46 protein-coding genes and 1 riboswitch (2 of these 47 running past the window's edge) are annotated in these 57,377 nt (G+C 67.1%); of the genes, 16 read left to right on the top strand and 30 right to left on the bottom strand.

From position 1 onward, the window contains the following. Together FHS47_RS15425 and FHS47_RS15420 are read left to right on the top strand one after the other, a co-directional pair. Positions 1-900, top strand: partial view of a sugar MFS transporter gene (locus FHS47_RS15425; RefSeq protein ID WP_167029816.1) — the 3' portion only. 390 nt of this gene lie to the left of the window's left edge; 900 of the gene's 1,290 nt are visible here — the last part of the coding sequence; its start codon lies off the left edge, out of view; it ends in the stop codon at positions 898-900. 101 nt (positions 901-1,001) lie between these two features. Continuing rightward, positions 1,002-2,030: a LacI family DNA-binding transcriptional regulator gene (locus FHS47_RS15420; RefSeq protein WP_167029812.1), complete on the top strand. Its 1,029-nt coding sequence runs from the start codon at positions 1,002-1,004 to the stop codon at positions 2,028-2,030. A gap of 92 nt (positions 2,031-2,122) precedes the next feature. Here FHS47_RS15420 and FHS47_RS15415 read toward each other — a convergent pair whose 3' ends face one another. The 5 genes from FHS47_RS15415 to zwf form a co-directional block, all read right to left on the bottom strand. Then, positions 2,123-2,974: an EamA family transporter gene (locus FHS47_RS15415; protein WP_167029809.1), complete on the bottom strand. Its 852-nt coding sequence runs from the start codon at positions 2,972-2,974 to the stop codon at positions 2,123-2,125. A 173-nt stretch (positions 2,975-3,147) separates the two neighbouring features. Beyond that, on the bottom strand, positions 3,148-3,792 hold the full coding sequence (eda, locus tag FHS47_RS15410; RefSeq protein ID WP_167029806.1) for a bifunctional 4-hydroxy-2-oxoglutarate aldolase/2-dehydro-3-deoxy-phosphogluconate aldolase: 645 nt from the start codon (positions 3,790-3,792) through the stop codon (positions 3,148-3,150). A gap of 15 nt (positions 3,793-3,807) precedes the next feature. Continuing rightward, the gene (edd, locus tag FHS47_RS15405; RefSeq protein ID WP_167029803.1) at positions 3,808-5,619 is read right to left on the bottom strand and encodes a phosphogluconate dehydratase; all 1,812 of its coding nucleotides are present in this window, start codon (positions 5,617-5,619) and stop codon (positions 3,808-3,810) included. 2 nt (positions 5,620-5,621) lie between these two features. Further along, the gene (pgl, locus tag FHS47_RS15400; RefSeq protein ID WP_167029800.1) at positions 5,622-6,323 is read right to left on the bottom strand and encodes a 6-phosphogluconolactonase; all 702 of its coding nucleotides are present in this window, start codon (positions 6,321-6,323) and stop codon (positions 5,622-5,624) included. Then, positions 6,320-7,792, bottom strand: coding sequence for a glucose-6-phosphate dehydrogenase (gene zwf / locus FHS47_RS15395; RefSeq protein ID WP_343203529.1), 1,473 nt, complete (start codon positions 7,790-7,792; stop codon positions 6,320-6,322). The genes pgl and zwf overlap by 4 nt, the downstream gene beginning before the upstream one ends. 238 nt (positions 7,793-8,030) lie before the next feature. On the opposite strand from zwf, the gene FHS47_RS15390 reads away from it, so the two are divergent. The 3 genes from FHS47_RS15390 to nagA all read left to right on the top strand — a co-directional run bounded on the left by FHS47_RS15390 (position 8,031) and on the right by nagA (position 11,114). Continuing rightward, positions 8,031-8,783, top strand: coding sequence for a GntR family transcriptional regulator (locus FHS47_RS15390; protein WP_167029794.1), 753 nt, complete (start codon positions 8,031-8,033; stop codon positions 8,781-8,783). A 17-nt stretch (positions 8,784-8,800) separates the two neighbouring features. Continuing rightward, positions 8,801-9,835 carry an SIS domain-containing protein gene (locus tag FHS47_RS15385; RefSeq protein ID WP_208382051.1) on the top strand — a complete coding sequence of 345 codons (1,035 nt, stop codon included), beginning with the start codon at positions 8,801-8,803 and terminating at the stop codon, positions 9,833-9,835. A 133-nt stretch (positions 9,836-9,968) separates the two neighbouring features. After that, the gene (gene nagA / locus FHS47_RS15380; RefSeq protein ID WP_167029791.1) at positions 9,969-11,114 is read left to right on the top strand and encodes an N-acetylglucosamine-6-phosphate deacetylase; all 1,146 of its coding nucleotides are present in this window, start codon (positions 9,969-9,971) and stop codon (positions 11,112-11,114) included. Between the two features lie 100 nt (positions 11,115-11,214). Here the strand turns inward: nagA and FHS47_RS15375 are convergent, their stop codons facing one another. Then, positions 11,215-14,238: a TonB-dependent receptor gene (locus FHS47_RS15375; RefSeq protein WP_167029788.1), complete on the bottom strand. Its 3,024-nt coding sequence runs from the start codon at positions 14,236-14,238 to the stop codon at positions 11,215-11,217. Between the two features lie 253 nt (positions 14,239-14,491). Beyond that, positions 14,492-14,734, top strand: a riboswitch (cobalamin riboswitch). Between the two features lie 137 nt (positions 14,735-14,871). Here FHS47_RS15375 and FHS47_RS15370 point away from each other — a divergent pair. Beyond that, the gene (locus FHS47_RS15370) at positions 14,872-16,761 is read left to right on the top strand and encodes a TonB-dependent receptor (protein WP_208382050.1); all 1,890 of its coding nucleotides are present in this window, start codon (positions 14,872-14,874) and stop codon (positions 16,759-16,761) included. Positions 16,762-16,875: 114 nt separating this feature from the next. After that, positions 16,876-20,064: an efflux RND transporter permease subunit gene (locus FHS47_RS15365; RefSeq protein WP_167029784.1), complete on the top strand. Its 3,189-nt coding sequence runs from the start codon at positions 16,876-16,878 to the stop codon at positions 20,062-20,064. A gap of 223 nt (positions 20,065-20,287) precedes the next feature. Here FHS47_RS15365 and FHS47_RS15360 read toward each other — a convergent pair whose 3' ends face one another. The 3 genes from FHS47_RS15360 to FHS47_RS15350 all read right to left on the bottom strand — a co-directional run bounded on the left by FHS47_RS15360 (position 20,288) and on the right by FHS47_RS15350 (position 24,739). Further along, entirely contained in the window at positions 20,288-20,863 is a 576-nt protein-coding gene (locus FHS47_RS15360) for a DUF2239 family protein (protein WP_167029781.1), read from the bottom strand. Between the two features lie 95 nt (positions 20,864-20,958). Beyond that, the gene (locus FHS47_RS15355) at positions 20,959-21,735 is read right to left on the bottom strand and encodes a class III extradiol ring-cleavage dioxygenase (protein WP_167029779.1); all 777 of its coding nucleotides are present in this window, start codon (positions 21,733-21,735) and stop codon (positions 20,959-20,961) included. A gap of 37 nt (positions 21,736-21,772) precedes the next feature. Then, a complete protein-coding gene (locus FHS47_RS15350; RefSeq protein ID WP_167029776.1) occupies positions 21,773-24,739 on the bottom strand; it encodes a GGDEF and EAL domain-containing protein in 2,967 nt (988 codons plus the stop codon). Positions 24,740-25,001: 262 nt separating this feature from the next. Between FHS47_RS15350 and FHS47_RS15345 the strand changes: the two genes are divergently transcribed. Further along, positions 25,002-25,532 carry an acyloxyacyl hydrolase gene (locus FHS47_RS15345; RefSeq protein ID WP_167029773.1) on the top strand — a complete coding sequence of 177 codons (531 nt, stop codon included), beginning with the start codon at positions 25,002-25,004 and terminating at the stop codon, positions 25,530-25,532. A gap of 794 nt (positions 25,533-26,326) precedes the next feature. On the opposite strand, the gene FHS47_RS15340 is transcribed toward FHS47_RS15345, so the two are convergent. From FHS47_RS15340 to FHS47_RS15320, 5 genes are all read right to left on the bottom strand, one after another. Next, positions 26,327-27,853, bottom strand: a complete 1,527-nt coding sequence (locus FHS47_RS15340; protein ID WP_167029770.1) for a DHA2 family efflux MFS transporter permease subunit — start codon at positions 27,851-27,853, stop codon at positions 26,327-26,329. Between the two features lie 75 nt (positions 27,854-27,928). Further along, entirely contained in the window at positions 27,929-29,140 is a 1,212-nt protein-coding gene (locus FHS47_RS15335) for an HlyD family efflux transporter periplasmic adaptor subunit (protein ID WP_167029767.1), read from the bottom strand. Positions 29,141-29,163: 23 nt separating this feature from the next. Further along, the gene (locus FHS47_RS15330; RefSeq protein ID WP_167029764.1) at positions 29,164-30,621 is read right to left on the bottom strand and encodes an efflux transporter outer membrane subunit; all 1,458 of its coding nucleotides are present in this window, start codon (positions 30,619-30,621) and stop codon (positions 29,164-29,166) included. A 23-nt stretch (positions 30,622-30,644) separates the two neighbouring features. Then, the gene (locus FHS47_RS15325) at positions 30,645-31,100 is read right to left on the bottom strand and encodes a MarR family transcriptional regulator (protein ID WP_167029761.1); all 456 of its coding nucleotides are present in this window, start codon (positions 31,098-31,100) and stop codon (positions 30,645-30,647) included. 66 nt (positions 31,101-31,166) lie between these two features. Further along, a complete protein-coding gene (locus FHS47_RS15320; protein WP_167029758.1) occupies positions 31,167-31,418 on the bottom strand; it encodes a hypothetical protein in 252 nt (83 codons plus the stop codon). 139 nt (positions 31,419-31,557) lie between these two features. On the opposite strand from FHS47_RS15320, the gene FHS47_RS15315 reads away from it, so the two are divergent. Beyond that, positions 31,558-32,349, top strand: coding sequence for a helix-turn-helix transcriptional regulator (locus FHS47_RS15315; RefSeq protein WP_208382049.1), 792 nt, complete (start codon positions 31,558-31,560; stop codon positions 32,347-32,349). A gap of 1 nt (position 32,350) precedes the next feature. Here FHS47_RS15315 and FHS47_RS15310 read toward each other — a convergent pair whose 3' ends face one another. The 10 genes from FHS47_RS15310 to FHS47_RS15265 all read right to left on the bottom strand — a co-directional run bounded on the left by FHS47_RS15310 (position 32,351) and on the right by FHS47_RS15265 (position 44,577). Continuing rightward, positions 32,351-32,683 (bottom strand): hypothetical protein, encoded by a 333-nt coding sequence (locus FHS47_RS15310; RefSeq protein ID WP_167029752.1) that lies wholly within the window; start codon positions 32,681-32,683, stop codon positions 32,351-32,353. Between the two features lie 164 nt (positions 32,684-32,847). Then, positions 32,848-33,546: a response regulator transcription factor gene (locus tag FHS47_RS15305; protein ID WP_167029749.1), complete on the bottom strand. Its 699-nt coding sequence runs from the start codon at positions 33,544-33,546 to the stop codon at positions 32,848-32,850. Continuing rightward, a complete protein-coding gene (locus FHS47_RS15300) occupies positions 33,543-36,203 on the bottom strand; it encodes a sensor histidine kinase KdpD (RefSeq protein WP_167029746.1) in 2,661 nt (886 codons plus the stop codon). Before FHS47_RS15300 ends, FHS47_RS15305 begins: the two co-directional genes overlap by 4 nt. Before the next feature lie 174 nt (positions 36,204-36,377). Next, a complete protein-coding gene (gene kdpC, locus FHS47_RS15295) occupies positions 36,378-36,953 on the bottom strand; it encodes a potassium-transporting ATPase subunit KdpC (protein WP_167029743.1) in 576 nt (191 codons plus the stop codon). A gap of 10 nt (positions 36,954-36,963) precedes the next feature. Then, the gene (locus FHS47_RS15290) at positions 36,964-37,773 is read right to left on the bottom strand and encodes a TorF family putative porin (protein ID WP_167029740.1); all 810 of its coding nucleotides are present in this window, start codon (positions 37,771-37,773) and stop codon (positions 36,964-36,966) included. Positions 37,774-37,789: 16 nt separating this feature from the next. Continuing rightward, positions 37,790-37,972 carry a hypothetical protein gene (locus FHS47_RS15285; protein ID WP_167029737.1) on the bottom strand — a complete coding sequence of 61 codons (183 nt, stop codon included), beginning with the start codon at positions 37,970-37,972 and terminating at the stop codon, positions 37,790-37,792. Between the two features lie 15 nt (positions 37,973-37,987). Then, on the bottom strand, positions 37,988-40,057 hold the full coding sequence (gene kdpB, locus FHS47_RS15280) for a potassium-transporting ATPase subunit KdpB (protein WP_167029734.1): 2,070 nt from the start codon (positions 40,055-40,057) through the stop codon (positions 37,988-37,990). 3 nt (positions 40,058-40,060) lie between these two features. Continuing rightward, complete coding sequence (kdpA, locus tag FHS47_RS15275; RefSeq protein ID WP_167029731.1) at positions 40,061-41,782, bottom strand: potassium-transporting ATPase subunit KdpA; 1,722 nt, start codon at positions 41,780-41,782, stop codon at positions 40,061-40,063. After that, the gene (gene kdpF / locus FHS47_RS15270; protein ID WP_167029728.1) at positions 41,779-41,871 is read right to left on the bottom strand and encodes a K(+)-transporting ATPase subunit F; all 93 of its coding nucleotides are present in this window, start codon (positions 41,869-41,871) and stop codon (positions 41,779-41,781) included. The genes kdpA and kdpF overlap by 4 nt, the downstream gene beginning before the upstream one ends. Before the next feature lie 303 nt (positions 41,872-42,174). Then, positions 42,175-44,577 (bottom strand): prolyl oligopeptidase family serine peptidase, encoded by a 2,403-nt coding sequence (locus FHS47_RS15265; protein ID WP_167029725.1) that lies wholly within the window; start codon positions 44,575-44,577, stop codon positions 42,175-42,177. A gap of 231 nt (positions 44,578-44,808) precedes the next feature. Here FHS47_RS15265 and FHS47_RS15260 point away from each other — a divergent pair, with 231 nt between their 5' ends. Next, positions 44,809-46,911 (top strand): prolyl oligopeptidase family serine peptidase, encoded by a 2,103-nt coding sequence (locus tag FHS47_RS15260; RefSeq protein WP_167029722.1) that lies wholly within the window; start codon positions 44,809-44,811, stop codon positions 46,909-46,911. Between the two features lie 15 nt (positions 46,912-46,926). On the opposite strand, the gene FHS47_RS15255 is transcribed toward FHS47_RS15260, so the two are convergent. Both FHS47_RS15255 and FHS47_RS15250 read right to left on the bottom strand, forming a co-directional pair. Beyond that, entirely contained in the window at positions 46,927-47,850 is a 924-nt protein-coding gene (locus tag FHS47_RS15255) for a flavin reductase (RefSeq protein ID WP_167029719.1), read from the bottom strand. 2 nt (positions 47,851-47,852) lie between these two features. Continuing rightward, entirely contained in the window at positions 47,853-48,482 is a 630-nt protein-coding gene (locus FHS47_RS15250) for a class I SAM-dependent methyltransferase (protein WP_167029716.1), read from the bottom strand. A 179-nt stretch (positions 48,483-48,661) separates the two neighbouring features. On the opposite strand from FHS47_RS15250, the gene FHS47_RS15245 reads away from it, so the two are divergent. From FHS47_RS15245 to hemC, 4 genes are all read left to right on the top strand, one after another. Further along, positions 48,662-49,330, top strand: coding sequence for an alpha/beta hydrolase (locus FHS47_RS15245; RefSeq protein WP_167029712.1), 669 nt, complete (start codon positions 48,662-48,664; stop codon positions 49,328-49,330). 99 nt (positions 49,331-49,429) lie between these two features. After that, positions 49,430-50,485 (top strand): histidine kinase, encoded by a 1,056-nt coding sequence (locus tag FHS47_RS15240; RefSeq protein WP_167029709.1) that lies wholly within the window; start codon positions 49,430-49,432, stop codon positions 50,483-50,485. After that, the gene (locus FHS47_RS15235) at positions 50,463-51,173 is read left to right on the top strand and encodes a LytTR family DNA-binding domain-containing protein (RefSeq protein WP_167029706.1); all 711 of its coding nucleotides are present in this window, start codon (positions 50,463-50,465) and stop codon (positions 51,171-51,173) included. Before FHS47_RS15240 ends, FHS47_RS15235 begins: the two co-directional genes overlap by 23 nt. Positions 51,174-51,241: 68 nt before the next feature. Continuing rightward, positions 51,242-52,162, top strand: a complete 921-nt coding sequence (gene hemC, locus FHS47_RS15230) for a hydroxymethylbilane synthase (protein WP_167029703.1) — start codon at positions 51,242-51,244, stop codon at positions 52,160-52,162. A gap of 103 nt (positions 52,163-52,265) precedes the next feature. On the opposite strand, the gene FHS47_RS15225 is transcribed toward hemC, so the two are convergent. Both FHS47_RS15225 and FHS47_RS15220 read right to left on the bottom strand, forming a co-directional pair. After that, positions 52,266-53,138, bottom strand: coding sequence for a DUF481 domain-containing protein (locus FHS47_RS15225; protein WP_167029700.1), 873 nt, complete (start codon positions 53,136-53,138; stop codon positions 52,266-52,268). 28 nt (positions 53,139-53,166) lie between these two features. Then, the gene (locus tag FHS47_RS15220; RefSeq protein WP_167029697.1) at positions 53,167-54,099 is read right to left on the bottom strand and encodes a hypothetical protein; all 933 of its coding nucleotides are present in this window, start codon (positions 54,097-54,099) and stop codon (positions 53,167-53,169) included. 192 nt (positions 54,100-54,291) lie between these two features. Here FHS47_RS15220 and FHS47_RS15215 point away from each other — a divergent pair, with 192 nt between their 5' ends. Both FHS47_RS15215 and FHS47_RS15210 read left to right on the top strand, forming a co-directional pair. Continuing rightward, the gene (locus FHS47_RS15215) at positions 54,292-55,281 is read left to right on the top strand and encodes a YafY family protein (RefSeq protein ID WP_167029695.1); all 990 of its coding nucleotides are present in this window, start codon (positions 54,292-54,294) and stop codon (positions 55,279-55,281) included. A 61-nt stretch (positions 55,282-55,342) separates the two neighbouring features. Beyond that, positions 55,343-56,236, top strand: a complete 894-nt coding sequence (locus tag FHS47_RS15210; protein WP_167030261.1) for a patatin-like phospholipase family protein — start codon at positions 55,343-55,345, stop codon at positions 56,234-56,236. A 138-nt stretch (positions 56,237-56,374) separates the two neighbouring features. Here the strand turns inward: FHS47_RS15210 and FHS47_RS15205 are convergent, their stop codons facing one another. Together FHS47_RS15205 and FHS47_RS15200 are read right to left on the bottom strand one after the other, a co-directional pair. Continuing rightward, positions 56,375-57,091 carry a glycosyltransferase gene (locus FHS47_RS15205; protein WP_167029692.1) on the bottom strand — a complete coding sequence of 239 codons (717 nt, stop codon included), beginning with the start codon at positions 57,089-57,091 and terminating at the stop codon, positions 56,375-56,377. Positions 57,092-57,269: 178 nt separating this feature from the next. Further along, positions 57,270-57,377 carry the end of a DUF3379 family protein gene (locus tag FHS47_RS15200; RefSeq protein ID WP_167029689.1) on the bottom strand. The gene runs 627 nt beyond the window's last position, so 108 of the gene's 735 nt are visible here — the last part of the coding sequence; the start codon falls outside the window, past its right edge — the gene reads right to left on this strand; the stop codon is at positions 57,270-57,272.

The following is a 57,377-nucleotide window of genomic DNA, read 5'->3' as shown; positions in this document are numbered from 1 at the left end:
CCGTACATATCCATCCTCGGCCCCATCGAGAGCGGCGCGCAACGCATCGCCTTCATGGGCATCTGCAACAAGGTGGCCGGTGCCCTCGCGCCGTTCGTTTTCGGCGCGGTGGTGATGAGCAACATCGGCACCTTCGACAAGCAGATCGCAGCGGCCGCCTCGCCGGCCGAAAAGGACGCGCTGCTGGCGGCTTTCGCGGCCAAGGTGCACATGCCGTACATGGTGATGGCCGCCCTGTTGGTCGTGCTGGCCATATGGGTCGTGCGTTCGTCCCTGCCCGAGATCAAGCCGTCCAGTGACAACTCCGAGCGCGCCATCGGCCACGACAAGGGCAGCCTCCTGAGCTTCCCGCACCTGTGGCTCGGCGTGCTCTGCCTGTTCGTTTACGTGGGCGTGGAGGTCATGGCCGGCGACGCCATCGGCACGTACGGCCAGGGCTTCGGCATGTCGCCGGCCGAGACGAGCCACTTCACCTCGTTCACGCTGATCGCCATGCTGGTGGGCTACGTGGCCGGCCTGCTGCTCATCCCGCGCTTCGTTTCGCAGCAGCGCTATCTAGCGTTCTCGGCGATCCTGGGTGTCGTGTTCTCGATCGGCACCTACGTCACCAGCGGCTACGTGTCGGTGGCCTTCGTGGCCGCGCTGGGCTTCGCCAACGCCATGATGTGGCCGGCGATCTTCCCGCTCGCCATCAAGGGCCTGGGGCGGCTGACCGAGTTCGGGTCGGCCTTCCTGATCATGGGTATCGCGGGTGGTGCCGTCATTCCGGTGCTGTTCGCGCACCTGAAGCAGCACTTCGATTTCCAGGGCGTGTTCCTCTGCCTCATGGTGCCCTGCTACCTGTACATCCTGTACTACGGCGCGGCCGGGCATCGGGTGGGACAGCACGTCCGCGACTGAGGTCCGACGACGCCCACGAAGGAACGACCTCGGCATTGCCCTTGTGTAAACTTGCCGAGGCCGTCCCTTCGGACGGCCGCCTTGCTATCGAGGGTCGTAGATTGCGTAGCCCCACCATCAAGGACGTGGCCGAACGGGCCGGCGTCTCGCTGAAGACCGTCTCCCGCGTCATCAACCACGAACCCTCGGTCCACGCGCGTACCCGCGAGAAGGTGCAGCGCGCCATCGAGGCCCTCGACTACCAGCCCGACCAGGCGGCGCGCAGCCTGCGCAGCGCGCGCACGTACGCCCTCGGTCTCGTCTACGACAATCCCAACGCCCACTACGTCATCGCCATGCAGAATGGCGTGCTCTCGGTCTGTCGCCAGCGAGGGTTCGGCTTGCAGATCCACCCCTGCGACTCGTCCGCGCCGAAGCTCGCCGAGCAGTTGGGCGACCTTGTGCGTCGCAACCGCCTCGCCGGGCTTGTTCTCTGCCCGCCCATGTCCGAGCAGCCGCGCCTGCTGGCATCGCTCACGGAACAGAACGTGCCGTTCGTGCGGATCATCTCGGCGCGACAGGACCCGAAAGACGGCTGGCCCTGCGTCTTCGTGGACGACCGCGACGCGGCCTATGCGATCACCGAACACCTCATCCAGCTCGGCCACCACCGCATCGGTTTCCTGTGGGGCGGCAAGGAACACCGTTCCAGCCCCGAGCGCTACCAGGGCTACGAAGACGCCTTGCGCGAGTACGGCATCGAGGTGGACAAACGGCTCGTGGTCGAAGGCGACTACTCCTTCGACGACGGCTTTCGCGGCGCCCGCAAGCTGCTCGCGCTGAAGGACCCGCCCACCGCGATCTTCGGCTCGAACGACGAGATCGCCGCGGGCGTGCTCGCGGCGGCGCGCTCGGGCGGTGTCGACGTACCCTGGGAACTCTCGATCGCAGGCTTCGAGGACAGCCCGTTCTCCAAGCAGTCGTGGCCGGCACTCACCACGGCCCGGCAAAACACGGAGGAGATCGGCCGCCACGCGGCGCAGCGCCTCATCGCGGAAATCGAGCGCGACGAAAACGATCCGATGATCGAGAACGAGGGCTTCAGCCCCGATCTCGTGGTACGTGGGTCCACCGCGCCGCGCCGCCTTTGACACCTCGACGCCTGTAGGAGCCGCTATAGCGGCGAGGAAATCCGCCGCACGGCTATACCCGCTTCGTGGGCTTCTCGCCGCTATAGCGGCTCCTACAAATTCGTCATGACCATGATGGCGCCTATCGCCAGCACGATGCCCAGCCAGTTGACTGGCGCCAGGCGCTCCTTGAAGCCGAACGCGCCGACCAGGGTGCCGATGACCACCACACCCACGTTCATCGACGCGAAGACCAGCGCCGGGTTATTCGGCAAGGCCTGGTGGCCGCGCACGTAGAAGAGGATGTTGGCGAAGTTGGCGGCGCCGAGCAGCACGCCAAAGCCAAGGCTGCGTGCGGTGACCGGTGCCGCGCGCGTCGCGGCGCGCACCAGCACCGCGATCCAGCACAGGACCATGGCGATCAGGAAGGAGGCGAGCAGGGCGCTGGCGAAAGGCGCGCCTGCCTGGGCCACGAGCTTGAAGCAGATGTCGATCGCTCCGAACCCGGCAAGCACCGCCAGCGGCGCCGCCCATCCGCCGCGTTCCGTCGCGCCGCGCTCCGGCCGCCAGAGCACGCACAGCACGGCGGCGAGCGCCAGCGCGATGCCCAGCGCCTTCGCCTGCGTGAGCGTGTCGCCCAGGAACGCGAAGGCCGCGAAGAGAGAAACGAAGAGTGACAGGCGCTGTGCGACGTCGGTACGCACGATGCCGACGCTGCGCACCGAACGGGCCAGTACGAGGAAGATCGCAGGCAGCAACACGCCGAGCAGGACCAGCGGCGTCCAGGTGGCCTTCGCCTCGATCGCCGCTTCAGGCGTTGCGCCCAACAGGAGTACGGCGAGCAGCGCCGCGACGATGTAATTCGTCGCCACGGCCTGCACGATGTCGATGCCGCGGCTGCGCGCGACCTTCAGCAGCACCGAGACGGCCACGCTGAAGGCGACGGCGAGGAGGATGTAGATCATGGGCGCAGATTTGCGGAGACGGGGCGCGAAGGATCGCACAGACTTTGTGGGAGCCGGCTATGCCGGCGATCCCGCGGCAGCGGGCACGCTTGCCGCGAGCACCCAATCGCCGCTGAAGCGGCTCCCACACAAAGCCAGGCCGACCCTAAAGCGCTGTCGCTTTCACAGTGGCCCTAGCGGGCCAGTTGCGACGCCTCGCGGGCCAACGCTTCGATGCCCGCCCAATCGGACGACGCCAGCTTGTCGGGAGGCGTGAGCCACGAGCCGCCCACGCAGACGACGTTCGGCAACGCGAGGAACTCGGCCGCGTTGGCGAGGCTGATGCCGCCGGTGGGACAGAAGCGGATCTGCGGCAGCGGGCTGGCCCATGCGCCCAGCAGCTTGGTGCCGCCGGCCGGGACAGCCGGGAAGAACTTCTGGAAGCGGTAACCGCGCTCCAGCAAGGCCATCGCTTCGCTGGACGTGGCGGCACCGGGCAGCAACGGAAGCTCGTGGTCGTCGGCGGCGTCGAGCAGCCGCGGTGAGCTACCCGGCGACACGGCGAACTTGGCACCGGCCTTGTAGGCGTTTTCGAGGTCGTTCGCCGTGAGCACCGTGCCCACGCCGACGAACGCGCCTTCCACTTCCGCCGCGATGGCACGCACCGCGTCGAGCGCGGCGGGCGTCCGCAGGGTCACTTCGATGGCCGGCACACCGCCGGCGACGAGGGCGCGCGCCATGCCCACCGCCTTCGAGGCGTCCTCGATGATCACCACCGGCACGACCGGCGCGAGGCGCAAGGTCGATTCGACACGCTGTTGCTTGGCTTCGTTGCTCATCTCTACTCCGGTGGATCAGAACACGCCCGCGCCGAGGTCGGCCGTGACGGCGGACTGGCGGAACATGGCGAAGAGTTCGCGGCCCATGCCGCTGTGGTGCACGGCAAGGTCGGCGGCCTCGGGGGTGCGGGCGTGCCATTCGTCTGCGGGGACCAGCACCTCCATCGTGCCGGCGACGGCGTCGACGCGAACGAGGTCGCCCGTGCGCACGCGGGCGATGGGGCCACCCGCTTCCGCTTCCGGCGTGACATGGATAGCGGCGGGCACACGCCCGGACGCGCCGGACATGCGTCCGTCCGTCACCAGCGCCACGCGGTGGCCACGGTCCTGCAGCAGGCTGAGCGTGGGCGTGAGCTTGTGCAGTTCCGGCATGCCGCGGGCACGCGGACCCTGGAAACGCACCACCGCAACGAAATCGCAGTTCAGTTCCCCGCGATCGAAGGCAGCCTTCACGTCATCCTGCTCGTCGAACACGATCGCCGGGGCTTCGACCACCATGCGGTCTTCCGGCACCGACGACACCTTGATGACGCCACGGCCGAGGTTGCCCTTGAGCATGCGCAGGCCGCCGTCCTGACGGAACGGTTCCTGGATCGAGCGCAGCACGCCCCGATTGCCGCTTTCCTTCGACACCGGCTTCCACACCAGTGTGCCGTCCTCCAGCACGGGTACCTGCCGGTAATGGTGCAGACCCGGGCCCATGATGGTGTTCACATCGTCGTGCAGCAGGCCGGCATCGAGCAGCTGGTCGATCAGGAAGCCCATGCCGCCGGCTTCGTGGAAGTGGTTCACGTCTGCGTAGCCGTTCGGGTAGACGCGCGCCAGCAGCGGCACGACGGCGGAAAGCGCGTCGAAATCGTCCCAGCGCAATTCCACGCCGGCCGCGCGCGCGATGGCGACGAGGTGCAGCAGATGGTTCGTGGAGCCGCCGGTGGCATGGAGGCCAACCACACCGTTGACGATGGCACGCTCGTCGACGATGCGCCCCAGCGGCAGATAGTGGTCGCCCAGGGTGTCGATGGCGAGCACGCGTTCCACGACGGCGCGGGTGAGTGCGTCGCGCAGCGGTGTGTCCGGCGCCTCGAAGCTCGCGCCGGGCAGGTGCAGGCCCATGATCTCCATGAGCATCTGGTTGGAATTGGCCGTGCCGTAGAACGTGCACGTGCCCGCGCCGTGGTAGGAACGGGCTTCCGCCTCCAGCAGTTCGGCACGCGAGGCCTTGCCGGCCGCATAGGCCTGCCGCACCTTCGACTTTTCCTCGTTCGGGATGCCCGAGGGCATCGGGCCCGAGGGAACGAAGGCACCGGCAAGGTGACCGAAGCTGAGTGCGCCGATCAGCATGCCCGGCACGATCTTGTCGCAGATGCCCAGGTAAAGCGCGCCTTCGTACATGTCGTGCGACAGCGACACCGCGGTGGCCATGGCGATCAGGTCGCGCGAGAACAGCGACAGTTCCATGCCCGGGCGGCCCTGGGTCACGCCGTCGCACATCGCCGGGACGCCGCCCGCCACCTGCGCGGTGGCACCCAGCGTGCGCGCGGTCTGGCGGATCAGTTCCGGGTAGCGCTCATACGGCTGGTGCGCCGAGAGCATGTCGTTGTACGACGTGACGATCGCGATGTTGGCCGCATGGCCGTTACGCAAGGCGTCCTTGTCGTTTTCCGCGCATGCGGCAAAGCCATGGGCCAGGTTGCCGCAGGACAGGTGGTGACGCTTTGCACCGTTGCCACGGGCGGCGTCGATCTTGGCGAGATACGCGGCACGCGATGCCCGGCTGCGTTCGACGATGCGCTGGGTGACTTCGGCGAGGATGGGATGGATGGCCATGCTCAAGGCGCCCAGTACACGTCCAGCGGCACGCGGTCCTGCTTCAGCACGGCCGCGATCGGGAAGTCGCCACCGTTTTCCGCCTGTTCGAGCACGCGCTTCTTGTCGTCGCCCTCGATGTGCAGATAGAGCGCGCGCGTGTCGAGCAGGCGCGGCAGGGTAAGCGTGATGCGCGGCTCGCCTGCGCCTTCGGCGCGCATCGAGATCACCGTGCGGGTGCCGTTCGGATCGAGCGCGGCCACCAGGTTGTCGCCGCCCGGGAAGAACGATGCGGTATGGCCGTCGCCACCCATGCCCAGCAGTACCACGTCGAACGGCCGGCCGAGCGCGTCGATGCGCGCACCTACATCATCCAGCGCTTCGTCCACGTTGTCCTTGTGGGCCTGGTCGAAGAGCGGCACGAAGCTGGCGGTGTGCGACTGATGGTGGAAGAGGTGTTCAGCCACCATGCGTGCATTGGAGCGATCGCTGTCGGTGTCCACCCAGCGTTCGTCCACGAGGGTGACGGTGACTTTCGACCAGTCGATTTCCTGTTCGGCCAGCACGGCGAACATGGTCTTCGGCGTGCCGCCGCCGGACACGGCCATGGTGGCCTTGCCGCGTGCCTTGATCGCGGCGTCCAGCTTGGAGGCGACGTCCCGGGCCAGCTTGTCGGCAAGGGTCAGGCGGTCGGCGAATTCGTGTCGTTGGATCTTGGCGTTCATGCGGCGTCCTCGGCCCAGGTTCGGCCATCGCGTTCGATGAGCGCCACGGCGGCGCTCGGACCCCAGGTGCCCGCGGTGTACGGCTTCGGCGTGTCGCCGCTGGCTTCCCACGCGTCGAGGATGGGGCCGGCCCACTTCCACGCGGCCTCGACTTCGTCGCGGCGCATGAAGAGGGTCGGATTGCCACGCACGACGTCGAGAATGAGCCGCTCGTAGGCGTCGGGCTGCTGCACGCCGAACGCCGCCGCGAAGCTCATGTCGAGCGGCACGTGGCGCAGGCGCAGGCCGCCCGGACCCGGATGCTTGATGGTCAGCCACAGCTTCACGCCTTCGTCAGGCTGCAGGCGCAGTGTGAGACGGTTGGGCAGCAGCGGACCGCTGGCGGGATCGAAGATGGAATGCGGCAGCGCGCGGAACGTCACCACGATTTCCGAGACGCGGCTGGGCAGGCGCTTGCCGGTGCGCAGGTAGAACGGCACGCCGGCCCAGCGCCAGTTACCGATCTCCGCCTTGAGGGCGACGAAGGTTTCGGTCCGGGACTGGTCGCTGCCCAGTTCGTCGAGGTATCCCGGCACGCCCTGGCCTTCGGCCGCGCCGGCGCGGTATTGGCCGCGCACCGTGAGCTGCGCGGCATTCGCGGCGTCGATGGGGCGCAACGCACGCAGCACCTTCAGTTTCTCGTCGCGCACGGCGTCGGGTGCGAGGGACGACGGCGGCTCCATGGCGAGCATGCACAGCAGCTGCAGGATGTGGTTCTGCACCATGTCGCGCAGCGCGCCGGCGCGATCGTAGTAACCCGCACGGTGGCCGACGCCGACCGTTTCCGCCACGGTGATCTGCACGTGGTCGATGTGCTGGGCGTTCCACAACGGCTCGAACAAGGCATTGCCGAAGCGGAGCGCCAGCAGGTTCTGCACCGTTTCCTTGCCGAGGTAATGGTCGATGCGATAGGTCTGCGATTCCCCGAACACCCGGGCCACCGCGTCGTTGATGGCGTTGGCGCTCTCCAGGTCGCGACCGATGGGCTTCTCGAGCACCACGCGCGAGCGCTCGCCGTTGAGGCCCAGGCCACCGAGCCGCTGGCAGATGTCGGTGAAGATATCCGGCGAAGTGGAGAGGTAGAACACGCGGATGTGGCTGGGTTCGGCCGCCATGAGCGCCGCGAACTCCTCCCAGCCGTCCGACTTGCGGGCGTCGAGCGAGCGATAGCCGACCATGCGGATGAAGGCGTCCAGCTGGGCCGGCACGATGTGCGACACGGCTTTCTCGACGGCCGACCGCACCTGCTGGCGGTACGCCTCGTCGTCCAGGCCTTCGCGCGCCACGCCGATGATGCGGCTGGTGGCCTGGATCTGGCCGTCGGCGAAGCGGTGGTACATGGCAGGCAGGAGCTTGCGGACGGCGAGATCGCCGGTGCCGCCGAAGATGACCAGATCGAAGGGTTCGATCGGCAGGAGGGGAGCGCTCACGACAGTGGCCTCTTGAGGGATCGGTGGAAGATGCCTCCGGATCGTACCAGTGACATACCAGGGGCTACCAGCCCCGTACCACTCCATGCCTCGGAAACGCCCGGATAATGGAAGCGTTACGCCATGGAAACGTTTCCAATGTAATTTAAATCGTGCAAACGTCCGTTTGAACGGCCCGGTGGTATGGCAGACCTTGTATCGGCTTGCCTCAGTGGTCGTGGATTGGTATGTTCGCGAAATGGAATCCGCCCTCGTCGCCGAATACCAGCGCCTCCAGCACGACCCGGCCGCCCGGCAGCCGCTGGCGTACATGCGGCTGCGCCGTGCCATCCGGAACGTCATCGAGAACGGCGAGGTGCAGGTGGGCCATGCCCTGCCGAGCGAACGCGACCTGGCCAGGGCCCTCACCCTGTCCCGGGTCACCGTGCGCAAGGCCATCGGCGGCCTGGTGGAAGACGGGCTCCTTACCCAGCGGCACGGCGCCGGCACCTTCGTGTCCGAGCGCATCGTGAAGCCGCTCTCCCGGATGACGAGCTTCACGGAAGACCTGCGCGCCCGCGGCCTCAACCCGCGGTCGGAGTTCTTCGAGCGCGGCATCGGCGAGGTCACTCCCGAGGAAGCCATGGCGATGAACCTGTCGCCGGGCACCCAGGTGGTCCGCCTGCACCGGCTGCGCTATGCCGGCGACGAACCGCTGGCCATCGAGCGCAGCGCGGTGCCTCTGGATCTCCTGCCCGACCCGAACCTCGTGGTGGATTCGCTCTACGAGGCCCTCGACAAGCTCGGCAACCGCCCCCTGCGCGCCTTGCAGCGTCTGCGCGCGGTGGTGCTGGGCCCCGCGCAGACGCGACTGCTTCGCCTCGGCGCCGGCAGCGCCGGGCTCAACATCGAGCGGCGCAGCTTCCTCGACGATGGCCGCATCGTCGAATTCACCTGCTCCTGGTATCGCGGCGACATCTACGATTTCGTCGCGGAACTGCAGAGCGACTGACGGTTCCGACTTTCGACATGACGAAACTTCCGCAAGACACCCTGATGTTCCGCGAAGCGCACGAGACCGCCGGGGTCGTGGAGCGGCAGCTTTCCGAAAACGAAGAGGTGGTCGGCGCCCTCGCCGAGCGCCTGCGCGCACACCCCCCGCGCATGGTGATCACCTGCGCCCGCGGCAGTTCCGACCATGCCGCCATGTACGCGAAATACGTATTCGAAACACAGCTGGGCGTGGTGACCGCATCGGCCTCGCCGTCGGTCACCTCCATCTACCATGCGAAACAGGGCATGGACGGCGCGCTCTATATCGCGGTGTCACAGTCGGGCAAGAGTCCCGACCTCGTCCGCAACGCCGAAGCGGCAAAGCAGGCAGGTGCCTACGTGGTGGCGCTTGTGAACGTAGTGGACTCACCGCTGGCCGCCTGCGCGGACGTCGTGGTACCGCTGCACGCGGGCCCCGAAAAGAGCGTAGCCGCCACCAAGAGTTATCTGGGCGCGCTGGCCGCCATCCTCCATATCGCCGCGCGCTGGAGCGGCAATGCGGCCATCGGTGAAGCGCTTGCCGCGCTGCCCGCACAGTTGCGCGAAGGCTGGGACGCCGACTGGTCCGAACTCGTCGACGGTCTTGCCGATGCCCACAACCTCTTCGTCGTCGGCCGCGGCTTCGGCTTCGCGGGGGCGCTGGAGGCCGCGCTGAAATTCAAGGAAACCTCCGGGCTGCACGCCGAGGCCTTCAGTTCGGCGGAAGTGAAGCATGGCCCGATGGCACTCGTCGGCCCGGATTTCCCCGTGCTCTTCTTCGCGCAGGATGACGACACGCTATCCGGCGTGCTCCAGGTCGCCGACGAATTCCGCAAGCGCGACGCCAAGGTATGGGTCGCAGCACCGGGCGCGACGGGCCCGGGCATGTTGCCGCTCGTCGCCTCCGCACCGATCAGCGCGCCGCTTCTCACCGTGCAGAGCTTCTATCGCGCGGCGGCGGCGCTGGCGTTGAAGCGCGGTTTCGATCCCGACGTTCCGCCTCATCTGAACAAGGTGACGGAGACGGTGTAGGAGCGCGTCCCGCGCGCGACGCCGTTAGCGAAAGACCCGGAGCTGGCGCGCCAGGTTTCGAATTGAGGCCAAAGGCTTCGCGCGCAAGGCGCGCTCCTGTGGCAGAACGGAATAAACAGAGGAATACCCCACCATGACCATCGCCCTCGTCAACGGCCGCGTACTCACCGACAACGGATTCCAGGGCGGCTTTGCCGTGCTTGTCGACGACGGCACGATCTCCGGTCTCGCCTTGCCCTCCGATCCGCGCGTTCGCGCCGCGCAACGCCACGACCTCGGCGGTCGTACGCTCCTTCCCGGCTTCATCGACTGCCAGGTCAACGGTGGCGGCGGCGTGCTGTTCAACGACGCGCCGACCGTCGACACGATCCGCCGCATCGGCGAGGCCCATGCCAGGTTCGGCACCACAGGCTTCCTTCCCACGTTGATCAGCGACGATGCCGACGTCATGGCGAAAGCCATCGATGCGGTGAATGCCGCGGTCGGACAGGGCGTCCCTGGCGTGCTCGGTATCCATCTCGAAGGCCCGTTCATCGCGCCGGAGCGCAAGGGCGTGCACGATCCGGCGAAGTTCCGCATCGCCGGCGCGGACGACATCGCGATGGTGGCGCGCCGTCACGGCGGGGTGACCCTGCTCACGCTCGCCCCCGAGCGCACGTCGCCGGATGTGCTGGCACAGCTCGTGTCGAACGGCGTGATCGTGGCCGCCGGTCACACGGCCGCCGATTACGACACCACGCGCAACGCACTCGCCCATGGCGTGCGCGGCTTCACCCACCTGTTCAATGCCATGACGCCCTTCACCAGCCGCGAGCCGGGCGTGGTCGGCGCCGCGCTGGAAGACGCCGGCAGCTGGTGCGGCCTGATCGTCGACGGGCACCACGTGCATCCCGCATCGCTGCGCGTCGCCATCGCTGCGAAGGCACGCGAGCGCATGATGCTCGTTACCGACGCCATGCCGCCGGTGGGTTCGGACAATCCCAGCTTCGTACTCAAGGGCGAAACCATCACGGTGCACGACGGCGCCGTGCGCACGGCCGACGGCACCATCGCAGGCTCCGCGCTCGACATGGCCACCGCCGTACGCAACACCGTGCACATGGTGGGCGTGCCCTACGATGAAGCGGCACGCATGGCATCGACCTATCCGGCCGCCTTCCTCGGCCTTGGCGCCACCCACGGCCACATCGCCGCTGGCTATCGCGCCGACTTCGTGGTGGTGGATGAAACCCAGCACGTCATCGAGACGTGGATCGGCGGCAAGAAGGTCTTCGGCTGAAAATCCCATAAAAAAGGCCGGCGCTCCGCGCCGGCCAGTTCCAGGGAGATCTCGTCGCGCACCCGGGTGCTTTGCCCGGGTGCGCGCTGGTCCTCGCCGATTAGAGCGAGAAGTCGTAACGCACGCCGAGGCGCACGTAGCGCGGGTTCTGGAAGGCAATCGGACGACGGTAATCGTCGCTGACCACCGGCACGCCATTCGCGATCGTACCCGTCTCGCCCACATCGATCTGGCCGACCGGACGCTGGCTGCCGACCACGTTGAAGACCGTGGCGGTGAAGGCCAGGGGCTGCTTGTCGCCGGCCCACAGCGGACGGTATTCCGCGTTCAGGTCGAGGTTCCAGGTGTACGGCAGACGCCCCTTCGAACCGCGCGGCGACGGCTGGAGGCCGCATTCGAAGTAGGAGGCGCCGTACTGGATCGCGTCGACCGGATCGACACCGATGCAGTTCTTCGGACGGCCCGTGGCGACGGCGAGGTTGCCGCCGAGCAGCCACTCAGGCGTTGCCTGCCAGTAACCGTACGCCTTCAGCTGGTGCGTACGATCGTTGGGCAGCGGACCGTTCGCGTACTGCATGATTTCCGGGGCGTCCCAGTCCTGCGTCACCGACGGGTCGAGCTGGCCGATATCCGACTTCAGCTGGCCTTCCGAGTTACCGTAGCTGCGCGAGAACGTGTAATCGACGCGACCGTACCAGCTGTCCGCAAAGTGGTGCTCGAGGTAGAGATCCAGCGAGTAGTAGCTGCGCTTCAGGTCCGGGAACGGCACGTTGCCCGGCGGGGGCGAGGTGAAGTCGTCCTTGGTGAGCTTGAACGGCACGTACTGGCCGCCGCCCACGTCGACGAGGAAAGTGTTCGACTTGCCCGGATTGAACAGATAGCAGCCCGGCAGCGAGGCGTTGCTGATGTCGATACCGTTGCGCTCGGCGTAGGACTCGAACGGACGCGAGTCGCAGAAGTCGTCGATCGAGCTCTTCAGCTTGCGATAGGTGGCCTTGGCGCCGAAGCTCCAGTTCTCGTTGATCGCCTTGTCGAAGCCCAGGATGTATTCGTCCTGGTAGTACGCGTCGATATTCTTGGCGGCCACGGTCTTCGGATCGGGCGTGGTGCCGTCCTCGCCGTTGAGGTAGGCGCGGCTGCCCAGCTGGGTCAGGCCCTGCGGCTCGCCGTTCGGGCCCACGGAGCCATAGGTGTAGTACTCGCTGTAATACGTGGACGCCGAGGCACCACGAATAGCCACGTTCGACGGAATGGCGAGGTGGTAGCGGCCAGCGTTCGCGTAGACCTTGAACGTGGAATCGCCGAACACGTCCCAGGTGGCGCCCAGTCGCGGTGCGAGCTGATGGCGCTGCTTCACATAGGTGGTGCCGTCGCCGTTGAGGTTCTTGAACTGCTCGTTACGCAGACCGAGATACACCATCCAGCGATCGGTGACCTGCCAGTGGTCTTCGATGTACTGCGCTTCCTGTTCGGTCTTGACGGTAGCGCCCGTGGCGAACAGACGCTTTTCGGCCACGTACTGCGTGCCCGGCGGCGGGATGATGTCCGGACGGCCCGTGACGCGACCGGCGTTGCGGTAAACCCAGCGATACCCGCCTTCGTAGACATTGCCAGCGGTGGATTCGAGCGTCTGGTTGTCGACGCCCACGCGCAGATCGTGGTCACCGGCGCGGTATTCGACGTCGAGGCGGTATCCGTGCGTCTTGTCCTTGGCGCCCGCGCCGAGAACGGTGCCGTTGACGAGGCCGCAACCGACGATCGGATTGGCGATGCCGCGACGGTTATCCGTGATCCACGGGCAGTTCGCCGAGCCGGCGTAGCCGAGATCGCGCTCGTGATTGGTCGTGGTATGGCCGTACAGTGCGTTGACCGTCAGGTCGTCGGTGATATAGCCGGTGTACTTGCCGATGTAGACGTCACCGCCCGGAGCCGAGCCAGCGCCCGCATCGAAGTTCTTCAGGTTGTCCGTGCCCAGGTACGCACCGCGGCTGCGCGTGGTGTAGTCGTAGGCGTAGACACTTCGCTCGGTGTTGGTCTTGTCGCCGATACCCGTCAATTCGAGCAGGTGGTTGTCGGTGATGTTCCAGTCGATCTTGGCCATCCACTTCGTCGCCTTCTGCGTCTGATTCGTACGCTGCGGGGCGAGGATGCTGCTGGTGGACTTGCTGTCGGTACGCGTGAAGTCGCCGGCACCGAAGAAGAACAGCTTGTCCTGGATCAGCGGGCCACTGATGTAGGCCGTGTACTGGGTATCGCTGCGCTCGTTGTCGCGGCGGTTCTGGTACAGCTGCCCATTGGTGCGATAGATGCTACGGGGCGACTGGCGCAGGCCGTTCGGCTGGATGTACATGCCGACGCCACCCTTCCAGGTGTTGCCGCCGCGCTTGGTGACGATGTTGATCACGCCGCCGGTCGAACGGCCGTATTCCGCACCGTAGCCGCCGGTGAAGATCTGCTGCTGGTCGATGGCGTCGTACGGCAGGCTGGTGAAGCCCAGGCCGGTGAGCGCGTTGGTGACCGAGTAGCCGTTGATGTAGTACTGGTTCTCGGACGCCGACGAACCGCCGAACGAGGCCACGTTGCCGTAGCGGCTGTCGCCGGAGATGACGCCCGGCGCGAGCAGCGCGGCGGCGGTCACGTCGCGGGCGAGCGGCAGCTTCTGCAGCTGTTCGGAAGTGAGCACGGTGCGCGAGTCGACCTGCGACACGTCGATCGCGGGCAGCACGTTGCCGGTGACCTGCACGCCTTCGAGGTTCTGGGCCTCGGCGCTCGTGGTACCGGCAGCGCCCGCGAACGAGACGTCCACGCCGCCGCCCAGGTTCACCTGGACGTTGTCGCGGGTTTCGGCCACCTGGCCGCCGCGCTCGACGGACACCTTATAGCGGCCGACCGGAAGCGAACTGGCGCGGTAACGGCCGTCGGCATCGACGCTGACGTCGCGGGTGAGGCCCGTGTCGAGGTTGGTCAGGTGAACGACGGCACCTTCGGGCTGCGCCACACGGCCGAACACGACACCGGAAGCATTGGACTGGGCGAGCACGGCGCCACTGGCGAAGCACAGGGCCAGGGCGGTGCACAAAGTGGAGCGGCGGATGACGCCGTTGCGGCGGGTGGAACGATGCATGTGTTTGTCTCCCCAAATAAACAACAAGGAAATCCGACACCACAATGGAAATCCGGACTTCTGTTCTCGATAGCCGCCCTCGCGTCCGCTCCACCATCCTCCCCAGGATGGGTGGAAAACCGACGCGCCCCCGTGGCGAAAGAACACGCCCCTCGCGGCAATCTCTTACGCTTGTAATCGAATTATTTCGCGCCCGTCAAGAGGCCGTTAAGGTTTCAAATGAAATTTCGTGACAGGTGAGCGACTTGCGCAGTACCATCCGGCACGTTCGGGTGGCCCTTGGACCTTCGTCCGGGGCTTAAACGGGAAGCCGGTACGTCCCCATTCCGGGGTAAGCCGGCACTGCCCCCGCAACGGTATGCGGCATCGGGGAGGCGCTTCGCGTTTTCTTGCGGCACCGGTAGCAAAGCCACTGCGCAAGCGGGAAGGCACCGGTGCCGGCCATCGTCGATGGCTGTCGCGAGTCCGGAGACCGGCCCGATGAGCGCCCGCTTTTTGGCGGGTGTCCCTGTTTCGGTCGATTCGCGGAGGGCGGATCCGGACAGCTTCCGGGTCCGCTCCCGTTCGCCGTTCGTCTTCGTCCCTCGCCCGGCCCCCGCTCCAGGCCGCACCGGCGGCGAAGGAAAGAACGACGTGCTGAAGAAGACCCTGCTCGCGGCGGCCCTGCTGTCGACGACCGCCCTGGCCCATGCCGCCGACGGCCCCGACCGGCTCGACCCCGTGGTGGTCACGGCCAGCCGCTTCGCGACGCCGCTGGACCAGGTACTCGCGCCGGTCACGGTGATCACCCGGGCGGATATCGAACGCCTGCAGCCCGTGAGCGTCCAGGACCTGCTCGCGGGCCTTCCCGGCGTGGCCCTTTCCAACACGGGAGGTATCGGGCAGCAGACCTCGCTCTTCATGCGCGGCACGAACTCGTCGCACACCCTCGTGCTGGTCGACGGGGTGCGCGTGGGCACGGTGGGCGCCGGACTACCGGCATACGAACAGCTGCCCGTGGAGCAGATCGACCGCGTCGAGGTCGTGCGTGGCCCGCGCTCCGCGCTGTACGGCTCGGATGCCATCGGCGGCGTCATCCAGATCTTCACCCGGCATGGCGAAGCAGGCCAGGCACCGGCGCCGACCCTGTCGGTGACCGGCGGCAGCCACGGCTACACGGCCGGCCAGGTGGGGCTGTCCGGCGGCACCGCGCACGGCTGGTACAACGCAAGCCTGGGCGGCCAGTACACGTCGGGCATCAACGCCTGCCGCCTCGGAGCGGCGGAGGCCTTCGCGGGCTGCTTCACCGACGAGCCCGACCACGACGCCTATCGCACCTATAACGGCGCCCTCTCCGGCGGCTACCGCTGGGACGACGGCACGGAACTCACTGGCAGCTGGCTGCGCAGCAAGGGCGACATCGAATACGACGGCGATTTCCAGAACCTCACCCGCCGGTCGCAACAGGTGGCGGGCGCCAAGCTGGCTTTCGACGCGCTGGCCAACTGGCGGATATCGCTCGCCGTGGGCCAGAACCAGGACCGTGCCGACAATTACCTCAATGGCCCGGACAAGACGCTGGACTTCATCAACTACGGCGTGGACAAGGCGCGCGTGGGCTACCTCTATTCCAAACGCAACCAGGCCTCCTGGCAGAACGACATCGCCCTGTCGAACACCCAGACGCTGACGGCGGGCGTGGATTTCCAGCAGGAGAAACTGAAGAGCGACACGGCCTACCTGGCCGACTCCCGGAACAACACCGGCGTGTTCGCCCTGTACCGTGGCGTGTTCGGCCCACACGAACTGGAGCTCTCGGCCCGCCACGACCACAACACCCAGTTCGGCAACCACACCACCGGTTCCGCGGCCTACGGGTTCCGCTTCGACAACGGCATGAGGGTCACCGCCTCGTACGGCACGGCGTTCCACGCGCCCACGTTCAACGACGAGTTCTACCCCTACGGAGCGCCGGTGAACCTCTCGCCCGAGAAGTCGCGCACGGCGGAAATCGGCCTTGCCGCGCGCCCGGGTGTCTGGAACTGGGCAGTGAACGCCTACAGCACCCAGGTGGACGACCTCATCGGCTTCGACGCCAACTTCCTCCCGATCAACGTGAGCAAGGCGCGCATCCGTGGTCTGGAAGGCCAGGCGGGTGCCGACGTGGACGGGTGGCACCTGCGTGGCTACCTCACCTTCCAGCAGCCGGAGAACCGGGACGGCGGCGCCCAGAAGGACAACCTGCTCGCCCGGCGGCCACGGCGCATCGCACGCGCCGACATCGACAAGGATCTGGGCGCGATCACCGTCGGAGGCTCGATCAACGCCGCCGGATACAGCTACGACGACGCGGCCAATACGCGCCGGCTCGGGGGCTACGCCACGGCGGACCTCCGTGCCACCTGGCACGTGGATGCCGACTGGAGCGTGCAGGGTCGTGTCGCCAACGTGGCGGACAAGCGCTACGAGACGGCCGCCTACTACAACCAGCTCGGCCGCACCTACTACCTGACGCTGCGCTATTCGCCCGCCAGCAAGCCTTGATGGTGGTCCCCATGCCTTCCGGCAGGGGCCCCACTAAAGGCACACGCGACGAATCGGTCGGGACGTCATAAAGTTCGCGGGCGCGGGGAGTGGTCCCGCGACACAGGAAGTGCCGTGAACTTTTTTGCACCATTCATCCGCCGGCCGAAAGGCACCTCGCTGCTTGCGGCAGGCCTTACCCTGGCCGGCGCGCTGGCCTACATGCTGCTGGGCGTCGCCGCGCTGCCGTCGATCGAAGTGCCGGCCGTGTTCATCCAGACGCAGATGCCGGGCGCCAGCGCCCAGACGATGGCCTCGACAGTCATCGCGCCGCTCGAACGCCACCTGGGCCAGATCCCCGGCGTGGATCAGATGTACTCGAACAGCACCGAAGGTGCCGGCTTCGTGCGCATCCGCTTCAACATGGACCGCTCCACCGATGCCGCGGCCCGCGACGTGCAGGCCGCGATCAACGCCGCGGCCGCCGACTTGCCCGCGGGCATGCCTTCGCCACCCCAGTACTTCAAGTTCGACACGGGGCAGATTCCCGTGCTGCTGGTTGCCTTCACCTCGAAGACCATGCCGCCGGACAAGCTCTACGACGTGGTGGACACCCTGATCCGCCCCGCCGTGTCGCAGATCGACGGCGTGTCGCGCGTGCAGGTGTTCGGCGGCACGCCGCACGCCGTGCGCATCGAACTGGACACCAACGCGCTTTCGTCGAAGGGCATCACCACGAACGACGTTTCCAACGCGTTGCAGGCCGCGAACGTGAATTCGCCGCAAGGCGTGCTGTCCGACGGCAAGACGCAAATGACGGTCATCGCCAACGACGGTCTGCGCGACGCGTCGGATTTCGCCAACATCCTCATCGCCGTGCGCAACAACGTACCCGTGCGGCTGTCCGACATCGCCAAGGTTTACAGCGGCCAGCAGGACCAGTACCAGAAGGCGTGGTTCCAGGGCGAACGCTCGGTCACCATGCAGATCAGCAAGCGGCCGGAGGCCAACTCTATCGCCACGGCGGACGCCATCCGCGCCGCCCTGCCGCGTTTCCGCGCGCTGCTGCCCGCCGATGCCCAGGTCACGCCCATCTTCGACCTGACCCAGACCACGCAGTCGGCCCTGCACGAGGTGAAGGTCGCGCTCCTCATCAGTATCGTGATGGTGGTGCTGGTGATGATGGTGTTCCTGCGCCGCCTGGGGCCCACGATGATCGCCACGCTGAGCGTGCCGCTCTCGCTCGCGGGTGCCTTCGTCATCATGTGGTCGCTGGGCTATACGCTGAACACGATGTCGCTGATGGCGCTGGTGCTGTGCATCGGCTTCGTGGTGGACGACGCCATCGTCGTCATCGAGAACATCGTGCGCCACATGGAGAACGGCGCCAAGCCGATGGAAGCAGCTCTCGAGGGCGTGCGCGAGATCGGGTTCACGGTCATTTCCATCACCTTGTCGCTGGTGGCGGTGTTCGCGCCGCTCCTGTTCGGCAACAACATGATCACGAAGCTGCTGCGCGAGTTTTCCGTGACCCTCGCGGGCGCCGTGCTGATCTCCGCCGTCGTGTCGCTCACCCTCACGCCGGCGCTGTGCGCACACTACCTCAAGCACGACCCGCCCGACCGCAAGCCGGGACGCTGGGAGCTTGCCCTGGAGCGCTTCGACCGCGGGTTCCTGCGCGTTTACCAGCGCGCCCTGGACTGGGCACTGCGCCATCGCCGGCTGATGCGCTGGCAGCCGTTGATCCTGCTGGGCGCCACCGTGTTGCTGGCCATTGCCGTGGTGAAGACCGCCGGCGGCAATTTCATGCCGGAAGAGGACACGGGCATGCTGCAGGCGCAGATCAGCGCCGATGCCAACATCTCGCCCGACGAGATGACCCGCCGCCTGAAGCGCGTCGGCGACATCATGCAGAACGACAGCACCGTGGCCGACGTGACCACCATCCTCGGCGGCGACAACGGCGGTGCCGTGGGCAACCAGGGTCTGATGTTCGTGGACCTCAAGCCGAAGGGCAACGGCCCTGACCAGCGCAAGGAATCGATGAAGGAAATCATGGATCGCCTGGGCAAGGAGTACGACAAGATCTCCGACGTGCAGGTGTTCATGAACCCCGTGCAGTTCCTGGGCGGCGGCGGTGGCAACAGCAATCGGGGGCAGTATTCGTTCCAGTTGATCAGCACCAGTGGCGAAGATCTGCAACCGTGGGTCCTGAAGCTCGTGCGACAGATGCGCACGATGAAGGAGTTCCGCGACGTCGGCAGCGATTTCGACATCGTGGGCAAGCAGCAGATGCTGAAGGTGGATCGCGAGGCCGCGGGGCGGCTGCACATCGGCATGGGCACCATCGACTCCGCCTTGTTCAACGCGTTCGGCCAGCGCCAGGTGTCCATCATCTATTCGGACATCAACCAGTATTGGGTGGTGCTGACCGCTGCCGCGGCACAGACGCTCAGCCCCGAGGCGCTCCTGAACACCTACGTGAAGAACGAGCTCGGCAAGATGATCCCGCTCTCGGCGGTGGCGAAGATCGCACCGGTGGCGGTGCCCAGTGCGGTGACGCATCAGAACCAGCTCGAGTCGGCCGACATCACCTACAACCTCGCGCCCAAGATCACGGCGGACAAGGGCAACACCCTGGTGGAACAGGCCGTGCACGCGATCGGATTGCCGGGCGGGGTGCGCATGGACTTCACGGGCGCGAACCAGCGCCTGCGCGATGCGCAGTCGAACGGCATGGTGCTGCTGATCGGCGCCATCCTCGCCGTCTACATCGTGCTCGGCATCCTTTACGAAAGCCTGGGCCACCCGCTGACCATCATCTCCACGCTGCCCGCGGCGGGCGCCGGCGCCTTCCTCGCCATGCTGGTCACGCAGACCCAGCTCACCCTGATGGCGATCATCTCGGTATTGCTTCTGATCGGTATCGTGAAGAAGAACGCGATCCTCATGGTGGACTTCGCCCTGGTGGCGCAGCGCGAACACGGCATGTCGCCGGTGGAGGCGATCCGTCAGGCGGCCCTGGTGCGCTTCCGCCCCATCACGATGACCACGCTGGTTGCCATGGGCGCCGCGCTGCCGCTGGCGATCGGGTTCGGCGTCGGTTCGGAAATGCGTCGGCCGCTCGGCATCGCCATCGTGGGCGGCCTGCTGGTGTCGCAGTTGCTCACGCTGCTGAGCACGCCGGCCATCTACCTGTGGAACCACGACCGCAAGGAACGCAAATACCGGCGCAAGCTGAAGCGCCGGTACAAGCGTTGGCTGAAGATCAGGAAGGAAAGGGAGCGCGGCGGGCTGCGGGGGCTTCGGCCGAGCGAGGCGTGAGCGTTCCTATGCAGGAGCGAGCCGCCATGGCGGTCAGACACGCTGGCGACAACGTCACATCGTGCCCTGTGGGAGCCGCTTCAGCGGCGATACGTGTCCGCGAGAGTGCCCGCTGCCGCGGGATCGCCGGCATAGCCGGCTCCCACAGGGAGCTTTGGGTCTTCGTGGTTCTTGCAAGACTGGGGGAAGTTTTCTCGCCGCCGTGGCGGATCCTGCAGTTCGGTTACCAGGCAGCGGCCGCCAGCGTGCGAACGTAATCGCGAACGTCCGCCGGCCATGCTTCGAGCAGCGCCTCGAAGCGTTCGCGCTCGCCGCGGTGGAATGCGCGCGAGGCCTCTTCGTAACCGGGCAGGTCGCCGCCGAGCGCCAGCATGAGCCGATCGACCGCTTCGCTCGCCTGGCGCCGACGATCCGTCGCCGCGCTCTGCCGGCTCGCGTCCTCCACGAGCCGCCGCAAGGCGACGGACGCGCCGCCCGGCTGCGCGCCCAGCCATTCCCAATGGCGGGGAAGGAGCGTGACCTCGCGGGCGACCACGCCAAGCCGGGGCCGGCCCGGGCCTCGCCGCGCATCGGCTGCCGGGACGGCTGGCTCGGCGTCATCCGCAGGCGCCAGCCGCGCCAACACGTCGTCGATCGTGCCGCGGTAGTCGATATCCACCGGCCGGCCGGTCTCGTCGTCGTAAACGAGGATCGAGGCGCCGGGGTCGGTGTCGGCGTGCGTCTTGCCCTGCCGTGCAACGGCGGCGAGGGAACCGGAGGCGAGGCGGGAATGGCCGAGGAAAGCAGTGTAGGTCGACATGTCTTATGAGGTCCGGGAGATGGGCGAATAATACCCGGGCTAAATCATGGGATCAATAGTCCCCGGGTAAAACTACCCGACGCTCCCGCCTGCCGCTAGTGCACGCCCCAGGCGTACGAATCCATGGACAGCACGCCGTACGTGATGCCGCCATCGATCGCCGCCGGCGTGTCGGTGCCGGCGGCGCCGAGCGCCACCAGCAACGGCAGGTAATGCTCTTCCGTCGGATGCGCACGGATGGCGCTCGGCGCCACGTGACGATAGTCGACGAGCGCTTCGACATCGCCCGCCAGCACAGCTTGCCGGCTCCATGCCGCGAACGCCTTGGCATACGCCGCGGAGTCGCCGTCGCGGCGCACCTCGTGCAGGTTGTGCGTGAGGCTGCCCGATCCGACGATGGCGACACCGCGGTCGCGCAGCGGCGCGAGTGTTCGCCCCAGCCTCAGCGCCCCGGTCGTATCGAGATTGTGCGGCATCGACACCTGGATCACCGGGGTGTCGGCGTCCGGGCGCAGGTAGCGCAGGGGCACCCAGGCGCCATGGTCGTACCCCCGCTCCGGATCCACCATCGCGACCAGGCCGTCTTCGGCCAGCAGCGCGGCCGTTTCCGCCGCGAGGCTCGCGGAGCCCGGTGCCGGGTAGGTGAGGTCGTAGAGCGCCGGCGGGAAGCCCCCGAAGTCGTGGATCGTGGCTGGCCAGGCGGCGCCGGTGACGCGAACGCCACAGGTCTGCCAGTGGGGTGAGACGACGACGATGCCGCTGGCGCTGGCCAGGCGCTTGCCCAGGTCGGTGAGACGGGAGCCGAGCAGCCCGGGCTCCAGCGCGAAGGTCGGAGCACCGTGGGAAACGAAGATGGCGGGAGCGCGATACATGGGATCACCGGGGACGTGGCCTGTGTGCCACCTGCGATCAATGTATGAGCGTCACGTCGCTCGATAAATCGTCCTGTGGTGAACGCATTGGCTCCCGGCGTGAACGACGTAGCGCCTCCACAGGCACGGGATGCGAGAAGAAGTAGCCCTGCATGGCGTCGCAACCTTCGGCGAGCAGCCAGTCGCGCTGCCCCCCGGTCTCCACGCCTTCCGCCACCACCTCCAGGTTGAGGCTGCGGCCGAGGAAGATGATCGAGCGGCAGATCGAGGTGTCCACGTCCTCCTGCAGCAGCGTGCCGATGAAGTGGCGATCGATTTTGATCTTGTCCAGCGGCAGGCGCGACAGGTACGTGAGGTTCGAATAGCCGGTGCCGAAATCGTCCAGCGCGATGCTGACGCCCATGGCCCGCAGTTCATGCAGCGTGCGTATGGCGCGCTCGGGCTCGTGCATGAATGCGCTTTCCGTCAGTTCCAGTTCCAGCGCGGACGCGCTCGCGCCGGTTTCCGCCAGGGCGTGCCGCACGTCGGCCACCAGGTCGGTGTGCACCAGTTGCTGCGCCGATATGTTCACCGAAAGCCGGCAGCCGTGCCCGATGGTGTCGAGCACCATCCGCTGTTGCCTGCATGCCTCGCGCAGTACCCACTGGCCGATCTGGACGATCGCGCCGGTTTCTTCCAGCAGTGGAATGAGGCGGTCGTTGCGGCAAAGGTCGCCCGGTGCCGAGGGCCAGCGCAGCAGGGCTTCCACGCCGATCGTCGTCGCGTCGCTACCCGCGTGCTGGGTCTGCCAGGCGAGCGCGAGTTCGTTGTCGAGGTTCGCACCGGAAAGACGGGTGAGCACGGTAAGCCTGGCCATCGCCGTGGCGTGCATTTCCGCCGAATAGCACTTCCAGGTGTGGCGCCCGGAGCGCTTCGCGTCGTACATCGCCGTGTCGGCATTGCGGATCAATGTGTCCGCGTCGGCGCCGTCGCGCGTCGCGAAGGCCACCCCGATACTGCATTTCAGGCGCTGCGACGTGCCGGCCACTTCCAGCGGTTCCTCGATGGCGTGCTGGATGCGCGGCAGCACGTCGATCGCCTTCGCGGGCGATCCGCCGAAGGGCAGCACCGCGACAAACTCGTCGCCGCCGAACCGTCCCACCTGCCCCTCGCCGCCCACGGCGTCGCCGAGCCGCAGGCTCACGTCGCGCAGTACCTGGTCGCCGAGCGCATGTCCCAGTGCGTCGTTGATCACCTTGAAATGATCGAGGTCGACGAACAGCACCATCAGCCCCGAACCGTCCAGCTCCCTCTGCGCCAGCATCGACTCCAGGTTTTCCCGCAACGCCCGTCGATTCGGAAGACCGGTGAGTTCGTCGTGCGTGGCCTGGTGATTGAGGCGCTCTTCGTAGCGGCGTTGCTCCGTCACGTCGCGAACGATGACCAACGTGCCGCGCCCGCGCGAGTCGCGATAGTCGGACAGTGCCAGTTCCGCTTCGAAAGGCATGCCGTGTTCGGGATCGACCCACGCCGCGATGCTCGTGCCTTCCGCGGCACCGCGGCGGGTTGCTTCCAATGCGTGGGCGTCGAGGAAATCTCCGGCGCGGCGTCCGACCAGGGTGCGTCCTTCCGCGCCCAGGCGGTCTTCCGCGAGGTGGTTGGCGTATTCGATGCGATCGTCGCGCACCACCACCAGGGGCAACGGCATGCGCGCCAGCAACTGCCGGTAGGCCGCCTCGCTTGCGGCAAGGTCGCGGTCGGTGTCCTGGAGGCGCTGGCGTGTCTCGTGCAGCGCGGTGATCTCGCTGATCGTTCCGGCGAGGATCCGCTGGCCGTTCTCACTGGTGATGCGCGCGGCGCGCAGGACTACCCGAACCTCGCGTCCGTCGGGACGACAGAGGCGATGTTCGCATTCGTAGGGACCGTCCCCGTGCTCGTACAAGGCCAGCCACGACACGACCGCTTCCTGGTCGTCGGGATGCACCAGCTTGTAATACGTACCGTGCCGGCCGCCGGTGCGTTCCGGCGGCAAGCCCGTGATTTCGTGCACGTGACCGGACCAGACGACGGTGCGGTCCGTCAGGTCGGCTTCCCAGAGGCCGATGTGGCCCGTTCGCTGTACGTCGCCCAGGTGCCGCGCGCTTCGCGACAGTGCCTCCACCAGACCCGTCTGCCGCCGGTACGCGCGATCGAACAGGGCCGCGAAGACGTTGAGCAGGACGACGAGCGCCAGCGTCGCGAGGAATGAAGGCCTGGCTTGCCGCAACCATTCCGCCTTGGTGGCCGCGCTGTCCAGACTCACCTGCACTACATAGGGATGGCGGGCCGAGGCCAGCCACGCATGGAAACGTTTGCCGTCCTCGTAGTGTCCGGAGGCGCCGGCCGCCGGTGACGGCAAGGTCCACGACGCGGCGACATCGTCGCGATTGCTTGCGAAAAGCCGGCCGTCGGTCGAGAAGGCGCTCATCGCCGCGCCTTGGCCCAGCATCGAGTGCAGCATCTCGTCGCGCAGTCGCACCGCATCCACAACGGCGCCAAAGGCCGCCGGCTGCGGCACGCGGGAATCCACGAGGATGCGGATGCCGGCCGGGATCGCGCCCTGCGCGTCGGCCACGAGCACGCGGACCCTGGCGCCGAGCGCCATCCGGCGCGGAGCGTCCACGCTGGCGCGCCAGTTCGCCAGCGGGACGCTGGTGGACGCGATGACGCCGCCGTCGACATCGAGCGCGACGAGACTGGACAGTTCCGGATGGCGCGCCTGCACTTCGGCCAGCCGGGCGTGCAACGCGCCCGATTCGGCGCTGTCGACTTCGTTGCGCAGTGCGAGCAAGGGCCCCATCGTCGCGTCGATGTCCTGGTCGATCATGCGTACCGCGCCCGCTGCCGAAGCAGCCAGCTGCCGACGCGTGCCATCCCGCATGCCCCGGTACACGTCGAATTGCAGGATCGCGACGATGCCCGCCACGCCCACGGACAAAGCGATCGCCACCGCCCATGTGGCCAGCCGTGCGCGCCGGGCGCGCACCCTGGTCGCCACCTTGAACGTCGCCCTTTCCACCGGTCGCCGACCTCTGTTGCCCCTTGGCCCCCCGCTCGCCGGTGGGCTTCAGGTCTTTAACGGCACCCGGCAGCCCGCCTTGACCCCCCGTCGTCGACGGCAGGACGGGACAAGCTTCCGAAAGGTGCGGCGGAAAATAATTGCCGGCGTGCCCTTTATTCACATCCGTTGGACACTATTTACCGAACGATTCAGTTCATTAACGTCCCATTACAAGGCCCCGTTCCCCATGCGCTCGTCCCGTCCCGTACTCGGCGCCCTAGCCGCCCTCGCCCTCGCCGCCAGCCTTCCCGCCGCCGCCCAGACGCACATCGAAGTGCAGGGCGGCCGCAGCTACATGAACAGCTACGGCACCAACGCCTTCTTCGCGGAGGCGGTGTTCTCCCCGCAGCCCATGGGACAGAGCCGCTTCACCTGGTCGCCGGATGTTTCCATCGGCTACATCAAGGGACGGGACATCGGCCGCTATGCCGACTCGCATCCGGGCGTGACGGACAACATCTGGGTGGGTGCCGCGGGTGCCCGCCTCCACTACGGCAGCGCGGGTGACTGGTACCAGCCGTTCTTCTTCAGCTTCCAGGTGGCCGGCACCGCCGGCGGACGCACCCAGGCACTGTCGAGCGGCTACGAATTCGTCAGCACCCTCGGCTGGCAGTACAAGAACGTGAGCTTCCAGGTCCGCCACATTTCCAATGGCAGCTTCAAGGAACCGAACCGCGGCGAGACCATGGCGCTGGTGGGTATCGGCTTCGATATCTGATGAACCGGGCGGAGTAAGAAAGAAGCCGGCAATGCCAGCTTTTTTTAGTTCATCGCGGATTTCCAGCGACCAGCCCAGCCATCGATATGGCGCAACCCTGTTGATGGTTCGATCAGGCGTGTCGTGGCGGTTTCGCGACCCACCGCCAGAGCGCTTTACACCTGAGCGTCTGGCGGGAGACCTTGGGGCCCACCCTCGCTGCTCAGACAGGTCCTCCGCGTTCGTAAAGGAAGGCCGCTACCGCGGCCCGTGCACTCAATGGCCTTCGGCCGCTCTCTTGTGCGGAACTCGCCTCGAGGGTGGGCCCCAAGGTCTCTTCCGGACGGTGCGTTGGGTTGTTGGGAGAGCCACAGGCGTCAGATGCTGTGCGTGCGCGAACTGTGCTTGACGTGAGCGGGGCAGCGCCCAGGCAAGGGTCGTCACGAGCCACGAAAGGCCTGACTGGCGCTGAGGAAGCGACACGATGAAGCCATCCCGCTGAGAGGCTCCCGTCGTCGGCCGTAGCGGCTCTCCGATCAATCTGCCTCAGAATTGGGGAGAGTCTTCGGTGTCCACCCTCGAGGCGAGTTCCGCACAAGAGAGCGGCCGAAGGCCAGATAGATAAACGGGCCGCGCAAGCGGCCCCTCCCTTTCGAACGCGGAGGACCTGTCTGAGCAGCGAGGGTGGACACCGAAGGCTCTGGCCTCACCGTCCGAGCCGTCGGCGGCGCGAGCCGCTAAAAACATGTATTCGCTTGGCGAATGAACCGAAAAAAAGCCGGCGATGCCGGCTTTCTTTTGAAACAGCGAAAGCCTCAGTGCCCCGAGGCCGCCGGCCCCGCCTTCGCCGCGAACGGCGGCTTCGCCAGCCACACCACGAAGATCAAGCCGACGAACACGTAGCCGAGCACGTGGAAGACCTCGTTGAAGGAGATCTGGTAACCCTGCTGCGTGATCATCTGGTTGACCGCGGCAGCCGCGTATTGCGGATCGCCCGGGCCTATCTGGTTGAGCGCCTGCTGCGCGGTGGGATTGAACGGCGTGATGTTCTCCGCCAGCCGCTCGTGGTGCACGATCGCCCGGTGGTCCCACATGAAGGTGGTGATCGACGCCGCGAAGCTGCCCCCGAGCGTGCGCAGGAAGGTGGCAAGGCCGGAGCCTGCCGCGATCTCACGCGGTTGCAGGTCGGACAGCAGGATCGTCAACACCGGCATGAAGAACAGCGCCACGCCAAGGCCCTGGATGAGCTGCACCATCGCCACGCTGTAGAAGTCGATGTCGAGGAAGAAGTCCGAACGCATGAAGCACGTGGCGCCCATGACGATGAACGCACCCGAGGCCAGCAGGCGCAAGTCGAACTTGTGCGCGTAGCGGCCGACGAACGGGGTGAGGATCACCGGAAGGATGCCCAGCGGCGCGGCGGCGAAACCGGCCCATGTGGAGGTGTACCCGACGTTGCGTTGCAACCACTGCGGCACCAGCAGGCCGATGGCGAAGAACGCCGCGTAGGCAAGCACCAGGCACAATGTGCCCATCGCGAAATTGCGGTGCCGGAAGAGCTTCAGGTTGACGATCGGATCCTTGTCGGTCAGTTCCCAGATCAGGAACACGGCCAGGCCGATCGCTGCGATGATCGCGGTGACGATGATGAAGGTGGACGAGAACCAGTCTTCGTCGTTGCCTTTGTCGAGCACCACCTGCAAGGCGCCCACGCCGATGATCAGCGTGATGAGGCCCACGTAGTCGACCTTCGGCTTCTCGGTGACTTCCGGGCGTCCCTTCATCTGGTTGGCCACCACGAAGCTTGCGAAGATGCCGATCGGCACGTTGATGAAGAAGATCCACGGCCACGCGTAGTTGTCGGTGATCCAGCCACCGAGGATCGGGCCGGCGATCGGCGCCACCACGGTGACCATCGCCAGCAGGGCCAGCGCCATGCCGCGCTTGGCAGGTGGATAGATGGAGATCAGCAGGCTCTGCGTGATCGGGTACATCGGACCCGCCACCGCGCCCTGCAAGGCACGGAACAGGATGAGCATGCTCATGCTCTGCGCGATGCCGCACAGGAACGAGGCGAGCGAGAACAGCAGCGTCGCCCACACGAACAGCTTCGTTTCACCGAAGCGGCGGGTGAGGAAGCCCGTGAGCGGCAGCGCGATGGCGTTGCTCACCGCGAACGAGGTGATGACCCACGTGCTCTGGTTGGAACTGACGCCAAGGTTGCCCGCGATGGTGGGCAGCGAGACGTTCGCGATCGTGGTGTCCAGCACCTGCATGAAGGTCGCGAGCGAGAGGCCGACCGTGGACAGCGCCAGGTTCGGCGGTCGAAATTCGGTGCTCATGGAAAAACCTGATCGTTGGAGTAGGGGGCGGAGGCGAACGGCGGGCGCGGTATGGACCGCGCCCGCCGCATGCGCCTACTTCGGCGCCTTTTCCTGCTCGCCCGCGCCCGACGATGCATTGTCGTGGATCACGCGAGCGATCTCTTCGTCGACGCCCGCGAGGCGGTTGTCGTACACGTCGGTGGCGAACTCCGGCTTGGCCGGCGGCTGCTGCGCGAGCAAGGCACCGCTCTGGTCGTGCAGCGACACCGTTACCTTGGTGGAGAGGCCGAGGCGCAGCGGCTTCTCGTCGAGCTGCTTCGGATCGGTGAACACCACGCGCACCGGCACGCGCTGAACGATCTTGATCCAGTTGCCGGTGGCGTTCTGCGCCGGCAGGAGCGAAAACGCGCTGCCGCTGCCCACGCCGAGGCTGCGGATCTTCGCCTTGTACACCATGTCGCTGCCGTACACGTCGGCGGTGACGTCCACCGGCTGGCCGATGCGCATGTGCGTGAGCTGCGTTTCCTTGAAGTTGGCGTCGATCCAGACTTCATGCAACGGCACCACGGCCATCAGGGCAGCGCCCGGCTGCACGCGCTGGCCGAGCTGCACGCTGCGCTTGGCGACGTAACCGTCCACCGGCGCCAGGATCTCCGTGCGCGCCTTGTCGAGGTACGCGGAGCGCAGCTTGGCAGCAGCGGCGCGCACATCGGGATGCGAGGCAACCACGGTGTCGTCCACCAGCACCTTGCTGGTGCTGTAGGCCTGCTTCGCGGAAGCCAGGCTGCTTTCCGCCGAGGTGAGCGTGTCGAGCGCGTGCGACAACTCTTCCGCCGAGATCGCGCCGGACTTGGCCAGGTCGCGGCGGCGGTTGTAATCCGCGCGGGCGCGGTCCACGGCCGTCTGGCGCACGGCCACGTCGGCCTGCGCGGAACTCACGTTGTTGTAGAGGCCGCGCACGCGACGCACGGTGTTGGCCAGTTCGGCGCGCGCGCTCAGGATGGCGATCTGCGCATCGCTGTCGTCGAGCTTCACGAGCACGTCGCCCTTGTGTACGCGATCGCCATCGTCGGCCGTGATCGAGAGCACGGTGGCCGCGATCTGCGGCGTGATCTGCACCACATTACCGTTGACGTAGGCGTCGTCGGTGTCCTCGTACCAGCGGCCGTCGACGAAATACCAGACGGTCCAGCCGATGCCGGCCAGGACGAGAACGAGGACCAGAAGCTTGAGGAAGAAGCCGCGACGGCTCTTCGGTGGCGGCGCCACGACGGCGCCGGCGGGGGCGGTGGTTTCTTGGGACATCGTTAGTGCCTCGGGACGTTTTCTTAGTTGTTCGGCGTCGCGGCGGCGACCGGCTGGTCGCCTGCCTCGGGGCGGAAACCGCCGCCGAGCGCCTGGATGAGTTGGACGGACGTGTCGACCTGCTGTGCGCGCAGCGCGGCCATGCGCTGCTCGGCCTGAAGCAGTTGCTGGCGCACCACCAGCGATTCCAGATAGCTGCCGACGCCCGCCTTGTAGCGCTGCTGCGACAGGTCGTAAGCCTGCTGCGCGGCATCCGTGGCGCGCTGCTGCGCTGCGACCTGGGTCGCGAGGGAGTCCAGGCCGGACAGATCGTCGGCCACCTCGTTGAGCGCGCCGACCAGGATCTTGTTGTACTGGGCCACGGCCAGATCGTATTCGGCGTCCTTGCCGGCGAGGTTGGCGCGCAGACGGCCGCCGTCGAAGATCGGCAGGCTGAACGCCGGCAGCACCTGCCAGAAGCGCGCGCGCGAGGCGAACAGGTTCTCGCTGCCGCCGGCAACCTGTGCGGCGAGCACGCCGAGGCTCACGTTGGGCAGGAACTCCGCCTTCGCGGACGCGATGTCCTTGGATGCCGCTTCCACGCGCCAACGCGCGGCCACGAGATCGGCGCGATGGCCGAGCAGGTCCGCCGGCAGGTTGCCGGGTACGGCCACAGCCGACGGCGCCAGCACCGCGGGTCGCGCAATGTCCAGGCCGCGATCCGGGCCCTTGCCCAGAAGCACGCTCAACGAACTCCGCGCGCTGTCGATGGCGCGCTGCGCCACCGCCATCTCGCGCTCCGCCGTGGCCACTTCGGTGTCGGCCTGCTTCACCTGTATCTGGTTGTCCACACCGGCGGCCACGCGCTGGCGGGTCAGCTCGCGCGACGCAGTGCTGCGATCCAGCTCGGCCTTCGCAACGTCCAGTTCGGTGAACGCGTAGCCCAGCTGCACGTAGGCGCGGGCCACGTTGGTGGACAATTCGATGCGCGCGGCGCGTGCGTCGATCTCACTGGCCCGCTGCGAACCGACGGCGGCTTCCCACGCGGCCCGCTTGCCGCCCCAAAGGTCGAAGTCCCAGCTGAAGTTGCCGTAGCCGTATTTCGTCCAGCTGAAGTGGTTGCCGAGCGGTGCGGGGAACAGCGTGCCGGGCAGGTGCGCGCCGGCCACGCCGCCGCCCACGGCCAGCGTGGGATCGCGTGCCGCGTCGGCCGCGCCGCTCTGCGCCTGCGCCTGGCGCACGCGTGCGTCGGCGGCGGCGAGATCCGGGTTGTCCTTCAAGGCTTCCTCGATCAGCGAGGACAGCTGGCTGTCGCCCAGTCCCGTCCACCAGTCGGCCGACGGCCAGTTGGCAGGCGAGACCTGGGCCTTGGCCAGACTGCGTTCGGCGTGAAGGTTGGCGGGGTCGGCGAGCCGGCCCTGCGGCTCCAGTCCACGGCTGGTGACACAGCCGGACAGGATCAGCGCGGCCCCGACGGCCGCCACAAGAGTGTGCAGACGCATGAGTTTTTGCCTCGACAGTAAGGTCAGTCTTTTTCGCGGAGCGAGGTGAGCACGCGCTCCAGGTAGTCGTGCAGCCGTTCGCGCTCTTCGGCGGACAGGCTGCGCTGCGCACGCTCCAGCGTGGCGACGTTGCTCTCGTGCAGGTGCCGCCACAGGGCTTCGCCCGCCTCGGTCAGTTCGATGCGCAGGGCACGGCGGTCCTGCTCGTGCGGCTGGCGGCGCAGGTATCCCTTGGTTTCCAACTGGTCGAGCTGACGGGTCATCGCGCCGCCGTCGAGATCGACGGCCCTGGCGAGCTCCGAGGCGGACATGGGGCCCAGCATCGCCAGGCGCTTCAGCATGTGAAACTGGGTGAACTTGAGGTCCGCCCCCTGCGCGGCGAGGTCGGACTCGATGGCCCGGACGATCTCGCCGCGGACCATGCCGATCAGGGCACCGAGGCTGTCGCGGCCGTCAGTGGGGCATACGTTCGTGTTCATGACGCATATTCTATTGCCAACAGTATAGTTGTCAAGGCAAATATGCGCGGGGCAGATATTTACAAGTCAGGAAGTCGCATCCTCGTCGGCGAGAAGGGCGGCCAGGGCAGGATCGCGCACCGCAAAGAGATCGAACACGCCCAGTGCCCGCAAGGTCGGCAGCTGCGCCAGAAGGCGTGGTTCGAGGGTCCGGACCTGTTCTTCCGGGGTTCCCGGGTCCAGCATGGCGTGGGCACAGGCGACGAAAGTGACGAGGGCGTCGCCCGCCTCCTGGCCGCCGTCGAGGTCGTTGTAGTCGTTCGTGACGAGACGGATCATGGGGAATCTCCGGCGTCGAGGTCCGGTCGTGGCTAAGGTTCGCCACGTTCAGGACATTTGTTTGGGAGTGCAAATGTTAGCCATGGAAGCTATCGGCCTGATATCGTCACCGGGCCAACTTATGTCGAGAAATGGCCAAATGCTGGACGATACCCTGCACGCGCTCCTGGAAAGCGCCGATGGTCCGCCGCTCGTCGCCTACGAGGCGAAGGGCGAAATTCCCCACGCCGAAACCGACTGGCATAACCATGTCCGCGGGCAATTCTTCTATGTGGAACAGGGCCTGGTAATCAACCGCACGGAGCACGGCTCCTGGTTGTTGCCGCCGCACCGGGCCGGCTGGATGCCGCCGGGCGAGATGCACACGGTGAGCATGGCGGGGCCCCTGCGCGCCTGGGGCGTGTTCATCGCACCCAGTGCCGCCGAAGGTCTTCCCGACCGGCCATGCGTGGTGGGGGTGAGCGACCTGTTCCGGGCCATCGTGAAACGCGCCGCCACCTGGCCCATCGACGGTGAACGAGAGCCGGAGAAGGATAGGCTGCTTGCCGTGCTGCTGGATGAAATGCGCCGTGCGCCGGTCGAGCAGTTGCACCTGCCGATGCCGGTGGATCGCCGCCTGCGTCGCATCGCCATGGCGATGTTCGAGCGACCCGACGACACGCGGGGGATCGACGAGTGGGCGAGTTGGGCGGGCATGTCCGTGCGTACCCTCACACGCCTTTTCCGCCAGGAAACGCAATGCAGCGTGGCCCAATGGCGGCAGCAGGCGAGGCTTGCCTGCGCACTGGAGCGGCTGGCGGAAGGAGAGCCGGTATCGGTTGTCGCGGATGCCCTGGGCTACGCCTCGCCGAGCGCGTTCGTCGCCATGTTCCGTAAGGCCTTCGGCGATTCGCCGGGACGATACCTGGCACGCCAGGTCGTGGCCACGTGAGTCATATGGGTTTGCACATCCAGAGGGTTTCGAAGGTGTAGGCATCGCCGCTGTGCCGTTCGATCACGTCCAAGGCGATGCGGCCATACTGCCATTCGCCGTGCGTGCCGGGTGTGGTCACGTCATAACAGGTGCGCTCCTTCTCAAAGGTGCCCGTCTGCGGGTGGGTGAGCGCGTGTTCCTCGTTGCGACATTGCAGCCTTGCTTCGTGGTAGCTGGGCAGCAGGCGCTCTCCCGCGACGAAGCGTTCGTTGCCGCACCTCAGGATGGAAGCTGGAGGCAGCTCGGCAGTGGCGATGATGGAGGCGATGAGGATGGATGGCAGACGGTACACGCGGCGCTCCTTTTCGAGTGAGCGGGCGAGGCTGCGCAAGCTCATCGAGGAAGGAAATCGGACTTGTCTTAGAAATGCCGCAGGTTGGCGTTGCTGTGACCGGGATCACGCGTTTGCGCCGCACGATGAAATGGGCGTGATGGACGAAAACGTTTGCGTTGTCATCAGGACGCCGGGAAGCGATAGCCCACACCGGGCTCCGTTTTGAGCCAACGCGGAGATGACGGATCGTCACCCAGTTTCTGCCGCAGTTTTCCCATCACGATACGCAGGTAGTGCGTGTCCTGCGCATGGGTCGGGCCCCATACCTCGCGAAGGATCTGCTGCTGGCCGACCACACGCCCGGCGTGGCGCACGAGCAGCGACAGCACCGCGAATTCCTTTCGCGTCAGTGCGACGGCCTGGCCGTCCACGAACACTTCGCGGCGCGCCACATCGATGGACAGCGCGCCGTCGTCGTAGCGCAACGCTGCCGCGGCTTCCCCGCCCTTCGCTCCCGTGCGCAGCAGCACGCGCAGGCGCGCCATGAGTTCCTGGATGCCGAACGGTTTGGTCACATAGTCGTTCGCGCCGCGGTCCAGCGCCTTCACCTTCTCGCTCTCGGCGTCCCTCACCGAGAGCATCAGCACCGGCACCTGGCTCCACGCACGCAACTCGCGCAGCACCTCGTGGCCTTCCATGTCGGGCAGGCCGATGTCGAGAATGACCACATCGGGCGACTGCGTCGCGGCCAGGCCCAACCCCTCCTTGCCGCTGCCGGCGAGGAAGACCTGGTAGCCCTCGGCGCGCAGGCCGATGTCGAGGAACCGGCGGATCTGCACTTCGTCGTCGATCACGAGCACGCGCGGCGCGATGGAATTCATGGGTTGTCGTCGGGCGGCGCCGGCAAGGGCAGCGAAACCCGGATGGTGGTGCCTGCGCCGACATGGGGCAAGGCCTGCACGCTACCGCCATGGGCGCCGATCATGCCCCGGCAGATGGCAAGCCCCAGTCCGGTGCCCTGCTTGCCGCGGTCGCCGCGCGCCACCGAATGGAACATGTCGAAAATCCGCTCGCGCTCGTCTTCCGGAATGCCGGGCCCGCGGTCGCTCACATCCACCAGCAGGTGCCCGGACTCGACACGGACCATGACGCGCACGGGCTCGTCGGGCGGCGAGAAACGCGCCGCGTTCTCGAGGATGTTGAACAGGGCCTGCTCGATCAGCGCAGGATGCACATGCAGGAGCACGGTGCCCGGCGGCAATTGCATGTCCACCCGCGTCTCGGGAAACTGCTTGCGCATGCGCGAGACCGCGGCGGCGACGATCTCGCCGGCATCGACCCAGTCGCGCTTGAGCGTGAGCGCACCATGGCCGAGGCGCGTCATGTCCAGCAGGTTCTGAATGTAGCTGTCGAGACGCCGGCCTTCGCCAAGGATGGCTTCCAGCAGTTCGCGCCGTTCGCCTTCGGGCAACTGTTTTTCGTAGTCGAGCAAGGTGCCGGCGGCACCGATCATTGATGCCAACGGCGAGCGCAGATCGTGCGACACTGACGACAGCAAGGCGTTGCGCAGCCGCTCTGTTTCGCCTTCCACGCGCGCGCCTTCCAGTTCGGCGGCGAGTCGCGCGCGTTCCAGCGCCTGGCCGATGTCCTGCACCATCGCGAGCGCCATGCCGCGGCGGTCCGCATCCGGGCCGCCGGGAGTGTCCGGAAAGCGCAGGGCGACTACGCCCGCCCGCTGCGCTTCGGTGCCCAAAGGCAGCATCCAGCTCGACGCGCCATGCAGCGTGTCGGTGAAGCGCCCCGCGGGTTCCGCGTGCGCGTCGGACCAGTCGGCAGCGGCAACGTCCTGCGCGGACAGGGCGAACGGTTCCGGCGCGGAAGCAACCGGCACCAGCGCGCCCCCCGCGTCGCGGGCGAGCACGCTCGCCTGCGCGTCCAGCGCACGCGCCAGGGCCCGTGCACCCACCTCGCGGATCGCCGCCGCATCCGCCGCGGTGGCCAGCTGCTGGCCCAGTGTCACCAGCACGCGTCCGCGTACCTGGGCCGCGCGCAGCGAGGCCACCTGCCCGGACAGCCGAGTCGCCAGGCGGCTGCATACCAGCGCAGCGGCCAGGAACAGCACCACGGCCAGAACGTCGTCGGCATTGGCGATGACAAGCGTGTAGCGCGGCGGCGCGAAGAAGAAGTTGTAGCCGACGAAGCAGAGCAGGGCGGTGTACACCGCGACGGCCATGCGCGTACGCACCGCGACGAACAAGACGGCGGTGAGGAAGATGAGCGAGAGGTTGGCGACGGAAAGGAAACGGTCGGCCACGAACGACAGCGCCATCGCCACCGCGGTGGCGGCCGTGGCCATGCCGTAATCGCGGCGCGAGCCTTTGCTGACGCCGGCGCGGAGCCGTCGTCGCGCGCTGGCCCGTTCCAGAGGGGTGGCGACGATGGTGAGTTCCAGGTGCGCGCCACGGCGAAGCAGTTGCTGGGTGAAGGACAAGCCCAGGCGCCGTGCAATGGGGCGCTCCCGCGTGCGCCCCACGATGATCTGGCCCACGCCCTCGCGGTCGGCCCAGGCCAGCAATTCGTCCGCGACGGCATGGCCGCGCAGCACCACGCCTTCGCCACCGAGACGCCGGGCGAGTCGCATTGCCGCGTCCACGCGCTCACGGCGCGCACTGTCGGTACCGCCGCGATCGACATAGACGACACTCCACGGCGCACCGCGGCGCTCGGCGATACGCCGCGTGATGCGCACGAGGTATTCGCTCTGCGCGGCGCCATCGATGGCCGCCACCACGCGGCGTCGGACGGGCATGGCGTCGCCGCGCGCGAGCATGGACTCGCGCAGGTCGCTTTCCACGTGCGCCGCGACCGTCTCCACCGCGAGTTCGCGCAGTGCCGCGAGATTGGTCGGCGAGAAGAACGCTTCCAGCGCGACCGCGGCCGTCTCCGGCACGTACACCTTGCCCTGCCGCAGGCGGGCGATCAGCTCGCGCGGGGGCAGATCCACCAGCACGATGTCCCGGGCGCGATCGAGGAACGCGTCCGGCACGGTTTCGCGCACGGCCACGCCGGTGATGCGGCGCACCTGGTCGTTGAGGCTTTCCAGGTGCTGCACGTTCATCGCCGTGTAGACCTCGATGCCCGCGTCGAGCAGTTCCACGATGTCCTGCCAGCGATAGGCGTGCCGGCCCCCGGGCAGGTTCGAGTGTGCCAGTTCGTCGACGAGTATCACCGCCGGTTTTCGGGCCAGGGCGGCCTCCAGGTCGAACTCCTGGAAGGTGCGTCCCGCGTAGTGCACCGCCCGCGTCGGCAGGACCTCGATACCTTCGAGCAGTGCGGCCGTCTCCGTCCGGCCATGCGTCTCGGCCAGGCCGACCACCACGTCCACGCCCTGGCGACGCAGATCGCGCGCGGCCGAGAGCATGGCGTATGTCTTGCCCACCCCCGGCGAGGCGCCAAGGAAGATCTTCAGGCGTTGGCCGTCCTCGTCCTTCGCTGCGTTGAGCAGCGCATCGGCGCGGGCGTCGCGATCGTTGTTCATGGAGGTGGCCGAGGAAAGATATGAGTGTCGATCAAAAGGTTACCCGAACGGTGCCCGGAACCCTGTCGGAGCTGGCTATGCCGGGAGATGTGGGAGCCGGCTATGCCGGCGATCCCGCGGCAGCGGGCAACCTTGCCGCGAGCACCCATCGCCGCTGAAGCGGCTCCCACAACCTCAGCGATGCGACGCGTCGAGAGCCAGGTTCAATTCGAGCACGTTCACCCGTGGCTCGCCCAGCACGCCGAACTGGCGCCCTTCCGTATGCGACTCGACCAGTGACTGCACGGTGGCCGGGTCCAGCCCGCGCGCATGCGCCACGCGGGCCACCTGGTAACGCGCCGCCGCCGGGCTGATCTCCGGGTCGAGGCCGCTGCCCGACGCCGTGACGAGTTCCACCGGCACCGGTGCCGTGTTGCCAGGGTCGGCCGCCTGCAACGCGGCGATCCGCTTCTTTGCCGCGTCAGTGAGGGCCGGATTGGTCGGGCCCTGGTTCGATCCGCCCGACGCCGTGCCATTGTAGGGATCGGGACTCGTGGCCGAGGGACGGCTCCAGAAGTAGCGCGGCTCGGCGAACGACTGGCCGAGCAGCGACGAGCCGACCGGCTTCCCGCCCGACTCGACGATGCTGCCGTTTGCCTCACGCGGGAATACCGCCTGTGCGGCGCCGGTGACGAGGAGTGGATAGGCCACGCCGGTGATGACGGTAAAGCCCACGAGCAGTACGAGGGCGGGGCGAAGAAGGGATGTCATGGCGTACTCCTCAGAATGTGCCCTGGAACATGACGAGACCGCGTGTGCCGCCCACGTCACGGGTGTCGGCGACGTCGGTATAGCTGGACACGTGGCTGTAATACCGCCCGTTGGTCGCGTGGGTGACCCCGACGCTCACCGACCAGTGGGGGTCGATCGCATACTTCACGGTCGCCGAGGCGTCGCTGTAATCCACGTCGCGGACACCGTACGCCGTAGGCGTGGCCAACGAGGCGGTGTAGTGGGTGTGCCCTGCATGGAGCGCAAGCGTCCAGGCATCGGCCAGAGCGAAGGTGGCGTCGATCTGGAGGTAGCCGGTACCGCGGGTGTCGCCGTCGTAGCCCTGTTCGCGATCCGCACCGAAGTAGTCGGTGAGCGACCGGTTGTACTTCAGCGTGATGTTGCGCCACGTGAGCGCGGCGTTGGCCTCCACCGTGTCGAAGGAGCGGCCGCGGTATCCCGCGGCCTGGTCGAGGTTGGCACCCGGGTACACGTAACCGTAGACACCGAGGCGCCACGACCAGTCGTCGTCGATGGGGCGGCCGAAGCTCGCGTAGAGGTCCAGCTCTATCGAACCGCCCGCGTAGCTGCGATCGCTGACGCTGGATGCCCAGGCGCCGGCCGAGAAGCCGCCGGAAGCGGTGTAGTCGGCGCCGCCCTGGATGGCCGGGTGGCCCCAGGTCTGGGTCAGGCCACGGAACATGTAGTCCGACACGATCGCCACATTGCCCGTGACCGGTGGTGTATCGGTTGCATGGGCGGGAACGGAGAACACGAGGGGAAAGGCGGCGGCGCAGGCCGCCAGAAGAACGGTTTTCATGGGTATTCGTCGTGGGTCAGATGCCGGCGTATCCGCCGAGCGTGTATTCGTCGTCGGTCGCGTCATGGCGCGTGGCGACGATCTGGGGTTTGAACGGAACCACCGGTGCCGCGTGCGACGATGCCGGCGCGACGACGCGCACATTCATGTCGATGTCGTCGGAGTCTTCGATGAGTACAGTGAGGTGGACGTTGCGCATGGCGATGCCTTTAGATCAGGCCAGTCCCAGCAGGACCAGCAACATGTCGATGAGCTTGATGCCGACGAAGGGCGCGACGATGCCGCCCAGGCCGTACACGAGCATGTTGCGGCGAAGCAGCGCGGCGGCGCCCAGCGCGCGATAGGCCACGCCCTTCAGCGCAAGGGGAATGAGGAAAACGATGATCAGCGCATTGAAGATCACCGCCGACAGGATGGCGCTCTGCGGGGTGGCAAGGTGCATCACGTTCAGTGCGTTGAGCGCGGGGTAGGTCGTCGCGAAGGCGGCAGGGATGATCGCGAAATACTTGGCGATGTCGTTCGCGATCGAGAACGTGGTGAGCGCGCCCCGCGTGATGAGCATCTGCTTGCCGATGCCCACGACCTCGATCAGCTTGGTCGGGTTCGAATCGAGGTCGACCATGTTGCCGGCCTCTTTCGCGGCCTGGGTGCCGCTGTTCATCGCGACGGCCACGTCGGCCTGGGCCAGCGCCGGTGCGTCGTTGGTGCCGTCGCCGCACATGGCCACCAGGCGGTTCTCGGCCTGCATGTCGCGAATCAGCTTCAGCTTCGCCTCGGGCGTGGCTTCGGCGAGGAAGTCGTCCACGCCGGCTTCCGCGGCGATGGCGGCCGCGGTGAGCGGATTGTCGCCGGTGATCATCACCGTGCGGATGCCCATGCGGCGCATCTCGGCAAAGCGCTCCTTGATGCCGTCCTTCACGATGTCCTTGAGTTCGATGACGCCCAGCGTCAGCGCCCCGTCCACGACGATGAGCGGTGTGGCGCCGCGGCGCGCCACGTCTTCGGCCATGCGTCGCACCAGCGGCGGCATATGGCTGTCCTGGCCGTCGAGGTAACGCTCCACCGCGTCGATCGCGCCCTTGCGGATGTGGCGGGTGCCGACATCGACGCCGCTCATGCGCGTCTGTGCGGTAAACGGCACGAACGTGGCGTCGTTGTCGCGGCGTCGCCCATGCAGGCTGAACCTCGCCTCCGCCAGGGCGACGATGCTGCGGCCCTCCGGTGTCTCGTCGGCGCGCGAGGCGAGGTCGGCGGCTTCGGCCAGTTCGCGTTCTTCGATACCGGGTGCGGCATGGAAGGCCACCGCCTGACGGTTGCCGAGCGTGATGGTGCCGGTCTTGTCCAGGAGCAGCACGTCCACGTCGCCCGCCGCTTCCACGGCCCGCCCGGAAGTGGCGATGACGTTCGCCCGGATCATCCGGTCCATGCCCGCGATGCCGATGGCCGACAGCAGGGCGCCGATGGTGGTGGGAATGAGGCACACCAGCAGCGCCACCAGCACGGTAAGCGTGATCGGATTGCCGCTGCCCGCGGCCTGCACGCTGTAGATCGAGTAGGGAAGGAGCGTGGCGCACGCCAGCAGGAAGATCAGGGTGAACTTCGCCAGCAGGATGGTGAGCGCGATCTCGTTCGGCGTCTTGCGGCGCGACGCGCCTTCCACCATCGAGATCATGCGGTCGAGGAAGCTCTCGCCGGGGTTGCTGGTGATGCGCACCACCAGCCAGTCGGAGAGCACGCGGGTGCCACCCGTCACGGCGCTGCGGTCGCCACCGGCCTCACGGATCACCGGTGCCGATTCGCCGGTGATGGCGCTCTCGTCGACGCTGGCCGCGCCCACCACGATCTCGCCATCGCCCGGCACGATGTCGCCGGCTTCCACCAGCACGTGGTGGCCGCTGCGCAGTTCGCTGGAAGGCGTGAACACGATCTGCGCATCGTGCCTCGGTGCGGCGAGCTTCTTCGCGGCCACATCGCGACGTGAGCCGCGCAGCGCGTCGGCCTGCGCCTTGCCGCGTCCTTCGGCGAGCGCTTCGGCGAAATTGGCGAACAGCAGGGTGAACCAGAGCCACAGCGTCACCCAGAAGATGAAGCCCGTGGGAGCCTCGCCGTGGCCGGCCAGCGCCTGCACCCACAGCAGGGTGGTCAGTACGCTGCACACGAACACGACGAACATCACCGGGTTGCGGAACTGCGTACGCGGATCGAGTTTGCGGAACGCGTCGACAAGGGCGCGTGTCACCATCGCGCGGTCGAATCCGCGCGCGGCGTGAGCGTGGGAAGTCATGGATCAGTGGCCCGTGAGAGACGTGAGGTGCTCGACGATGGGCCCGAGGGCCAGCGCCGGGAGGAAGGTGAGCGCGCCGACGACGATCACGACGCAGGTCAGCAGCGTGACGAACAGCGGTGTGTGCGTGGGCAGCGTGCCGGCCGAGGGAGGCACATGCCCCTTGGCGGCCAGCGATCCGGCCATGGCCAGCATCGCAATCGCAAGCGGGAAGCGCGCCAGAAACATGCAGATGGCGAGCAGCACGTTCCAGAAGGGCGTGTTCGCGGACAGACCGCCGAACGCGCTGCCATTGTTGTTGGACGCGGAGCTGACCGCATACAGGATTTCGCTGAAGCCATGGGCGCCGGGATTCGCGACGCCCGCGACACCGGCGGGCACCATGACCGCGACGGCGGTGCACACGACCACGAGCGCGCAGGGTACGAGCACGGCCAGGCTGGCCATCTTCATCTCGTGGGCCTCGATCTTCTTGCCCAGGTATTCGGGCGTGCGGCCCACCATGAGTCCGGCGATGAATACCGCGACCACGGCGAACGCCAGCATGCCGTAGAGCCCCGAACCCACGCCGCCGAAGACCACCTCGCCCAGTTGCATGAGCCACATGGGAACGAGGCCGCCGAGCGGCGTCAGCGAATCGTGCATCGCATTCACCGCACCGCAGGACGCGGCGGTTGTGATGGCGGCGAACAGGCCGGACGAGGCGATGCCGAAGCGCGTTTCCTTGCCTTCCATGTTGCCGCCCGATTGCAGGGCGGTGGCATGCGCGTCCACGGCCAGGCCGTGCAGGGCGGGGTTGCCGGCCTGCTCCGCGGCGACCAGACCGACCGCGAGGGGCACGAAGATGACCAGCATCGTGGCGAGGATCGCCCAGCCCTGGCGGCGGTCGCCCACCATGCGCCCGAACGTGCAGCAGAGGGCGCCCGGGATAAGGAAGATCGCGATCATCTCCACGAAGTTGGAGAACGGCGTGGGATTCTCGAAGGGGTGCGCGGAATTGGCATTGAAGAAGCCGCCGCCATTCGTGCCGAGCATCTTGATAGCCACCTGCGACGCCGCGGGCCCCATCGGCAGGGTCTGCCTGCCGTGCTCCAGCGTGGCCACGTCCAGGTAAGGCGCCACGTTCTGCACCACGCCCTGCGACACGAGCAGCAGCGCGATCACGATCGAGAACGGCAGCAGCACGTAGAGCGTGGCGCGGGTCATGTCTACCCAGAAGTTGCCCACGGCCGCGGCACCCCGGCGCGCGAAGCCCCGGACCACCGCGATGAGCACCGCGATGCCCGTGGCGGCCGACAGGAAGTTCTGCACGGCAAGGCCCAGAGCCTGCGTGAGGTAGCTCATGGTCGACTCGCCCGCGTAACCCTGCCAGTTCGTGTTGGTGACGAAGCTCACGGCGGTGTTCATGGCCGAGTCGGGCGCCACGGCAGCGAAATGCTGCGGGTTCAACGGCAACCATTGCTGCGTGCGCTGAAGCAGGTACACGAAGGCCACGCCGGCCACGTTGAATACCAGCATCGCCATGGCATAGCGCTTCCACCCCATGTCCTCGTCGGAACGAACGCCGGCAAGGCGGTAGAGCAGGCGCTCCGCGCCGGCCCCGAAGCGGGTGACGCGGTTCGGCTCGTCGGCGAACACGAGGGCCATGTAATGGCCCATCGGCTTCACCAGCGCCAGCAGCACGACGAGGAAAAGGCCAATCTGGAGGAAGTCGTTCGTGGTCATTCGAACCACTCCGGCTTCAGCAGGGCCACGCACAGGTAACCGGTAAGGGCCACGGCAATGGCTGCGGCGACTATGTAGGCAAAGGTCATGGCGGCGTCCTCAGCGGCGACCCAGCCGGTCGCAGATCATGAGGAAGCCGATCGTCACGGCCGTGAGGACGACGACGAGAAGAACGTAAAGGAATTCCACGATTGCGCACCATCGACTAGGACGGTGCGCATTCTTCGCCTGGAACGATATTTACGGTGTAACGCGGCGGCGTGGGGGCGTAACGTTTCCGTAAATTCTTGAAGCTCTTCGGGCGGAAAGTCGCTGGGCCCCTGCCTTCGCAGGGGCGACGTGCCCTCGCGGCGTCGTTCCTGCGAAGGCAGGAACCCAGTGACTCTATCGCCTCAGTGTTCCAGCCTCTCCCGGAACAACTCGTCGATGCGGCGGTATTCGTCGTACCAGGAGTCCGCGTGCACGAAGCCGTGCCTCTCCATCGGATACAGCGACATCCAGAAGTTCTTCTTGTGCAGCTCGATGAAGCGCTGATAGAGGCGGATCGAATCGCTGGCAAGCACGTTGTCGTCGATCAGGCCGTGCTCGATCAGCAGCGGGTCGGCCAGGGCCTCGGCGTACTGGATGGGCGAGCTGGTCTTGTACGCATCGGGGTCCAGCTGCGGGTCGTTGAGTATGTTGGACGTGTACTCGTGGTTGTAGCTGGTCCAGTCGGTCACCGGGCGTAGCGCGGCGCCGGCGGCGAACTCACCGGGTGCGCGAAGCAGCGCCATCAGGGTCATGAACCCGCCGTAGCTGCCGCCATAGACACCGACGCGTTTCGGGTCAGCACCGTGGTTCGCCACCAGCCAGGCCTTGCCGTCGAGCAGGTCGTCCAGTTCCGGATGGCCCATCTGCCGGTAGATGGCCGTGCGCCAGTCGCGACCGTAGCCCTTGGACGCGCGGTAGTCCATATCGAGAACCACGTACCCGCGCTGCACCAGGAGGTTATGGAACATCTGCTCGCGGAAATACGCCGGGTAAGACAGGTGCACGTTCTGCAGGTAACCCGCGCCGTGCACGAAGATCACCGCCGGGCGCGAGGCCGCCGTGGCGGCGTCGGCCGGGCCGTAGAACTTGGCCCAGATCGTGCCCGCACCGTGGGTCGAAGGCACCTGGACGATCTTCGGCGCGATCCATTCGCGGGCCTTGTATGCGGGCTTGCGGGTGTCCGTGAGTTCCCGCGCCGCGGAACCGTCCACGCCCACCGTGGCCAGCTGCGAGGGAACGTACGGCGAGGAATGCAGCACCGCGAGACGGGTGCCGTCCGGCGACAGCGCGAAATCGTCGAGGCCTTCGAAGGTCGTGACGCGCGTGAGCGTGCCGCCTTGTGCTGGCAGCGAATAGATGTCGTAGCTATACGGTGCCACCTTGTTCGTGCGCACGTAGAAGCGCGAACCATCGGGGCTCAGCACCGGGTGGTCCACTTCGAAACGGCCGGAGGTCAGCGCCTTGGCCTTGCTGCCCGGCGGGCGGATGTACAGCTGCGCGAAGCCGCTTTCCTCGCTCAGGTACCACAGCGTGCGGCCGTCCCGGAGCCAGCCGAAGTCGTTGCCGTCCCAGTTGATCCAGGCCTTGTCGGTAAGGCGGTGTTGCGACACCAGGGCGTGGCGGTCGAAATCCACGGTGGCGATCCAGCGATCCTTGTTGTCGATCGCGCGCAGCTGAACGGCGACCTGGCGGCCGTCGTCGCTCCACACGATGCCGGGGCTGTATTCGCCGTTGACGATAACCGGACGCGTCTTCGGCGCAGCCAGTGCGTCGGCGCGATCGCCCTTACCCTCCTTGCGCAGCGCGGCGACGGTCTTCGCGCGGATGTCGGCCAGCGGGTCGTCGCCGATGCCCGGCAGGGTGGCGGTGTCGAGGTCGAAGCTCGCATGCGTTTGCAGATCGAGCAGGCGCAGCGATTGCGGCGTGGGGTCCTTCCTGCCGACGTAGCTGCGCGTGGCTTCGGTTTCGGCGTAACCCGAATCGGTCACGTAATGCGTGAGGTCGGCGATCTTGCCCTTGTCGGCGTCCTTCGCCTCGGTCACCACGAGCATCCAGCGGCCGTCCGGCGACAGCGAGGTATCGACGATGCTCACGTTCTTGCCAAGCCAGAACGGCCGGGGCACGCGACCCGGATCGGCGGCCGCCAGGGCATCGGCATCCGCCTTCATGGCCTCCTCGTCCGCGCGCAGGCCACGCAAGGTCTTGAACAGCGCCTGCTGGCCGTCGGCGAGGTCGTCGGCTTTCCTGTCGTTCGGGTCGTCCTTCGTTTCGAGGTCGGCTGCCTTCGACACGGGACCGCCCGTGACCGCGTACGCAAACCAGTCGTTATCGGCGCGGAAGGTGAGCAAGCGGCCATCGAGGGAGAAGCGCGGATCGCGTTCCTTCGCGGCGGTGCGGGTCACCTGCACCGTGCTGCCGCTGGCGAGGTCGCGCAGAAAGATGTCGCCGTGGCGCACGAAGGCGGCGTGCCCGTGGGCGCGATCGAACACGGGTTTGCCGCCGTCTGCCCGGGCCGCTGCCGCCGCGTCGAGCCGTTCCGGCGTACCGCCGTTCGCAGGCACGTGCCAAAGGTCGCGCACCGGCGTGCCGTCCTGCTTGAGGGAATAGAAGACCTGGCTGCCGTCGACGCTCCAGTACGGGTCTTCCACCGCCGGCCCGATCCAGTCCGGGTCGGCCATGATGGTTTCCATGTCCAAGGGAGGCGGTGCGGCGAACGCCGGCGCGGCGGCAAGGGTGGCGATCAGGGCGGCGGCGAGTGCGCGCATCGGAGGCAGTTCCGGGTGGGGACAAATCACGGGAGCATAACCCGCTCGCGAAGCCAGTGGCGGGATCGCCATCCGGGTTGGCGCCAGCTTTGTGTGGGAGCCGCTTCAGCGGCGATGGATGCGCGCGACAAGGTTGCCCGCTGCCGCGATCGCCAGCGAAGCCGGCCCCCACAGAGCCCGGAGCCTCCGCGGCTTTGCTACGCTCGGCAGATCACAAGGGAGTTCAAACCCATGCGCGTCCTCGTTCCCCGCCTGCTCGCCGCCAGCCTGTTCCTCGCCGTCTCGGCGCAAGCCGCCACCTCCGCACCGCCGCCCACGCCGAAGCGAGTGGTTTCGGAAACGCTGGCCGGCCAACCGGTGAACGACCCTTACCGCTGGCTGGAGAACCCCGAGGCGGCCGACGTGAAGCAATGGATCGATGCGCAGAACGCATACACCGAGGCTGCTATCGGCGCCATGCCGTTGGGCAAGGCACTGAGTTCGCGTATCCGCGAACTGTCGATCACCTCCACCACGCGCTCCTCGCCCACGCTGGCCGGCGGCACGCTGTTCTATTTCGAGAACACGCCGCCCCAGCCGCAGCCTGTGCTCGTCGCGAAGGCCTGGCCGGACGGCGCCACGCGCACACTCGTGGATCTCAACAAGGGCGACGGCAACACGGCCATCACCGCCTACTGGCCCTCACCCAGTGGCCGCTACCTCGCCTACGGCACCGCGGAAGGCGGCAGCGAACTTACGACCATCCATATCCTCGACACGCGCACGGGCAAGCCGCTCGGCGACGTGCTGCCGTTTGCCGGCGGCGGCACCACGCCGCAGGCGTTGGCCTGGGATGCCGACGAGAAGGGCGTGACCTATGCGCGCTTCGATGCGCCGTCGGATGGCAAGCCGCTACGCGAATTCGATGCCTACCTGGCCCATCACGTCATCGGTCAGCCGGCGGCGAAGGACACCGTGGCGTTCGGCAAGGGCTACTCCCACGTGGCCGAGTACATCCTCAAGGAAAGTGCGGATGGCAAGGCCACCGCGCTGCTGGCGAACGAAGGCGACGGCGGCCCGGCGGAGGTCTACTTGCGCGAGGGCCAGGGTGGGTTCAAGCGCGTGCTGGGCCACGAGGCCGACGCGCGCGAGGCAAGCTGGGTGGGCGATACGCTTTACGTCGTGACCTTCGCCGGTGCACCGCAGGGCAAGATCGTCGCGGTCACCGCGAACGGCAAGGCGACCGACGTGCTTCCGGAGGGCAAAGGCGCCATCCAGCACGTGACGGCGCTCGGCGACGGCTTCCTCGTGGTGCGCAGCGCGGGTCCCGACTGGTGGGCGGACCAGTACGACGGAAAGGCGAACTTCGTACGCCGCGTACCCTTGCCCGCCACCGGCATCGCCATCGGCGGCGTCGCCGCCGAGAAGGGCCAGGCCAAGGCGCTCATCACCTATGCGGGATGGACCCAACCCACCCGTTGGGCCGAATACGACGGCAACTCCGGCTCGTTGAAGACGATCTTCGAAGTGAAGCCGGCCGCCGATTATTCGAAGGTACGGGTCACCCGGGTGGAAGGCACCTCGAAGGACGGCAGCAAGATTCCCGTCACCGTGATCGCGATGGACGGCACCACACCGAACGGCAAGCGCCCGACCATCCTCTACAGCTACGGCGGCTTCGGCATTCCCGTTACACCGGGTTTCATCGGCGCGAACCTCGCCTGGCTGGAACGCGGCGGCGTGCTGGCCTACGCCAACATTCGCGGTGGCAACGAGTTCGGCGAGGCGTGGCACGAGCAGGGCCAGAAGACGCGCAAGCAGAACGTGTTCGACGACTTCTATGCCGCGTCGCAAGCGCTGATCGACACGAAGTGGACCGATACGAAACACCTCGGCATCCTCGGCGGCAGCAATGGCGGCCTGCTGATGGGCGCGGCACTCACCCAGCATCCGGAGCAGTACCGCGCGGTGGTTGGCGCCGTGGGCATCTACGACGTGCCGCGCCATGAAACCGCGTTCGCCAATGGGCCCTACAACGTCAGCGAGTACGGCAGCGTGTCCGATCCCGCGGTCGCGAAGGCCATGCTGGCGTACTCGCCGCTGCACAACGTGAAGAAGGGCACGAAGTACCCGGCCGTGTTGCTTACCACCGGCGCCAACGACCCGCGCGTGGCCCCGTGGCAATCGCGCAAGTTCGCCGCCGCGCTCCAGGACGCCAGCACCTCCGGCCAGCCGGTGCTGCTGCTCACCCGCATGAACGCCGGCCACGGCATCGGCGCGCCCTTCAGCCAGCGCGTAGGCAACCAGGCACTGTCGATGACGTTCTTCGCGACTGAACTTGGGCTCGGAGAGTAATCGCCGCCAGGGACCCTAAACTTCCGGAAAGGGCATGCCGCGGCGCTTCCGCTCGTACTGATGGAATCCCGCCGTATGGTGGAGCTGCGTACCGGCATGACGCAGCTCCGATGACGCCATGCGTGCGACGAAAAACGTATGAGAGCCAACGACCACACTGTGGACGATGGTCAGTTCCTGCACGCATAACGCCGATGCGATGGCAGGAATGCGGAATTCGCCGGAAGGCACGACGGGAAGGGAAAGGTCGTCCCACCGGGCGAGCGCGTCCTTGTGATGGCGTGCCAGCCCGTAGACCGCCGCTTTCATCGAGGCCGGCGGATGCGACAGCGCCACGCGGCCCACGTCCCGGATGACAGCCTCCGAGACGTTGCTGCTGCGCAAGGCGAGCGTGAACAGACCTGCGTTCGCCAACGGCCCGATGAGGTCCATCGGGAAGATGTTCCGATGGGTTTCGGTATCGACGGATACCAGCACGACAGGCCGCGGGCACAGGTAGCTGATCATCAATTGCTGTGCGGCAGCCGGCGCCATGTTCAGGTGATTGGCGGCACGGTGCCGGAGCATGTTCCGGTTCTGTCGCCATGCCGTCCATTCGCGCAGCGGCGAAGGCAGGCATCGGTGTTCGCCGGCTGCGACCTCGTATAAGTGGATGCCTGCATTGCCGGCGACGAAAGACCGTGCTTTCGTCAGGCGCAGCGTTCCGAGCGCGCGGCCTGTGGCGGCGTCGAAGTATTGCAGCGCAGGGCGGTCCCCCGCGTCGATGCTCGTGGCGACGGTCAACGGCTTGAGCGACGCAACGGTGTGGTCGTCCGTGGCGTCGGCACGGCCACCGTCCCAGCACAGTTCGGCCGTGACCAGTCTTTCCCATGGTTCGAGGGCCACCGTCGCCCACTGCGGTACGGATGGAAGAATCCGCCGGATCGCATTCCGCCACATGATCAGGTCCGCCGGAAAAGCAGGAACAGATACGGTGCGAACAACTTGCCGACGCCGCCGGGGAACACGGGGTCGAGGTGGAAGTGCGGGCGGGCGGCGCGAGCGGGCAGGCGCGGCGTGAAGCGGTGGATGCCGCTCTCGGTGGCGAACCCGTAGTGGCCGTGGCGCACAAGGTTCAGCAGGTTATTCCGCCACCAGCTATATTTCGCGTCGCCCAGGAAATATGGGTTGAGGACACTGGCCAGGATGAAGCCACCCGGGCGCACCACGCCCGAGAGTTGTGCGAACAACGTGCGTTGGTCCGCGATGTGGTTGAGCACCGCGAAGTTCGCGGTCACGGCATCTACCTGGCAAGGAAGGTCCGCATCGAGGATGACGACCTCGCCTGCGGCGATGTCGTCGCGACAGTAGAGTTCGAGGTGCGCACGCATCGAAGGCGACGGCTCGTACACGTACGTGCGATGGCCTTTCCCCGCATAGGTCTTTGCGTCGATGCCGGTGCCCGCACCGAAGTCGAGCACGACGGCGCCCGGCGCCAGCAGCCGCTGCACGTGCTGCTGGAAGCGTTCGCGTATGGCCACTTCGCGTCTGGAGGTCAGGAAGAACTGGTGGTACTGCGCTCCGGTATGCATACCGGTAGGTGCGCCCCGGCTCTGAAAAGGTTTCGCCAGTCGCCCCCTGTATGTAAGAGCCGCTATAGCGTCGAGGAAACCCCGCCCACGGCTTCATCGCTGCGCGGGCGTCTCGCCGCTATAGCGGCTCCTACAAGGGCGGCCTGTTACGATCAAGGGCCCCGCAAGGAGTTCCTGGCATGCCCCTGCCCACCGTCGAACACGAAACCCGCCCTTCGCCCACCTGGTCGGTGATCTGGCTGCATGGCCTTGGCGCCGACGGCAACGACTTCGCGCCCATCGTGCCGGAGCTGGTAGACGCAGCGTGGCCGGGGGTGCGTTTCGTTTTTCCGCATGCGCCGGTGCGGCCGGTCACGGTGAACAACAACGTGCCGATGCGGGCGTGGTACGACATCAAGGGGCTGTCCATCGCCGACAAGCAGGACGCGGAGGGCATCCGCGCTTCCATCGCCGAGGTGGAGGCGCTGATCGCGCGTGAGGAAGAACGCGGCGTGCCCGCCTCGCGCATCGTGCTGGCCGGTTTCTCGCAGGGCGGCGCGATGGCGCTGTCCGCGGGGCTGCGCCATCGCGAGGCCCTCGCGGGTATCCTCGTGCTTTCCGCCTATCTGCCTTTGCACGACACCATCGAGGCCGAGCGCAGCGGCGCAAACCACGCCACGCCAATCTTCTGGGGCCACGGCAGCGCCGATCCCGTCGTGCCGATGGTGTTGGGCGAGCATTCGAGGCAGGCGCTGGAAGCACTCGGCCACCGCATCGACTGGCATACCTATCCCATGGGCCACCAGGTGAGCCTGCCGGAGATCGCGGATATCCGCGGCTGGTTGTCGGAGCGCTTCGCCGAAGGCTGATGCCCGCTCTTGTGGGAGCCGCTGAAGCGGTTCCCACAAAGGCGCGCCTCTGAGCGATTTATCAGCTGTGCACGATCCGGCTTCCGGCATACTCCGCGCATGTCCGCGGAACTTCGCCATCCACGCCAGCCATCGGCACCGCTGCCGGATTTCTGCAGCCTGCCCGTGCTGTTCGCCTTGCTGGTGGTCGGCGCGCTCACGGTCACGCTGATGTGGCTGGCGCCGGGCAATGACGGCGACCTGCGTGATTACAGCATCGCGGTGCTGTTCACCAGCTGGTTGTCGGTGCTCCTTACCGTGGCGCTGTGCAAGCTGCGCCCCTGGATGCAGCGCCTGCCGGGGCTATGGCCGTATGCGGCGGTGTGGCTGCTCCTGGTGACCACGGTTGGGGCAAGCGCGGCCACGCTCGGCTGGATCGACCACAACCTGGCCGCGGGCCTGAGCCCGGCCTCGCGCTTCGGCTTCGTGCGCGACTGCATGCTTGCCACGGGCCTGCTCGGCGCCGGCCTGCTTCGCTACTTCTACGTAGTGGCGCAGTGGCAGGTGCGGGTGGCCGCCGCCGCGCAGGCGCAGGTGGCGGCCTTGCAGGCACGGATACGGCCGCACTTCCTCTTCAACAGCATGAATGCCGTGGCCGCACTCATCCGCGTCGATCCGGACGCCGCCGAGCGCACCGTGGAGAACCTCTCCGAGTTGTTCCGCGCCGCGCTCGGCAGCGACCAGACGTCCCTTGGCACGCTGGGTGAGGAATGGGCGCTGGTGGACCGTTACCTGGACATCGAGGCGCTGCGGCTCGGCGACCGCCTGCGTGTGGAGCGCGACATCGATGTGCCGGCGGATCTTCCCTTGCCGCGCCTGCTGCTCCAGCCGCTGGTGGAGAACGCCATCCGGCACGGCGTGCAGCCGTTGCGCGAGGGGGGCAGCATCCGCCTGGGCGGCCGGCGCGTACCGGGAGGCGTGGAGATCGTGGTGGAAAACCCCGTCGCGGACGCACCGGCCACGCCCGGCAATGGACACGGGTTGCGCAATGTGCGCGAGCGCGTGCGCTTCCATTTCGGCGAGCGGGCCACCGTGGACGCGAGTGTGCGCGAGGGACGTTTCGTGGTGACCGTTTTCTTGCCGGAGGCTGCACGTGCGCGTACTGATCGCCGATGACGAGCCGTTGGCGCGCGTGCGCCTGCGCGGACTGCTGGCGCGGCGTTCCGACGTTACCGTCGTGGGCGAGGTCGGCGATGGCGAGGCCATGCTCGAAGCGTGCGCCGAACTGAAACCGGATCTCGTGCTGCTCGACGTCGAGATGCCGGGACTCACGGGTACGGCGGCGGCTCGCCGGCTCGGCGCGCTGGTGGAACGGCCGCAGGTGGTGTTCTGCACCGCCTACGAACAACACGCGTTGAGCGCCTTCGATCTCGGCGCCACGGATTACCTGCTCAAACCGGTGCGAGCCGAGCGGCTGGACGAGGCACTCGACCGTGCGCTCGCGCGGCTGGCACCGCCGCAGAACACGGAGCGCGTCGCGTGGCTTCGCGCACGCAGCGGCACCGACGAAGTGCGCGTGGCACTTGCCGACGTGCTCTACCTCCTGGCCGACGAGAAATACGTGGCCGTGCACCATGCGGGCGGCATGTGGCTGATCGACGAATCCCTGCGTCAGCTCGAAGCCGCGCACGGCGAGCGCCTGGTCCGCCTGCACCGCAACTGCCTGGTGCCCCGGGAACGCCTGCAAGGCCTGAAGACACTGCCCGATGGCCGCGTGCTCGCGCGGCTGGCCGGCACGGACGTCGCGCCTGAGGTGAGCCGGCGTAACCTTCCAGCCGTGCGGCAACTGCTGCGGACGGCGTGAGGCGCTGCGCGCGCCGCTCGTTTGCGGGACAATTCCGCCTTCGTCCGCTTCGCTCCGGCTGGAAAGCAATGACCGCACCGCTCCGCATCGCCACCCGCAAAAGCGCGCTCGCCCTCTGGCAAGCGGAGCACGTGGCCGCCCTGCTACGCCAGGCCCATCCCGGGCTGCCGGTGGAGCTGGTTCCGCTGTCCACGCGCGGCGACGAGATCCTCGACCGCTCGCTGGCGACGATCGGCGGCAAGGGCTTGTTCCTCAAGGAACTCGAGGTCGCCATGCTGGAGGATCGCGCGGACATCGCGGTGCATTCGCTGAAGGACGTGCCGGCGGAACTCGAACCGGGGTTCGTGCTGTCGGCCATTCTGCCCCGCGCCGATGCGGCGGATGCCTTCATCAGCAACGACTACGCGACGCTGGCCGAGCTGCCCAACGGTGCCCGCGTCGGTACGTCCTCGCTGCGCCGGCAGGCCCAGTTGCGGGCACTGCGCCCCGACCTGCAATTGCTCGACCTCCGCGGCAACGTGAACACGCGGCTGGCCAAGCTCGACGAAGGCCACTACGAGGCCATCATCCTTGCCTGCGCGGGTGTCGATCGCCTTGGTTTGAGCGGACGTATCCGCCACCGGCTGGCCAGCCCGGACTGGCTGCCCGCACCGGGGCAGGGAGCCATCGCGGTCGAGTCGCGCGAAGGCGACCTCCGCGTGGCCGACCTCATGGCTGCCTTGACCGATGCGGAAACGCAGATGGCCGTGGCGGCCGAGCGGGCCATGAACGAAAAGCTCGGCGGCAGCTGTGCGGTGGCGATCGGTGCGTGGTGCGTGGTGGCGGAATACGGGCTGACGCTGCACGGCATGGTGGGCAACGCGGCAACCGGCGAACTGCTGCGCGCCCAGGCCGACGCCACGGGCGACACGCCAGTGGCACTGGGTCACGAAGTGGCCGCGATGTTGCTGGCGCAGGGGGCCGAGGAGTTCCTGAAGCCGCAGCGCTGAGAGCTTTGTGTGGGAGCCGCTTCAGCGGCGATGGGTGCTCGCGGCAAGCATGCCCGCTGCCGCGGGATCGCCGCTGAAGCGGCTCCCACAAATACGGCTGTCGTTAGAAGTTATAGACCAGGTTCGTCGTCGTCAGCTTGTCGGTGCTCTGCGTGCCGGGCTGCGTGTCGCTGTTGTAGCGGATCTGGTAGCCGACCTTCAGCGCCATTTTCTTCGTCATGCTGACGGAAAGACCGATGTCGTTCTGGTAGTACTGGTTCTTCGAGCCCGCTTCCACCAGCAGCGTGTCTTCCAGCGCCGTGTTGTCGGTAAGGCGGTACTTTGCGTTGACCAGGCCGCGGCCGACCACTTCGCTTTCGGCATCGGGCTTGTACGTTTCCGACACCGCGTTGCCATTGGCGTCGAAGATGGGCGTGCCGTCGGGATTCAAGGCGGCGCGTTCCGATTTCGCCGGCTGGTAGCGCTTGAAACCGGGGCCGATTTCGAAGGACAGCTCGGCACGCTCGTTCTTCAGCGCGATGTAGCCGTAGCCCACCGAGATGATGCCCTGCCACAGGTTGGCGCCGAAGTCGTCGTGCTCATAGCGTGCAGCGGTAACGATGTAGCTGCGCGGGTCGAACTTGTAGCCCACGGACGCGCCGGTGTCATAACGGTTGGCGGTGGTGCTAAACTTGTCCACGGTGTTGCCTTCGCCGTCCTCGACCGATACCTCGCCCTTGGAACGCAGGCCGTTGAGGAAGAAGTTGTTCTTCCAGACCTCGTTTTCCTGGCTCAGACCGAGCTTGGCGTTGGCGTTCTCGGACCGCGAATTGCCGCGCGAGGAGGCGAAACCGAACTCGCCGGAGCCGGTCCAGCCGCCGTTCTGCGCGGCGTCCGACGAATTGGCGTTGGCCGTGGTGTTGGCGTTGGCGTCCTGGGCCGATGCCGTGAAAGGCAGAGCGGCGAGGACGAGCGTGGCGATAAGGAGATTTTTCATCGTCTACCCGGAAGTGGAAGGGAAATCGTCATGCCTGGCCCGCGACGAGCCGTCCATATGCGCGACCGTAAAGCCTCTGCTCGAGGCATTGACCGACAACACAGCTTAACGCGGCCAGACCGGCGGCCACGGCCTGGGCCGAGCCGCCTGGATGGGAAATGAGGAGCAAGCTGGGGAGGCCCACCGACAGCATGGCGACCGCGACGCGCCCGGCAAGGAGGGCCATCGCTCCGCGGCCCCCCGCCAGATGCCCGCTCATGCCCCGGTCCTGCGCCAGCTGCCGCAGCGCCCGCCAGCGCATGCCCTCGACGATGCCGAGCGCCAGCGCCACGGCGAGCAGGGCCAGCCGCCAGGGATTGAACGGCTCCATGGGGGTGTCCGTCTGCAACGCCACGCACAGCCAGAACCACAGCCCCCCGGCGAATAGCGCCCAGGTGGCGCGGCCAAGGGGCAGCGTATTCGCGACCGACGCCATCGCAACGGACAGGCCACGGGACAGGCCGCGAGCGGTGTGGATCAGGGTGGCGAGGCTGCACAGCATGAGCGCCGCGCCGGCGAGGCGGGTCGCCCAGAAGTCGTTCCCGCCGCGGGCCAGTCCCGCCAGGGCCAGCATCGGAAGGAAGTTCACCATCGCGACCATGCCTTCGACGGTGGGCATCATCCGCTTGGCCGGATTCCATCCGTGCCAGTCGGCGGCGAACGGCAGGCGCAGCCACGTGGCCACGAGGCCGGATGCCACAAAGACCAGGCCGATGCTGAGGGGCACGAGGACTTCGCCGCGGCCGTCGGGGTAGGTGCCGAGCGCAAGCGCGGTACCGAGCACCATCCACAGGCCGTAGCCGGTCGCGGTGGCCGTCTGGACGACCACGCTCGGGATGGAAAAAAGGTCGTGGGCAGCCCCCGCGCCGTCGGCCGGACCATGGTCCATGACGACGGAAGGGGTATCGTTCGGTTCCGCCATGGTCGGGGAAGGCCTTCGGCGAATCGCAAAGCACCATTTTTGCGCCTTACGACGCCGGGCGCAAACCTGGGGATCCTCCCTGGGACCCTCCCTTGCGGAGCGGCCCTGCCGCCGCCATGCTTCGGGCCGTAGATACGGGCGTCACGCCCACGCGGACACACTCAACCGAAGCTCCATCTGCCGGCGACACCCATGGACCGCTACGAGCGCATTCTCACCCTGCACCGCCTGCTGAAGTCCGCCCATTATCCGGTGCCGCTGTCCCGCCTGATGGACGAACTGGAATGTTCGCGGGCCACGCTGTACCGCGACGTGGCATTCCTGCGCGACGCGCTCGGCGCGCCGGTGCAGAGCGTCGCCGGCGAACAGGCCTCGTTCCGCTACGAAGCGGGCGAAGGCGACAGTTTCGAACTGCCCGGCCTGTGGCTGACCAGCGACGAGCTGGCCGCGCTGATGGCCCTCAACGAATTGATCGGGCGCTCCGATCCGGGCGTGCTCGCCGGCGCGCTCGCGCCGTTCAAAGCGCGCATCGAACGCCTGCTGTCCGACCACGGCAGCGGCAAGGCCCTGCCCGTCGACCGCATCCGGGTCATTTCCTGGGGCGCTCGCAAGATGGACCAGCAGGTGTTCCGCATCGTCGCGGGCGCCGTGCTCGAACGCCGTCAGCTCAGCTTTCGCTACCGCGCGCGCACCACGAATTCCGACACCAAGCGCACGGTGTCGCCGCAGCGGCTTACGCACTACCGCGACAACTGGTACCTGGACGTCTGGGACCACGACCGCGAGGCACTGCGCAGCTTCGCGGTGGATCGCATCGCCGATCCCACGGCGCTGGACGCAAAGGCGAAGGACGTCGAGGAAGCGGAGCTCAACGATCTCCTGGCCTCCAGCTACGGCATCTTTGCCGGCAAACCGAAAGCCTGGGCCACCATCCGTTTCTCGTCGCACGCCGCGCGCTGGGTCGCCGACGAGCACTGGCATTCGCAGCAGAAGGGCGAGTGGCTTCCCGATGGCCGTTACGAGCTGAAGGTGCCCTATTCGAACTCGCGCGAACTGCTGATGGACGTCTTGAAGTACGGGCCCGATGCGGAAATCGTCTCGCCGTTGCCGCTGCGCGAGGAAATGAAGATCCTCCTGCAGCTCGCGCTGTCGGGCTACCAGGCCAACGGCAATCACCACTGAAGGCTGGTTCGTGAGCGACTTCGACATCGCCGATCCGGGCGCGCTTCCCATCGCGAACGCGATGTCGCGCAAGCCCCGCATTGCCCTCGCGCTGGGTGCCGGCGCGGCAAAGGGGCTGGCCCACATCGGCGCGATCGAGGCCCTCGAAGAGCACGGCTATGAAGTCGTGGCCGTGGCAGGCACCTCGATGGGCGCGCTCATCGGCGGCATCTACGCCATGGGCAAGCTCGACATCTACCGCGATTGGGTGTCCACGCTGGCCCGCTTCGACGTGCTGCGGCTGGTGGACTGGAGCTTCTCCGGTGGCGGCTTCATCAAGGGCGACCGGATCATGGCCGCTCTGCGCGAGCTGATCGGCGAAGTGAACATCGAGGAACTGGAACTCGCCTACACCGCGGTGGCCACCGACATCGACAGGGAACGCGAGGTCTGGCTCACGCGCGGACCCTTGTTCGACGCCATTCGCGCGTCCATCGCCATTCCCACCCTGTTCCGGCCTTACACGCATGAAGGCCGGCGGCTCGTCGACGGCGCCCTCCTGAATCCGCTCCCGGTGTTGCCGCTGATGCGCGAAGACGCCGATTACGTGGTGGCCGTGAGCGTGGACGGTGCCGCCGAAATGCAGAAGCCGCCGGAAAAGGACGTCGCCGCCGTGGCCGACACGGGCTATGCCGCGAAGCTGGGCCGCCTTATCGGCCGGGTGCTGCCGCAGGGGGAGCAGAAGATCCGCGATCCCGGCGCATTCGAGTTGATGACGCAGTCGATGGACCTCATGCAGGCCAATCTCTCGCGCCTCCGCCTCGCCGCCTACCCGCCCGACCTGCTGATCGAGATCCCCCGCAACGTCTCCACGGTGTACGAGTTCTACCGCGCGCGCGAACTCATCGAACTGGGGCGCGAGAGAACGACGCAGGCCCTGGAGGCGTGGAAGCCCAGGCTGCGGGCGTCACGCTAACGAGACGACCAGGCTTCTCTGTGGGAGCCGCTTCAGCGGCGATGGGTGCTCGCGGCAAGAGTGCCCGCTGCCGCGGGATCGCCGGCACAGCCGGCTCCCACACAGAGCAGCCAAGCTCCCACACAATCAGCAGGAGGATCAGACTTCCTCGGTGCGGGTGACCTTCGCGCGGCGCATCAGCCACGCCACGCCGCGCAGATCGGCCAGGCCGACCCAGAGGCGGTCGAGCATGCCGTACTTCGACGTGCCCGCCGTGCGCGGGCGGTGACCCACCGGCACGCTCTGGCTGGCAAAACCCGCACGCTTCACCAGCGCCGGCAGGTAGCGGTGCATGTGGTCGAAGTAGGGCAGGCGCAGGAACGTCTCGCGCTCGAACAGCTTGAGGCCGCAGCCCGTGTCGGGCGTGTCGTCGCGCAACATGCGCGAGCGCACCGCGTTCGCGATCTTCGAGGAAATGCGTTTGTTGAAACTGTCGCGGCGCGTGACGCGCCACCCGGCGAACAGCTTCAGTTCCGATGTGGCGCCTTCGCGCGCGGCCAGCAGCTTCGGAATATCGGCGGGGTCGTTCTGACCGTCGCCGTCCAGTGTGGCGATCCATGGCGCGCGAGCCGCGCGCACGCCATTCCATACCGCGGTGCTCTGACCGCTGCGGGTGATATGGCGGATGATGCGGAGTTCCGGGTACTGCGCGCGGGCCGCCGTGAGCACGGCCACGCTGTCGTCGGTGCTGTCGTCGTCGACGTAGATGATCTCGAAGTCGATCCGTCCGCGCAGGGCCGAGGCGATCTCGGCGAGGAGGGGCGGGATGTTGTCGCGCTCGTTGAAGACGGGCACGACCACGGCGAGTTCGGTCATCGCGGTTCCGGGGGTAGCGGGATTCGGGCCGCATTATCGCCCAAGCGGCCGACGGGGGACACCGGCCTCTGCGACGCCGGCCCTCTGTGGGAGCCGGCTGTGCCGGCGATCCCGCGGCAGCGGGCATGCTTGCCGCGAGCACCCATCGCCGCTGAAGCGGCTCCCACAAGGTGGCAGGCTAGATCTGGCCCACGGTCGGCGCCGCGGGGCCTTCGATGGCGGCGCGCCAGCCGCGCTCCACGGCCGCCATGGTGCTGCGGCTGGCCCCCTGGGCCAGCACCACCAG

Origin of the sequence: Luteibacter sp. SG786, from assembly GCF_011759605.1 — a bacterium.
Lineage (GTDB): Bacteria > Pseudomonadota > Gammaproteobacteria > Xanthomonadales > Rhodanobacteraceae > Luteibacter.
This window is presented reverse-complemented; position numbering and strand designations above follow the sequence as displayed.

What these genes read in the sequence shown, in the direction of transcription:
- FHS47_RS15220 (WP_167029697.1), bottom strand. Translation starts at nt 54,099, where the DNA reads ATGGCGGAACCGAACGATACCCCTTCCGTCGTCATGGACCATGGTCCG.
- FHS47_RS15385 (WP_208382051.1), top strand. Translation starts at nt 8,801, where the DNA reads ATGACGAAACTTCCGCAAGACACCCTGATGTTCCGCGAAGCGCACGAG.
- edd (WP_167029803.1), bottom strand. Translation starts at nt 5,619, where the DNA reads ATGGCCATCCATCCCATCCTCGCCGAAGTCACCCAGCGCATCGTCGAA.
- FHS47_RS15210 (WP_167030261.1), top strand. Translation starts at nt 55,343, where the DNA reads ATGTCGCGCAAGCCCCGCATTGCCCTCGCGCTGGGTGCCGGCGCGGCA.
- FHS47_RS15345 (WP_167029773.1), top strand. Translation starts at nt 25,002, where the DNA reads ATGCGCTCGTCCCGTCCCGTACTCGGCGCCCTAGCCGCCCTCGCCCTC.
- FHS47_RS15330 (WP_167029764.1), bottom strand. Translation starts at nt 30,621, where the DNA reads ATGCGTCTGCACACTCTTGTGGCGGCCGTCGGGGCCGCGCTGATCCTG.
- FHS47_RS15290 (WP_167029740.1), bottom strand. Translation starts at nt 37,773, where the DNA reads ATGAAAACCGTTCTTCTGGCGGCCTGCGCCGCCGCCTTTCCCCTCGTG.
- FHS47_RS15325 (WP_167029761.1), bottom strand. Translation starts at nt 31,100, where the DNA reads ATGAACACGAACGTATGCCCCACTGACGGCCGCGACAGCCTCGGTGCC.
- FHS47_RS15250 (WP_167029716.1), bottom strand. Translation starts at nt 48,482, where the DNA reads ATGCATACCGGAGCGCAGTACCACCAGTTCTTCCTGACCTCCAGACGC.
- kdpC (WP_167029743.1), bottom strand. Translation starts at nt 36,953, where the DNA reads ATGACATCCCTTCTTCGCCCCGCCCTCGTACTGCTCGTGGGCTTTACC.
- FHS47_RS15240 (WP_167029709.1), top strand. Translation starts at nt 49,430, where the DNA reads ATGTCCGCGGAACTTCGCCATCCACGCCAGCCATCGGCACCGCTGCCG.
- FHS47_RS15360 (WP_167029781.1), bottom strand. Translation starts at nt 20,863, where the DNA reads ATGTCGACCTACACTGCTTTCCTCGGCCATTCCCGCCTCGCCTCCGGT.
- FHS47_RS15285 (WP_167029737.1), bottom strand. Translation starts at nt 37,972, where the DNA reads ATGCGCAACGTCCACCTCACTGTACTCATCGAAGACTCCGACGACATC.
- FHS47_RS15415 (WP_167029809.1), bottom strand. Translation starts at nt 2,974, where the DNA reads ATGATCTACATCCTCCTCGCCGTCGCCTTCAGCGTGGCCGTCTCGGTG.
- FHS47_RS15245 (WP_167029712.1), top strand. Translation starts at nt 48,662, where the DNA reads ATGCCCCTGCCCACCGTCGAACACGAAACCCGCCCTTCGCCCACCTGG.
- FHS47_RS15335 (WP_167029767.1), bottom strand. Translation starts at nt 29,140, where the DNA reads ATGTCCCAAGAAACCACCGCCCCCGCCGGCGCCGTCGTGGCGCCGCCA.
- FHS47_RS15260 (WP_167029722.1), top strand. Translation starts at nt 44,809, where the DNA reads ATGCGCGTCCTCGTTCCCCGCCTGCTCGCCGCCAGCCTGTTCCTCGCC.
- FHS47_RS15340 (WP_167029770.1), bottom strand. Translation starts at nt 27,853, where the DNA reads ATGAGCACCGAATTTCGACCGCCGAACCTGGCGCTGTCCACGGTCGGC.
- kdpA (WP_167029731.1), bottom strand. Translation starts at nt 41,782, where the DNA reads ATGACCACGAACGACTTCCTCCAGATTGGCCTTTTCCTCGTCGTGCTG.
- FHS47_RS15225 (WP_167029700.1), bottom strand. Translation starts at nt 53,138, where the DNA reads ATGAAAAATCTCCTTATCGCCACGCTCGTCCTCGCCGCTCTGCCTTTC.
- FHS47_RS15315 (WP_208382049.1), top strand. Translation starts at nt 31,558, where the DNA reads ATGCTGGACGATACCCTGCACGCGCTCCTGGAAAGCGCCGATGGTCCG.
- FHS47_RS15320 (WP_167029758.1), bottom strand. Translation starts at nt 31,418, where the DNA reads ATGATCCGTCTCGTCACGAACGACTACAACGACCTCGACGGCGGCCAG.
- eda (WP_167029806.1), bottom strand. Translation starts at nt 3,792, where the DNA reads ATGAGCAACGAAGCCAAGCAACAGCGTGTCGAATCGACCTTGCGCCTC.
- FHS47_RS15305 (WP_167029749.1), bottom strand. Translation starts at nt 33,546, where the DNA reads ATGAATTCCATCGCGCCGCGCGTGCTCGTGATCGACGACGAAGTGCAG.
- FHS47_RS15215 (WP_167029695.1), top strand. Translation starts at nt 54,292, where the DNA reads ATGGACCGCTACGAGCGCATTCTCACCCTGCACCGCCTGCTGAAGTCC.
- FHS47_RS15355 (WP_167029779.1), bottom strand. Translation starts at nt 21,735, where the DNA reads ATGTATCGCGCTCCCGCCATCTTCGTTTCCCACGGTGCTCCGACCTTC.
- pgl (WP_167029800.1), bottom strand. Translation starts at nt 6,323, where the DNA reads ATGAACGCCAAGATCCAACGACACGAATTCGCCGACCGCCTGACCCTT.
- FHS47_RS15205 (WP_167029692.1), bottom strand. Translation starts at nt 57,091, where the DNA reads ATGACCGAACTCGCCGTGGTCGTGCCCGTCTTCAACGAGCGCGACAAC.
- hemC (WP_167029703.1), top strand. Translation starts at nt 51,242, where the DNA reads ATGACCGCACCGCTCCGCATCGCCACCCGCAAAAGCGCGCTCGCCCTC.
- FHS47_RS15390 (WP_167029794.1), top strand. Translation starts at nt 8,031, where the DNA reads ATGGAATCCGCCCTCGTCGCCGAATACCAGCGCCTCCAGCACGACCCG.
- kdpF (WP_167029728.1), bottom strand. Translation starts at nt 41,871, where the DNA reads ATGACCTTTGCCTACATAGTCGCCGCAGCCATTGCCGTGGCCCTTACC.
- kdpB (WP_167029734.1), bottom strand. Translation starts at nt 40,057, where the DNA reads ATGACTTCCCACGCTCACGCCGCGCGCGGATTCGACCGCGCGATGGTG.
- FHS47_RS15375 (WP_167029788.1), bottom strand. Translation starts at nt 14,238, where the DNA reads ATGCATCGTTCCACCCGCCGCAACGGCGTCATCCGCCGCTCCACTTTG.
- FHS47_RS15300 (WP_167029746.1), bottom strand. Translation starts at nt 36,203, where the DNA reads ATGAACAACGATCGCGACGCCCGCGCCGATGCGCTGCTCAACGCAGCG.
- FHS47_RS15255 (WP_167029719.1), bottom strand. Translation starts at nt 47,850, where the DNA reads ATGTGGCGGAATGCGATCCGGCGGATTCTTCCATCCGTACCGCAGTGG.
- FHS47_RS15265 (WP_167029725.1), bottom strand. Translation starts at nt 44,577, where the DNA reads ATGCGCGCACTCGCCGCCGCCCTGATCGCCACCCTTGCCGCCGCGCCG.
- nagA (WP_167029791.1), top strand. Translation starts at nt 9,969, where the DNA reads ATGACCATCGCCCTCGTCAACGGCCGCGTACTCACCGACAACGGATTC.